50 protein-coding genes and 1 tRNA gene (1 of these 51 only partly in view) are annotated in these 55,206 nt (G+C 40.0%); 31 read left to right on the top strand and 20 right to left on the bottom strand.

Annotated elements, in window-relative coordinates; genetic code table 11:
* Positions 1 to 470 precede the first annotated feature (470 nt).
* The 3 genes from NCWK1_RS09555 (at position 471) to NCWK1_RS09545 (ending at position 2,998) form a co-directional block, all read left to right on the top strand.
* Positions 471 to 722, top strand: a complete 252-nt coding sequence (locus NCWK1_RS09555; RefSeq protein WP_103124548.1) for a hypothetical protein — start codon at positions 471 to 473, stop codon at positions 720 to 722.
* A 277-nt stretch (positions 723 to 999) separates the two neighbouring features.
* Positions 1,000 to 2,244: a bifunctional sterol desaturase/short chain dehydrogenase gene (locus tag NCWK1_RS09550; RefSeq protein ID WP_103124547.1), complete on the top strand. Its 1,245-nt coding sequence runs from the start codon at positions 1,000 to 1,002 to the stop codon at positions 2,242 to 2,244.
* A 97-nt stretch (positions 2,245 to 2,341) separates the two neighbouring features.
* Entirely contained in the window at positions 2,342 to 2,998 is a 657-nt protein-coding gene (locus NCWK1_RS09545; protein ID WP_187308099.1) for a DUF1345 domain-containing protein, read from the top strand.
* 4 nt (positions 2,999 to 3,002) lie between these two features.
* Here the strand turns inward: NCWK1_RS09545 and NCWK1_RS09540 are convergent, their stop codons facing one another.
* Positions 3,003 to 5,153: a sensor histidine kinase gene (locus NCWK1_RS09540; protein ID WP_245894866.1), complete on the bottom strand. Its 2,151-nt coding sequence runs from the start codon at positions 5,151 to 5,153 to the stop codon at positions 3,003 to 3,005.
* A 106-nt stretch (positions 5,154 to 5,259) separates the two neighbouring features.
* A complete protein-coding gene (locus NCWK1_RS09535; protein WP_187308098.1) occupies positions 5,260 to 7,788 on the bottom strand; it encodes a sensor histidine kinase in 2,529 nt (842 codons plus the stop codon).
* 234 nt (positions 7,789 to 8,022) lie between these two features.
* On the opposite strand from NCWK1_RS09535, the gene NCWK1_RS09530 reads away from it, so the two are divergent.
* Positions 8,023 to 8,436, top strand: a complete 414-nt coding sequence (locus NCWK1_RS09530; RefSeq protein WP_103124545.1) for a heavy metal-responsive transcriptional regulator — start codon at positions 8,023 to 8,025, stop codon at positions 8,434 to 8,436.
* 18 nt (positions 8,437 to 8,454) lie between these two features.
* Here the strand turns inward: NCWK1_RS09530 and NCWK1_RS09525 are convergent.
* Both NCWK1_RS09525 and NCWK1_RS09520 read right to left on the bottom strand, forming a co-directional pair.
* Positions 8,455 to 8,527 (bottom strand) — tRNA-Arg (locus NCWK1_RS09525).
* A 47-nt stretch (positions 8,528 to 8,574) separates the two neighbouring features.
* A complete protein-coding gene (locus tag NCWK1_RS09520; protein WP_096579848.1) occupies positions 8,575 to 9,753 on the bottom strand; it encodes a murein hydrolase activator EnvC family protein in 1,179 nt (392 codons plus the stop codon).
* A gap of 144 nt (positions 9,754 to 9,897) precedes the next feature.
* On the opposite strand from NCWK1_RS09520, the gene NCWK1_RS09515 reads away from it, so the two are divergent.
* The 3 genes from NCWK1_RS09515 (at position 9,898) to cysE (ending at position 13,299) form a co-directional block, all read left to right on the top strand.
* The gene (locus tag NCWK1_RS09515) at positions 9,898 to 11,094 is read left to right on the top strand and encodes a class I SAM-dependent methyltransferase (RefSeq protein ID WP_103124544.1); all 1,197 of its coding nucleotides are present in this window, start codon (positions 9,898 to 9,900) and stop codon (positions 11,092 to 11,094) included.
* A gap of 374 nt (positions 11,095 to 11,468) precedes the next feature.
* Complete coding sequence (locus NCWK1_RS09510) at positions 11,469 to 12,347, top strand: NAD(P)-dependent oxidoreductase (RefSeq protein WP_103124543.1); 879 nt, start codon at positions 11,469 to 11,471, stop codon at positions 12,345 to 12,347.
* A gap of 187 nt (positions 12,348 to 12,534) precedes the next feature.
* Positions 12,535 to 13,299 (top strand): serine O-acetyltransferase, encoded by a 765-nt coding sequence (cysE, locus tag NCWK1_RS09505; protein ID WP_103124571.1) that lies wholly within the window; start codon positions 12,535 to 12,537, stop codon positions 13,297 to 13,299.
* Positions 13,300 to 13,420: 121 nt separating this feature from the next.
* On the opposite strand, the gene NCWK1_RS09500 is transcribed toward cysE, so the two are convergent.
* The gene (locus NCWK1_RS09500) at positions 13,421 to 14,074 is read right to left on the bottom strand and encodes a hypothetical protein (RefSeq protein ID WP_103124542.1); all 654 of its coding nucleotides are present in this window, start codon (positions 14,072 to 14,074) and stop codon (positions 13,421 to 13,423) included.
* A 158-nt stretch (positions 14,075 to 14,232) separates the two neighbouring features.
* Between NCWK1_RS09500 and NCWK1_RS09495 the strand changes: the two genes are divergently transcribed.
* Together NCWK1_RS09495 and NCWK1_RS09490 are read left to right on the top strand one after the other, a co-directional pair.
* Positions 14,233 to 15,087, top strand: coding sequence for a DUF72 domain-containing protein (locus tag NCWK1_RS09495; RefSeq protein WP_103124541.1), 855 nt, complete (start codon positions 14,233 to 14,235; stop codon positions 15,085 to 15,087).
* Positions 15,088 to 15,357: 270 nt separating this feature from the next.
* Positions 15,358 to 15,798 carry a hypothetical protein gene (locus NCWK1_RS09490; RefSeq protein WP_096579838.1) on the top strand — a complete coding sequence of 147 codons (441 nt, stop codon included), beginning with the start codon at positions 15,358 to 15,360 and terminating at the stop codon, positions 15,796 to 15,798.
* 175 nt (positions 15,799 to 15,973) lie between these two features.
* Here the strand turns inward: NCWK1_RS09490 and NCWK1_RS09485 are convergent, their stop codons facing one another.
* Complete coding sequence (locus NCWK1_RS09485; protein WP_096579836.1) at positions 15,974 to 16,225, bottom strand: ribbon-helix-helix domain-containing protein; 252 nt, start codon at positions 16,223 to 16,225, stop codon at positions 15,974 to 15,976.
* A 33-nt stretch (positions 16,226 to 16,258) separates the two neighbouring features.
* On the bottom strand, positions 16,259 to 18,172 hold the full coding sequence (locus NCWK1_RS09480) for a GTPase family protein (protein ID WP_103124540.1): 1,914 nt from the start codon (positions 18,170 to 18,172) through the stop codon (positions 16,259 to 16,261).
* 178 nt (positions 18,173 to 18,350) lie between these two features.
* Here NCWK1_RS09480 and NCWK1_RS09475 point away from each other — a divergent pair, with 178 nt between their 5' ends.
* The 10 genes from NCWK1_RS09475 to glmS all read left to right on the top strand — a co-directional run bounded on the left by NCWK1_RS09475 (position 18,351) and on the right by glmS (position 27,387).
* Complete coding sequence (locus NCWK1_RS09475; protein WP_103124539.1) at positions 18,351 to 18,743, top strand: hypothetical protein; 393 nt, start codon at positions 18,351 to 18,353, stop codon at positions 18,741 to 18,743.
* A gap of 6 nt (positions 18,744 to 18,749) precedes the next feature.
* Entirely contained in the window at positions 18,750 to 18,965 is a 216-nt protein-coding gene (locus NCWK1_RS09470) for a hypothetical protein (RefSeq protein WP_103124538.1), read from the top strand.
* 109 nt (positions 18,966 to 19,074) lie between these two features.
* A complete protein-coding gene (gene blaOXA, locus NCWK1_RS09465) occupies positions 19,075 to 19,929 on the top strand; it encodes a class D beta-lactamase (RefSeq protein ID WP_103124537.1) in 855 nt (284 codons plus the stop codon).
* A 46-nt stretch (positions 19,930 to 19,975) separates the two neighbouring features.
* A complete protein-coding gene (locus NCWK1_RS09460; RefSeq protein WP_146033966.1) occupies positions 19,976 to 20,365 on the top strand; it encodes a hypothetical protein in 390 nt (129 codons plus the stop codon).
* Between the two features lie 292 nt (positions 20,366 to 20,657).
* Positions 20,658 to 22,142: a S8 family peptidase gene (locus NCWK1_RS09455; RefSeq protein ID WP_103124535.1), complete on the top strand. Its 1,485-nt coding sequence runs from the start codon at positions 20,658 to 20,660 to the stop codon at positions 22,140 to 22,142.
* Between the two features lie 224 nt (positions 22,143 to 22,366).
* A complete protein-coding gene (locus NCWK1_RS09450; protein ID WP_103124534.1) occupies positions 22,367 to 22,933 on the top strand; it encodes an antibiotic biosynthesis monooxygenase in 567 nt (188 codons plus the stop codon).
* A gap of 45 nt (positions 22,934 to 22,978) precedes the next feature.
* Positions 22,979 to 23,464, top strand: a complete 486-nt coding sequence (locus NCWK1_RS09445) for an ester cyclase (RefSeq protein ID WP_103124533.1) — start codon at positions 22,979 to 22,981, stop codon at positions 23,462 to 23,464.
* Positions 23,465 to 23,500: 36 nt separating this feature from the next.
* Positions 23,501 to 24,553 carry a tRNA dihydrouridine synthase DusB gene (gene dusB, locus NCWK1_RS09440; protein WP_103124532.1) on the top strand — a complete coding sequence of 351 codons (1,053 nt, stop codon included), beginning with the start codon at positions 23,501 to 23,503 and terminating at the stop codon, positions 24,551 to 24,553.
* A gap of 399 nt (positions 24,554 to 24,952) precedes the next feature.
* A complete protein-coding gene (psaC, locus tag NCWK1_RS09435) occupies positions 24,953 to 25,198 on the top strand; it encodes a photosystem I iron-sulfur center protein PsaC (protein WP_012411495.1) in 246 nt (81 codons plus the stop codon).
* A 296-nt stretch (positions 25,199 to 25,494) separates the two neighbouring features.
* Complete coding sequence (gene glmS, locus NCWK1_RS09430) at positions 25,495 to 27,387, top strand: glutamine--fructose-6-phosphate transaminase (isomerizing) (protein WP_103124531.1); 1,893 nt, start codon at positions 25,495 to 25,497, stop codon at positions 27,385 to 27,387.
* Positions 27,388 to 27,587: 200 nt separating this feature from the next.
* Here the strand turns inward: glmS and NCWK1_RS09425 are convergent, their stop codons facing one another.
* The 6 genes from NCWK1_RS09425 to NCWK1_RS09400 form a co-directional block, all read right to left on the bottom strand.
* Positions 27,588 to 27,986 (bottom strand): hypothetical protein, encoded by a 399-nt coding sequence (locus NCWK1_RS09425; RefSeq protein ID WP_245894865.1) that lies wholly within the window; start codon positions 27,984 to 27,986, stop codon positions 27,588 to 27,590.
* Positions 27,987 to 28,007: 21 nt separating this feature from the next.
* A complete protein-coding gene (locus NCWK1_RS09420) occupies positions 28,008 to 29,366 on the bottom strand; it encodes a S8 family serine peptidase (RefSeq protein ID WP_187308097.1) in 1,359 nt (452 codons plus the stop codon).
* Between the two features lie 12 nt (positions 29,367 to 29,378).
* Positions 29,379 to 32,234, bottom strand: coding sequence for an NACHT domain-containing protein (locus NCWK1_RS09415; protein WP_103124529.1), 2,856 nt, complete (start codon positions 32,232 to 32,234; stop codon positions 29,379 to 29,381).
* Positions 32,235 to 32,900: 666 nt separating this feature from the next.
* Complete coding sequence (locus NCWK1_RS09410) at positions 32,901 to 34,049, bottom strand: hypothetical protein (RefSeq protein WP_103124528.1); 1,149 nt, start codon at positions 34,047 to 34,049, stop codon at positions 32,901 to 32,903.
* A 304-nt stretch (positions 34,050 to 34,353) separates the two neighbouring features.
* The gene (locus NCWK1_RS09405) at positions 34,354 to 35,448 is read right to left on the bottom strand and encodes a patatin-like phospholipase family protein (protein ID WP_096579802.1); all 1,095 of its coding nucleotides are present in this window, start codon (positions 35,446 to 35,448) and stop codon (positions 34,354 to 34,356) included.
* A gap of 204 nt (positions 35,449 to 35,652) precedes the next feature.
* The gene (locus NCWK1_RS09400) at positions 35,653 to 36,960 is read right to left on the bottom strand and encodes a dihydrolipoamide acetyltransferase family protein (protein ID WP_103124527.1); all 1,308 of its coding nucleotides are present in this window, start codon (positions 36,958 to 36,960) and stop codon (positions 35,653 to 35,655) included.
* A gap of 273 nt (positions 36,961 to 37,233) precedes the next feature.
* Here NCWK1_RS09400 and NCWK1_RS30395 point away from each other — a divergent pair, with 273 nt between their 5' ends.
* The 5 genes from NCWK1_RS30395 (at position 37,234) to NCWK1_RS09380 (ending at position 42,045) form a co-directional block, all read left to right on the top strand.
* Entirely contained in the window at positions 37,234 to 37,362 is a 129-nt protein-coding gene (locus tag NCWK1_RS30395) for a hypothetical protein (RefSeq protein WP_281259103.1), read from the top strand.
* 238 nt (positions 37,363 to 37,600) lie between these two features.
* Complete coding sequence (locus NCWK1_RS09395; protein WP_103124526.1) at positions 37,601 to 38,443, top strand: DUF2382 domain-containing protein; 843 nt, start codon at positions 37,601 to 37,603, stop codon at positions 38,441 to 38,443.
* 334 nt (positions 38,444 to 38,777) lie between these two features.
* Positions 38,778 to 39,677 carry a DUF2382 domain-containing protein gene (locus NCWK1_RS09390; RefSeq protein WP_103124525.1) on the top strand — a complete coding sequence of 300 codons (900 nt, stop codon included), beginning with the start codon at positions 38,778 to 38,780 and terminating at the stop codon, positions 39,675 to 39,677.
* Positions 39,678 to 39,802: 125 nt separating this feature from the next.
* The gene (locus tag NCWK1_RS09385) at positions 39,803 to 40,687 is read left to right on the top strand and encodes a DUF2382 domain-containing protein (RefSeq protein ID WP_096579792.1); all 885 of its coding nucleotides are present in this window, start codon (positions 39,803 to 39,805) and stop codon (positions 40,685 to 40,687) included.
* A 515-nt stretch (positions 40,688 to 41,202) separates the two neighbouring features.
* Positions 41,203 to 42,045 carry a hypothetical protein gene (locus NCWK1_RS09380; RefSeq protein WP_245894864.1) on the top strand — a complete coding sequence of 281 codons (843 nt, stop codon included), beginning with the start codon at positions 41,203 to 41,205 and terminating at the stop codon, positions 42,043 to 42,045.
* A 255-nt stretch (positions 42,046 to 42,300) separates the two neighbouring features.
* Here the strand turns inward: NCWK1_RS09380 and NCWK1_RS09375 are convergent, their stop codons facing one another.
* Together NCWK1_RS09375 and NCWK1_RS09370 are read right to left on the bottom strand one after the other, a co-directional pair.
* On the bottom strand, positions 42,301 to 42,594 hold the full coding sequence (locus NCWK1_RS09375) for a HigA family addiction module antitoxin (RefSeq protein ID WP_103124523.1): 294 nt from the start codon (positions 42,592 to 42,594) through the stop codon (positions 42,301 to 42,303).
* A 100-nt stretch (positions 42,595 to 42,694) separates the two neighbouring features.
* Positions 42,695 to 43,576: a tetratricopeptide repeat protein gene (locus NCWK1_RS09370; protein WP_103124522.1), complete on the bottom strand. Its 882-nt coding sequence runs from the start codon at positions 43,574 to 43,576 to the stop codon at positions 42,695 to 42,697.
* A gap of 374 nt (positions 43,577 to 43,950) precedes the next feature.
* Here NCWK1_RS09370 and NCWK1_RS09365 point away from each other — a divergent pair, with 374 nt between their 5' ends.
* Positions 43,951 to 44,967 (top strand): hypothetical protein, encoded by a 1,017-nt coding sequence (locus tag NCWK1_RS09365; RefSeq protein ID WP_103124521.1) that lies wholly within the window; start codon positions 43,951 to 43,953, stop codon positions 44,965 to 44,967.
* Positions 44,968 to 45,052: 85 nt separating this feature from the next.
* Here the strand turns inward: NCWK1_RS09365 and NCWK1_RS09360 are convergent, their stop codons facing one another.
* Complete coding sequence (locus NCWK1_RS09360) at positions 45,053 to 46,222, bottom strand: homocysteine biosynthesis protein (protein WP_096579783.1); 1,170 nt, start codon at positions 46,220 to 46,222, stop codon at positions 45,053 to 45,055.
* Between the two features lie 101 nt (positions 46,223 to 46,323).
* Entirely contained in the window at positions 46,324 to 47,028 is a 705-nt protein-coding gene (locus NCWK1_RS09355; RefSeq protein ID WP_103124520.1) for a Uma2 family endonuclease, read from the bottom strand.
* A 6-nt stretch (positions 47,029 to 47,034) separates the two neighbouring features.
* Here NCWK1_RS09355 and NCWK1_RS29485 point away from each other — a divergent pair, with 6 nt between their 5' ends.
* Positions 47,035 to 47,181 (top strand): hypothetical protein, encoded by a 147-nt coding sequence (locus tag NCWK1_RS29485; RefSeq protein ID WP_187308096.1) that lies wholly within the window; start codon positions 47,035 to 47,037, stop codon positions 47,179 to 47,181.
* An 82-nt stretch (positions 47,182 to 47,263) separates the two neighbouring features.
* Entirely contained in the window at positions 47,264 to 48,133 is an 870-nt protein-coding gene (locus NCWK1_RS09350) for a DUF5895 domain-containing protein (protein WP_096579778.1), read from the top strand.
* Between the two features lie 123 nt (positions 48,134 to 48,256).
* Here the strand turns inward: NCWK1_RS09350 and mltA are convergent, their stop codons facing one another.
* The 3 genes from mltA to NCWK1_RS09335 form a co-directional block, all read right to left on the bottom strand.
* Positions 48,257 to 49,501 carry a murein transglycosylase A gene (mltA, locus tag NCWK1_RS09345; RefSeq protein WP_103124519.1) on the bottom strand — a complete coding sequence of 415 codons (1,245 nt, stop codon included), beginning with the start codon at positions 49,499 to 49,501 and terminating at the stop codon, positions 48,257 to 48,259.
* A 3-nt stretch (positions 49,502 to 49,504) separates the two neighbouring features.
* Positions 49,505 to 49,759 (bottom strand): hypothetical protein, encoded by a 255-nt coding sequence (locus NCWK1_RS09340; RefSeq protein ID WP_015112827.1) that lies wholly within the window; start codon positions 49,757 to 49,759, stop codon positions 49,505 to 49,507.
* A 481-nt stretch (positions 49,760 to 50,240) separates the two neighbouring features.
* Positions 50,241 to 51,644 carry an aromatic ring-hydroxylating dioxygenase subunit alpha gene (locus NCWK1_RS09335; protein ID WP_103124518.1) on the bottom strand — a complete coding sequence of 468 codons (1,404 nt, stop codon included), beginning with the start codon at positions 51,642 to 51,644 and terminating at the stop codon, positions 50,241 to 50,243.
* Positions 51,645 to 51,778: 134 nt separating this feature from the next.
* Here NCWK1_RS09335 and NCWK1_RS09330 point away from each other — a divergent pair, with 134 nt between their 5' ends.
* The 4 genes from NCWK1_RS09330 to hisC form a co-directional block, all read left to right on the top strand.
* Entirely contained in the window at positions 51,779 to 52,531 is a 753-nt protein-coding gene (locus NCWK1_RS09330) for a PAP/fibrillin family protein (RefSeq protein ID WP_103124517.1), read from the top strand.
* An 81-nt stretch (positions 52,532 to 52,612) separates the two neighbouring features.
* Positions 52,613 to 52,936: an ArsR/SmtB family transcription factor gene (locus NCWK1_RS09325; protein ID WP_103124516.1), complete on the top strand. Its 324-nt coding sequence runs from the start codon at positions 52,613 to 52,615 to the stop codon at positions 52,934 to 52,936.
* A 141-nt stretch (positions 52,937 to 53,077) separates the two neighbouring features.
* Positions 53,078 to 53,824, top strand: coding sequence for a creatininase family protein (locus tag NCWK1_RS09320; protein WP_103124515.1), 747 nt, complete (start codon positions 53,078 to 53,080; stop codon positions 53,822 to 53,824).
* Positions 53,825 to 54,169: 345 nt separating this feature from the next.
* Positions 54,170 to 55,206 carry the 5' portion of a histidinol-phosphate transaminase gene (hisC, locus tag NCWK1_RS09315; protein ID WP_103124514.1) on the top strand. The gene runs 25 nt beyond the window's last position, so 1,037 of the gene's 1,062 nt are visible here — the first part of the coding sequence; its start codon is at positions 54,170 to 54,172; its stop codon lies off the right edge, out of view.

The raw sequence follows: 55,206 nt of genomic DNA, 5'->3' as shown, positions 1-55,206 counted from the left end.
TGCCTTGGGTGTTCCTGCTCATCCTCCTGAAGGGAATCGCTCTAATACCAGAAGATAGTTCAATTAAATTCATTACAAATATGAGGCTATCGAGCTTGTTCTAGTTTTTAAGAACAAGCTCGATAAGTTTGTGTGCATTCAAGTTGCAAATTCTCTGGTTGAGATTGTCATTAGTCATTTGTCCCTTGTCATCTATACCTTCTCTTCACAAATTTATCCGTATAAATTTTAGTAGTACTAAATACTTTATTGACAGTAGTTGTAAATTTTATTTGGGGCTACCTAGGGTTATTACGTAAGTAATATTGTATAAATATTACGAAAGATTGATTAATATTATTATCTTCACAACTTTCTCATATTTCCTAACTATCCTCGTAAGTATAGACAGTTTTTGAATGACAACAGGTTGCTCAACTAGCTGACTTAATTTTTAAAACCTCTTTATATCAATTTAATTGTAGAAAAATATGAATTACTGTCCTTGTTGCTCTGATGTACTTTTAAGACATTTACACGGTTCTGAAATTACTTGGTTTTGCCGCCACTGCTGGCAAGATATGCCTGTATTCAGTGGTGAGCATTCGAGTTGGTTTGCAGAAGTTATCAAAGAAGAAGTACCTAATAAACCTGAGCTTCAAGAAAATATTCAAGTTATAAGTTATGTCAGTCAACGCAGAAAAATAACTGGGTGGATAGGAGTTAAAGAGGTGATAAGTTGAAGCGTAGCAATTTTTTCCAATAGAATACCTTTGGGTAAGTAAACTTACAGCAGAAAACCTTTTGGTATATTGCTTTGTTCTCAAAATCTGTGCCTCCTTCACCTAGAATCTGCTGTATAACAATATTAATTAATCGCAGGCTGATGATACACACGTGTAAATATTAGCCTGCTTCACTTTTTGCAGATTAAGTTTCAAAATTTTCAACTCACGGTATCAAGTTTGCTAATCTTGTCAGAATATAAAGATTGTTTAAGATAATGACGTACTGATAAATATGATCAAGATGTTAGCCCAAAGCTGGATGGGAATTGAAGCTAATATACAAATAAATTGGCCGCTGGTAAATACTTGTTTGCAGTTCGTGGCTTGGGGAGTTTTTTCGCTGTTGCTGGCTGAGGTAATCAGGGATATTTACCATGCTTTGTGTCACCAAGTTAGTTGGTTGGCTAAATGGCATAACAAACATCATGCGGCATATCGCCGAGATTTATCGGTAGTTTCTCTCAAACTTTATCAAGAGTCCCAGCTTTATCACGACATTGTAGAGTCGATTCTTTTAGTAGTCATCTTGACGATCGCTGCTTTATTAGGCCACCAATGGGGGTTATGGTTAGGGGTAGCGTATGCTTACACCTTTTTGTATGGTGCATCGTTGCGGTATTTCCAAGGAAAAATTGATACCGACTACAACCATTTACCCGGCCCTTTAGAAATAATTCCTTCAACTTTGTGGGTGAATCGTGCTTACCATTGGCGACATCATTTTGATGATGTTAACGCCTATTACAGCGGGGTGTTTCCGCTTGTAGATAAAATTCTCGGTACTGGACTTTCTCTCAAAGGTAAAACTATCGCCATCACTGGTGCGTCTGGGACTTTAGGACAAGCATTAACGGGGGAACTTCTCAAACGCAATGCAAAAGTTCTAGCCATCACGACAAATCCAGAGAAGTTAGCCACCCAAACAAAGGTAATGGCGCTGACTTGGGAATTGGGGAATGAAGTACAACTGCGAGATACTTTAGCAAAAGCAGATATTTTGATTATCAATCATGGTGTGAATGTCTATGGCGATCGCACACCCCAAGCCATCAATTCATCTTATGAGGTTAATACCTTTTCGGCGTTACGCTTAATGGATGTATTTTTGACAACGGTGACAGGGCCACAAGACAAAGCCACAAAAGAAATTTGGGTGAATACTTCTGAGGCTGAGGTATCACCAGCACTGAGTCCACTGTATGAACTGAGTAAACGCACCTTGGGTAATATCGTGACTCTTAAACGCCTAGAAGGTAATTGCATTATTCGCAAGTTAATTCTCGGCCCGTTTAAAAGTCAACTTAATCCCTATGGCGTAATGTCAGCTAACCAAGTGGCGCAATTCATTCTATTTTTAGCAGTCCGAGATTTCCGCAATATTGTTGTGACAATTAATCCTCTGACTTATTTGCTATTTCCCTTCAAGGAGGCTAGTACATGGCTGTACTATCGAGTTTTTAGTAAAGCAAATAGGTAGAACTGGTGCGATCGCCTTTCAGGAGAATTTAGGATGGCGATCGCATATATAATTCTTAGGGCGTAGAGTGAATTAAAGTTTATTTTTCTGAAAGAAGTTGTTTAAAAATTTTGATGCTCGACCCCGACTGCTAATTTCTGCCGGGATTTCTGTAATAATCTCATTGTTATTACCAAGTTGGCTACATCTAGCTACTCGAATTCTTTGCGTCTGGAATGTGGGAACTGGCTGTTTCTTAAGCTTGACTTTAGCAAAGATGGTAAAAGCGACTCCAAATAAGATGCAGCGTTATGCCCAGCATGAATACGAAGGCCGCATAGGAATTTTTACACTGATAATTATTGCTGCTTGTGTGAGTGTTTTAGCTATAGGATTTTTGCTCAGTGATAAAACAGGTATTTCCTCAACTGTATTAATGTTACATATTATCCTTTCAGTAATCACAATTGTTAGTTCTTGGTTACTAGTGCATACACTATTTGCACTGCAATATGCACATAATTATTATCACAATGTTAGCAATGATAATATTTATCAAAAAGCTGGAGGACTGGATTTTCCTGATGACCGTGACCCTGACTACTGGGACTTTTTATATTTTTCCTTTGTAATTGGGATGACTAGCCAAGTTTCTGATATTCAGACAACTTCACGTTCTATGAGACGCTTGGCTTTGATACATGGAGTGATATCCTTCTTTTTTAATACTAGTATTCTGGCTATGGGCATCAACATCATTGCATCATTAATTTAAATAATCAGCTAATTGGTAGTGTAAACCAAAATGTTGAGCCTGTTGCCAATGCGCTTTGTACGCCGATTTCGCCACCATGAGCTTGAACAATTTGTTTACACAGATATAATCCCAAACCTAAACCTAAAGAATAAGAGTTATTCTTGCCTCGGAAATATAAATCAAACATTCTTTGGCTTTGTTCGGGGCTAATGCCAACACCGTTATCATTGACGGTACAATAAATTTTTTCACCCTCAACTATGGCGTTGATTGTAATTTGTAATCCTGGTAGATTATGTTTGATGGCATTGCCAATTAAGTTAGAAAACACCCGCCATAGTTGCGTTGAGTCGGCGTTGATTAATGGTAAGTCTGCGGTAACAAGATTGATCAGATTGGTTTGATTTTTTTGCAGCATAGGTTCTAAATCAGCGATCGCATCGACAACAACCATATATAATTGCAGGGGTTTTCGTTGCAACACTAACCCTTGGACTTCATTTACATGGGCTTCCATTAACGAATTAATCAAATTCAATTGGCGATCGCTACTTTGCACCATCCGTTCTAAAGTGGAACGTGGCATAGAAATAAAATCATTGCCGACTCCCTGATTCTCTAGCAAATTCCGCAGCACCATCAAACTACCTAACACTGGGTTACGTAAGTCGTGAGAAACTGCATGGAAAAAGACTCGCAGTGCTTCTTCGGTACGCTGGCGATCGCGCAGTGCAGCTTGGAGTTCGCTAATATCTAAAATTACGCCTACCAAACCACCCAAGGAACCATCTACTTTAGAAAAAGTTGCTTTATAAAATATGACATCATGTTTGGTTTGATCAGCAAACACTAAAAAGCTTTCGTAAGTTTGCACTTGTTGCTGCTCTAACAGTGTCATATCTGCGTGATAGTATTGGTCAGCAAGTTCTTTTGGTGCAAGGTCATAATCCGACTTACCGAGAATTTGTTCTTTACCTAAACCAAGGACTGTTTCAAAAGCTTTGTTACAACCCAGATACAACCCTTGAGGATTTTTATAAAAAACCGGAGTGGGAATTGTATCAATTAAAACTTGTAAAAAATCTAATTGTTCTTGTAGTGCTTCCTCGGCTTTTTTGCGTTGGGTAATATCTTCAATTAGTCCTTCATAATAAAGCAGTTTTCCGGCTGAGTCACGCACCGCATAAGCTTTTTCAGAAATCCAAACAATACTCCCATCTTGGCGATAAATTTGTGATTCAAACTCCGAGATAATTCCGTATTTTTCAATTAAACGGACAAAATCAGCCCGACGGGTGGGGTCAACATATAATTGATTTTCAATATCTGTAAAATTTGCTGTGACTTCTTCTGACGATAAATAGCCATAAATTTTGGCGAGTGCTGGATTAGCTGTAATGTAACGACCATCAGGACTGCTTTGAAAAATCCCTTCAATGGCATTTTCAAAAATACTGCGATACTTTGCTTCTGCTACCACTAATTTTCTATTAGCTGATTCTAATTCTTTGCGGGTATAAAACTCAGAACGTTGGAGGCGATCGTATAAATAAACTCCTAAATCGCAGATAACACAAAACCAAAATATATATAAAATAAATGTCACATTATATAGTTCTGGATGTTCTGGTTTAAGTGTTTTTAAACCCAAGGTAGTATTCACAATAAAATAATAAGCTAGAATACTTACTTGAGATATTAAGTGGAGAGGCCAGCGGACTGGCATAAATATCGCTTGACTGAGAAATAGTAGCGACCAACCAATAATATCAGGTAAGGCAAAACCTTTAATAGTAGCAAATAATTGAGTCGCAAAGCTAACCGACCAAGATGTGCCTAAAAATAATCTTCCTGGGTGACGATGACCGAAGCGAGTTTTATGTAAACTAAAGCAAGTAAATAAACTCAGCAACATAGAAACGTTAATCGCCAGCCCTTGAATTCTCAGGATTCTTGGTAGCTGCGCCAACTCCTTTAAAGAAAAAAATAAGTCATAAATATCGCGGACTGTAAAAGTTAATAAACAAATAAATGCCAGCCATAACCACAAGCGTAGTCTTTGCCATAAAAATTGACTGCGCCAGGATTGATATTCAGCAGTGATTATATCTATTTTTGGTGCAGAAAAAGCTTGTTTCCACCAGGTTCCGAATTTTTGCAATAAGTTAGCCATTAGTGTCTTACCAACTTTGACCATACCATCGCAGGTGTTTTTCTATTTTCCAGATGTCAGCACACCCTCGTAATTATTATGGTGAATTATGGGTACATTTTGACGACTAATTGGCTACAGACAATGTAAACCAAAATGTTAATCCGCGTTTGCGGTTACTAATCACACCAATGTCACCACCGTGGGCTTGAATAATTTGCCGACATAGATACATTTTCAAACCTAAAATTGTGGAACAAGGTGCTTGGGGTTCTCGCACGTATAAATCAAAGAGGCGATCGCCATCTAATTTACTCATTGTGACACCGTTATGTTCAAGTTGAATCCGCATCATTTTTTCCACAACGGTGGCTGTGAGCGAAAATTTCAATCCTGGAGGATTATGTTGCAAGCTATAAATCAATAAAGTGAACAACACTGTTTGTAACTGCATAGGATCTGCCATGACTAATGGCAAATCTTCGTTGACTAAGTTCTCTAGTGTTGCCTGATTTTGCCACAACAGTGGTTGTAAGTTAGGAATGATTTGTTCTAAAAGTGTGTTTAACTTTACCTGCTGAGGATTTAGGGTAACACCTTGTTCCATACAGCAGTGAATTTCTAACAAAGAGTTAATCATTGCTAGTTGGCGATCGTTCCCTTGAATCATCCTCTCCATGATCGAACTAGGTACAGGGATAGAGGAAGAGGAACCGGAACAAGGAGAAATCTCCCCTGCTTCTTGACTTTCTACTCCGCTATTCTCCCGTAAATTCTTCAGTACCATCAAGTTACCCATGACTGTAGTGCGCAAATCATGGGCGACTGTATGCAGTACCACATCTTTGACTTGTTGCAGTTTTTCTAATTCCTGCATTTTTTGTTGCAGTTGGGCGGTACGTTCTTCTACTTGGCGTTCTAGATTGGTGTTGAGTTCTGCAAGTTCTTGGTAGAGTTGAGCTTGCTGAATGGCGATCGCTAACTGTTCGGATAATTGCTGGAGTAAATCTATTTCTATAGCTTGCCATTGACGGGGCGCAGAACATTGATTGGCGACTAATGCACCAAATAATTCTTCGCCTAACATAATGGGTACGGCCAAAGTCGCCCTGGTCTGAAATTGTTGATAATGTGCTTGTAATTTCGGTGATACGCTTATTTGACTGACATCTTCCACTACACGCACGCGGTGAGTGGAAAAAATAGTTTTCAATTCTTGCAGATAACTTTTATCCTCTGGTGTCCAACCTAGTACTGATGGATATTGAGGATCTACTGATTCAGCTACCGTTTTGACTTTTAACTCGTAATTATTCAACCCAATAAAAACGCGATCAGCTTGCAAAAATTGCCGGACTTCCGATACAGTCGTTTGCAGAATTTGTTCTAAATCCAGGGAAGACCGAATTCGGACTAGAGTTTCTGTCAACAAGCGATCGCGCTGTGCAGTCAAGCGGATTTGCGCTTCTGCTTGCTTACGGGCGGTTATATCGTGGTTAATGGCTAAAATACACGGTACGCCATCTAAATCAATCACATCTGCGGAAAGCAGGGTTGTGAGTACCTCCCCAGACTTGCGCCGAAAAGCAAATTCTAAGTTGCGAATTGCGCCCTTGGTCTGTAAATCTTGTAATAATTGCGTGCGATCGCCTTCATTTACCCAAATTTTTAATTCAAAAGCAGTATTGTTAATTACTTCATCCTGTTCATAACCTGATAGCTGCATAAAACTATCATTAATTTCGATGAAGCGTCCTTCTTTGAGGGTAGTAATACTAATTGGGTCAGGACTACAACTAAAAGCTTTAGCAAACTTTTGTGCCAAATTGCGTAGCGAAGTTTCTGCTTGTTTACGTTCTGTAATATCCCTGACAATAGCTAATACTTCATCAGCACCGCTGACTACTAACCGCGCCTCATAATCTCGGATTCCCAGAGGCGTGGGTAATTGATATTCGCAAGTTTGCAACGTTCCTGCATCTAAAGTTTTCGCAATGGTTTCTTGACCAATTAAAGCTAAGTCACTTGGTAATAAATCGCGCATATTTTTACCAACTATCTCTTCTTTTGTCAGCGTGAGACTGATATCATCACCTTTCAAATCAAGATATTCGCCATCACGGCTCAAGCGAAACATTAAATCAGGAATAGCCGCCAAAATTGCTTGATACCTCGCCTCACTAGCTCGTAAATTTGCTTCTGTTTGTTTTCTATTAGTAATATCTATAACTAATCCGTTACACAGAATATCGCCATTGGCCTGTGCTTCTAATTGGCAAGCGCCTTGAATCCACTTGAGTTTCCCACTGGGTGTGATGATGCGAACTTCCCAATGCCAAGGGTTAAGCGTATCAAAAGCAATCAGTAGAGATTTGGTAAACTTGCTTCTGTCCTGGGGATGGATTAATTGGTATAAAATTTGCCAGTCTGCTTGGATTACTTCTGGTTCTAACTCCGACAAAGCTCGACAACCTGAACTGACGTATAAAACAACCGGGGAACCATCCGCCTGTTGTCGGAATTGAAAAATCATCCCTGGTAAAATGGCTGCAATTTTTTCCAACAAAGTAATAGTCTCGGACGGAAATTCTAGTTTACGTAGTAATTTTAAGGCTTCATCCACTCTTTCACCCTTTGATACCCAAGCAACTGGCATAATTTTGCAAGAGATGGTAGCTATAGCAACAATTTCGCTTCTGTAAACATGAGTGCTAACAGACGCAAAACATAGTCTTATTTCAGGTTAGTTCTTGATGGGGCGATCGCATTCACCCAATCGGGTGAACCATTTGCTTACACCATTTTAGATTTGAGATTTTGTTGACTCTCCAGTTCAATGGAGATTTTAAGATAAGATTATTAACTATATCTCACAAAAAGTTTGGTAATTATGTTAGCCCAAGCAGAAGCAAAACAAATTGGTGTAATTGCTAAAGAAAGTGGCGTACCAATAAAAACTATTCGCTACTATGAAGAACTTGGTCTACTTAAATCATCAGGTAGAACAGAAGGTGGATTTAGATTATTTAACTCTGATGTTTTGGAGCGACTGCACTTTATTAAACGCGCTCAAAGCTTAGGCTTAAGTTTGTCAGAAATTAAAGAATTTTTAAATGTTCATGATAGCGGTAAATTACCTTGTGAACATATCAAAGTTAAATTAGAAGACAAAGTAAAAGCTATTGATGAACAAATTCGACAACTACTAATTTTAAGACAAGAATTATCAGGCTTATTATCAGGTTGGGAAATCAAACCTGATAGTTCTCATTCAACGATTTGCCCCATCATTGAAAATGATTAAAGCAGAATTCTCAAAAAACGAGCGTGGAGGGATTTGAACCCCCGACCCACAGAACCGGAATCTGTTGCTCTATCCACTGAGCCACACGCCCTTAGTCTTTTGCATTATAGCATAGCTGTGATCAAATTTGCCGATCACTTAAAGATAATCAGCCGGATTAACGGGTGTACCATGACGACGTACTTCAAAATGCAGGTGCGGCCCGGTAGAGAAGCCAGTAGAACCAACAGCCGCGATCGCTTGTCCTCGTTGTACCCCTTGTCCCTCCGAAACAAATAATTCGCTGGTGTGTCCGTAGAGTGTCGTCAATCCGTTACCGTGATCGATAATTACGGCTCTACCATAGCCACCATACCACCCAGCAAAAATTACAGTTCCCGAATCGGCGGCGCGAATGGTACTACCATAACTAGCTGCAAAATCCAAGCCTGCATGAAAGCGCCGATAGCCAAGAATCGGGTGTACTCGCCAGCCAAAGCGGCTGCTAGTGGGTGCATTGCTAGGATAAGCAAACATTCCCGTACCGCGAATGATAATGCTGTTGCGGCTGTTAGTTTTGCTGCGTCCTTCTAAAGCGGCGACTTTTTCTTCAATCAAGCTTTCCAGATTATGGGAATCTCGTTCTAATTGATTTTCTGCTGCTTCTAAGGCGAGGCGATCGCTATTTAAGCGTTGAATTAATTCTGATTGCGACTGCGCCTGAGTTTGATAATCAGCTTTTTGGGCAAGTAATTGCTGGCGAATCAAAGCAATTTCATTTTTTTGTTGTTCTACGTCTGTTTTCTGCTGAGTGATTTGCAGTGCTTGGTCGTTGAGTTTGGCTAGAATTTTTTGGTCTGCCTGATACACTAACTTTAATTGATGACGGCGGCTAATAAAGTCACTAATATTTTGGCTTTGCATTAAAACCGCCCATCCTAGACTAGCGTGCGATCGCTGGAGATAACGCAACCTCGCTACTGTGGCGACTTGTCGTTCTTCATAAGTACGTTGCGCTATGGCTAAATCAGCTTCTAGCTTTTGCAAGCGTTGGGTGGCTTGGGTTAACCGCGATTCACTATCTTGAATTTGATTATTTGTGGTGTTGAGATTTTTGTTGATGCCAGTTAAGCGATTTTGGGCAGCATTTTGCAAATTAGTCAAGCGATCGCGTTCCTGAATCACATTCTGGCGTTCTTGATTAATTTGTTGCTGCTGTTGTCGTAAAGTATCAACTGATGCTGATGTTGTTGCATATCCTGTCGATACTGAAATCAATACCAAACAAACACACAAAACATAACCAAGTCCCAGAAAAATGATCTTTAATGCTCTCATAGCGTGAGCCTAACCAAAGCAATCGGTGCGAAACACTATGAGTATTCCCAAATTTATCTTGTTTTGCTCAATGTATGATTTATTGCCGACTTTCTGAAATTATTGTCTAGCGATCACAGTGAAAGCACACTATAAAACTTATCTATGAATTCTAACCCCGCATTGTGTACGGTCATTAGCGATCGCATTACTAATACCCCCCAAAAGCGAATCACCTTTGCCGAATATATGAACACGGTGTTATATCACCCTGAACACGGCTATTATTCCAGCAAAGTTGTAAATATTGGGTTTAAAGGCGGTGATTTTTTCACATCTGCTAGTCTCGGCGCTGACTTTGGTGAGTTACTAGCAGAACAATTTGTGCAAATGTGGGAAATTTTAGGACAACCACAACCATTTTCTTTGGTAGAAATGGGAGCAGGTCAAGGATTACTCGCTTTGCATATCCTCAATTATTATCAACTACATTATCCTGATTTTTTCCCAGCATTAGATTATGTAATTATTGAAAAATCTCCCGAATTGCAGCGAGAACAACAGCAACGTTTACAAAATTACTCGGTGCGTTGGTGCAATTTAGCAGATATACCCAGCAACTCCATAAATGGCTGTTTTTTTTCTAACGAATTAGTAGATGCTTTCCCAGTAAATCAGTTTATTTTACAAGCTGGGAAACTACAAGAAATTTATGTCACCTCAACATCTTTGGCAGAAGAAGATGAAAATTACCTGCTGCTTGCAGGGGAATTTGGAGAAATAATCGGGGAAATTTCTACACCCCATTTCATCAAATATTTTGATTTGATTAATATCGATTTATCTGCAAATATCTACCCAGATGGCTACCGCAGCGAAATTAACCTAGCCGCTTTAGATTGGTTGAGTATAGTAGCAGACCGCTTGCAGCGCGGGTATGTGGTAACAGTTGATTATGGCTATCCTGCCCATCGCTACTATAACCCCAGGCGATCGCAAGGAACCCTACAGTGCTACTACCAGCATCGCTACCATAACAACCCCTATATCAATATTGGGCGACAAGATATCACCGCCCATGTTGACTTTACCGCCTTGGAACTTTGGGGTGAGCAGTGTGGTTTAACCAAAATTGGCTTTACCCAACAAGGTTTATTTTTGATGGCGTTGGGTTTGGGAGAAAGAATAGCCTCTCTTTCTCATCAAGACATATCCATTGCTCAATTGTTGTCAAGACGAGAATCACTGCATAAACTTATCGATCCCACAGGATTAGGCGGCTTTGGGGTTTTAGTCCAAAGTAAAGGACTCCAAGATCATGAAAATTATCAACCCCTAAAAGGATTAATTGTGCCAAAGTAAAAGTAAAGGTAAAAAGTTAAAACTCTCTGTAAGTCGGCAGCATCACTGTTATATGGACTAGCATTACTATTGATTACTGCGAAATCATGTGTTTAGAAAAGCAACAAATACCTATGAATACTCATGACCTGTTGATGCTAATCATGCTACTTACACCCGGTATATTACTTTCTGTTGTCATTATGGTAACTTTTGCTGCTGGCGGCTGATTCCTCAGCAGTCTTGAGTAAATTTGAGATTTAGGATGGCATCTTAAATCTCAAATGACAACTCGCCAGCCAATTACAATCAAACGATGAAAACGCGATGTCTACGACAGGCTTCTCTACGAGAGGCTACGCCAACGCCTAAGCTTTATCAAAGGAACGTGAAAAATGAAGGTGGCATTTCTGGGAACTGGACTGATGGGACAACCAATGGCTCAAAGGTTGTTAGCAGCCGATATACAAGTAGTTGCTTACAATCGCACCCCAGAAAAATTAGCACCATTACAAGCCGCTGGCGCAGAAATTGTCACACAACCCCGTCACGCCATTCGTGCGGCTGATTGCATTATTTTGATGCTTACCAACGCCGCAGCCATTTATCAAGTCTTGCTTTCAGATACTGCTTGGCGCACCCTAGAAGGACGCACAATCATCCAAATGGGGACAATTACACCCACAGAAAGTCAAGAAATTCGAGATACTGTCGTTGGTGGTGGCGGTGAATATTTAGAAGCACCTGTATTAGGAAGCATCCCAGAAGCAAAAAGCGGTCAGTTAATTGTCATGGTAGGCGCAACACAATCACAATACCAAAACCATTTACAATTACTCAAAAATTTTGGTTCAGAACCTTTACTTGTAGGGCCAGTAGGGACGGCGGCGGCGTTAAAATTAGCCCTTAATCAATTAATTGCTTCTATGACTACCAGTTTTGCTCTGAGTCTGGCTTTTTTGCAGCGTCAAGGTGTCAATATCGAGTCTTTTATGCAAGTTTTACGCGCAAGTTCTCTTTATGCACCTACTTTTGATAAAAAGCTGCAACGAATGTTAGAGGAAAACTATGCTGACCCTAATTTTCCCACCAAACATTTACTCAAAGATACAGATTTGTTCATCTCAGAAGCTAAAGCTTTAGGTTTAGATCTTGGCAGCATTGAGTCTGTACGACACATTTTGTATACAGCTATGAAAATGTCATTTGCTAATGATGATTATTCATCAGTATTTTCAGCTATTAAAGAATGGGGAGATTCCAGCGCTGAGTAAATCGGGAGTGGGCAGTGGGAAAGAAATCACTGACTCAACACTCAGCGAGAATTTGCGTGCGGAGAGAACTTGCGTGCGCGGGTTCCCCCCGTTGAGCAAACTTCGGTGACTCATCACTTTATCAAGTAAGCACTGAAAAAGATAATATGGTATGGTAGCTCGTTTTGCTTTCCGAGGGTACTACTGCGTGCTATCTACTTTACGTGCCGATTTTCGCATCATTTTTGAACGTGACCCAGCCGCCCGTAACTGGCTAGAGGTCTTGGTTTGTTACCCTGGCTTGCAAGCCCTACTTTTCCATCGACTGGCGCATTGGCTACATCATTTTGGTCTTCCCTTTTTCCCCCGCTTTATTTCTCACCTATCTCGATTTTTAACTGGTATCGAAATTCACCCAGGCGCAACTATTGGTCAAGGCGTATTTATTGACCACGGGATGGGTGTGGTAATTGGTGAGACTGCAATCATAGGTGATTATGCTTTGATTTATCAAGGTGTCACTTTGGGCGGAACTGGTAAACAAAGCGGTAAACGCCATCCTACAGTCGGTGAAAATGTTGTAGTCGGTGCTGGTGCAAAGGTACTAGGTAATATTCAAGTTGGGAATAACGTCCGTATTGGCGCTGGTTCAGTCGTTCTTAGAGATGTGCCTTCTGATTGTACAGTGGTTGGCATTCCCGGTCGGATTGTCTATCGTTCGGGAGTGCGAGTCGCACCTCTAGAACACAGCAACTTACCCGACTCGGAGGCCGAAGTAATTCGCGCTTTAGTCGATCGCATTGAAGCCTTAGAACAACAAATCCAAACTATACAACAACTACAACCTGCGGCTAAAACTCCTGTATTGGTAGGTGTAGGAGCCATCCAAGAGCCTGAACCAAAACCAGAAGCTCCTTTATGTAGTCTCAGAGATAAAGCAATTCAAGAATTTCTCGATGGTGCGGGGATTTAAATTATCCAACTGAAGTGATGAAGCAAGAGCCGCTGAAAAAAATCTTCCGCATCGTCAGCCGATGATAAATATTCTATGATTACTAATCAGTGGCTCTTTACTTTTCGTCTAACAGTTACGGTCAAGGCTTTTGCAATTTTCTAATTTCGGCTTGCACATCAAGAGCAATCTGCAATGATTGATTGAGTAGTTGAGCATATTCGCCAGCTTGTGTACTGACTTGTAATGCTTGCAGATTTGCTAAATTATTCACAAATAATTCTTGATTATTTGCCAATAGTTTTTTATTATCCCGCAAAATTCGTTCTGTTTTTAAAGCCCGGACTAAATCTTCTCGAATGAGTTGTAAGGCAGAAATTACTTGTTCTCTATCGTTGATGGAGTTATTTGAGGTGGCTAATTGGTCGTGAATATCTATGGCGTTAATTACGGCATGATATTGATCAACTTCATCTAAAAGCATGGTTAGGGCTTTGGGACAAGTAAACCTGCGCCAGAGCGATCGCCCAACAATCACACCTAGGGGTACTAAAATTAGTAAAATGATGCCTAATGTAATAGAAGAACCAATAGTTGGCAAAATAATAAACGCATAAATAAAACCAACAATAATTGGTGTGAGTGCTAAGGCTACCAGCAATTCATTCACCAAAAAGCCGAGTCGCTTTTCTTTGTCCTTCATTACCGAAGGCCGGAAAACATCTTCTGGGTCAAACCCAGTCAAACGCCTCAGTTCTCCCTTGCTAATTTCTAAGCCTAGTAAATCCGGCTGCACTGCTGCATACTCCTGTAGAAAGTGCGATCATCGCGTATTCATTGTAATCGGCTATAGGCAAGGTCGTACATCTACTTCGGCAGAGCGATACCTATGGAAGGAGCGATCGCACCATCCACAAGCCTTTACAATTAAGTAAGAACACTCAAGGCTAGTCAGTGAACTTTTTTATTGGTTGTGCAGTTTGGTCGTATAAAGGTTGGATGGGTGAATTTTATCCCCCAGGTACTCGCGCTACCGATTTTTTGAGCCTTTACAGTCGTCGCTTGACTACGGTTGAAGGCAATACTACCTTTTATGCTGTACCTAACCAAGAAACTATCAGCCGTTGGATAGCCCAAACACCCCCAGGTTTTGAATTTTGTCTCAAATTACCGCGAGACATCACCCATACAGGTTTACTTCAGCCGAATATTCCCGCAGCGTTGAAATTTTTAGCAGGAATGCAGCCTTTAGGAAAACGCTTAGGGCCGATGTTTGTCCAGTTACCACCAAGTTATTCGCCTACATTAATTGATGATTTAACTAATTTTTTGGTAGCTTGGCCGCGGGAAACTGCACCACTGGCTTTAGAAGTGAGACATTTTGATTGGTTCAAAGAACCTTATAGTAGTCAATTAACAGCGTTGCTCGAAAATCTCGGTGTAGGACGAGTACTCTTAGATTCGCGTCCGATTTACAATGGCGAAGATGACCCCCAGCTACACTCAGAACGACGTAAACCTAAATTACCTGTACAATTTAGCGTTACAGCACCCTTTAGCTTAATTCGGTTCATTTCTCATCCCATATTGTCTGAGAATCAGCCGTTTATGGCAGAATGGGTCACTCAGATTCAACAGTGGTTACAAGCAGGGACAAAAGTTTATTTCTTTGTCCATTGTCCTCTAGAAGAGCGATCGCCATACACTGCCCGTCATTTTCAAAAGCTATTAGAACAAAGTGGTGTTTCTGTTCCGCCTTTACCTTGGAATCAGCTAGAACAGCCACCCAGTCAGCTAAGTTTGTGGTAAGCCTTCTAGGAATATTTTGATAATTTTTTGATTTTCACAAAATATCCAACTCATACTCACTTCAAAAAGAGTAATAATAGTTATTGCAAGACATTTTTAATAAAGCTAAAGCAATTCTCTTCTTTCGCAAGAGTATTATATACCTCTGAGTAAATCTGCCAAGAGGATATTAACAATGCTTAAAAATAGCTAACAGAAATGGCTTAATTTTTAATGTGAATTGTGATTGGGGCAATCGTTGTGTAAGCAGTTTAATCAAAGGAGGTTCAGATGAGTCGTCTTCTTTATGAAAACTCAGTTTCATATCAAGGATATCTCATCATTCCGTTTGTTTACGGCAGTGCTGATGCTTACGAAATCTATTCCTATAAGCTGTTGTCAGAAATTGGTAACAAAAGTAGATTTCACAAAACAGAAAATCCAGCGGGTATCTACGGTAATAGCATTAAGAATATTATTGATATTGCCCAAGAACATCTTGATGAAAATTTAGAATTTATCAGTCAGCAAGATTGTTTTAAGTCTCGTTATATTTTCCGCAACAATTTAATTATCATCTTTCAAGAAGAGGGCAAATTTTTCTACGATCATTATCCACCAGAAATATTGAATAATATTGCCGCCCCCAAATTATTCAATTCGGAATATGAATGCTTGAGTTGGATTCAAGCTGGACTGAATGGTCAATATGTCCGACAGCAAGCAAGCTAAATAAAGGTCATAGTCGACTTAACCTTATGATGGCTTGGTTGGTAAGGGTGTTACTTTTATCAATCAAGTCATCCCATTAAAAGAAGTTATTTCATTATTACTCACAAATGTTCACCTAGGCGCAAAGCATTAGCCATAATCGTGAGAGATGGATTAACAGGTAATAATTAAATGCTTAAGATTCCAGTGCTTTACGTAATTTTCTTTCTAATTGTGCTATTAAAAACTTACCGTCAATTTTTTCTAACTCTGCAATAGAAACATCACCATGATCACGGGCTGCTTGCAACCACTGTTCATATTTTTTATCATGTTCTTCTAAGAGTTCTAATGCTTCGACAATTATTTCCTCAATAGTGTGATATCTACCACTACTGAGTTTTTCTTGAATAAATATTTCGTGTTTTTGGTTGAATTTGGAGTTCATTATTAATAGCTCAAATATCAATCAACTAATGGATTAAACTTGTTGCAAATAATACTCAAATCGCTGCCGTAGTTGTTCCACTGCTAAATTCTGAGTCCAGTATTCCACAAGGGAATGACCAAACGCCCAAGCATTACGATCAGGTGTAGCAGAATTCTCTAACAATAATGGCCAGAGAGCCATTAAATCAAAGTTAATTTTATTGGCATCGTCGGTTTTTAATAGTGAGAAAAGTTCATACGCGATTTGCAGTTTACCAATGACAATCGGTAATTGTTCTACAGGAATTTGCTCTGCTAGTAAATATGCCAAGGTGGGCGAACCAGTTGACATAGTAGCAATAAATTGCAGTACTGGACTTTTTAGCAGTGAAGTTAGTCCTTGAGTTGTCGCCATCTGGAAGGTATAGTGATCAATAATTTTAGCGGCGGCGACGGTGCGGGAGTCTAAGTCACGCAAAAACCGAGCGAGTCGTAATTGTTTAGCAGGTGCGATCGCCTCAATCAATCCCAAAGATAAAATATCTATATTCCAAGCTGTACGTTTGGTTTTGCGATCGCTAGTAACTACCGGGATAACTAAGTTAGAAAATTCCCCCAGCTTTTCAGCACGATATTGGGTAGCTTCGCGGATAGAAATTTCCTTTGGCTTTTCTCCCCATTCCCAATTGTATGGCGGTTCCCATTCGCGGATAGGACGCAATTTATCTACTTGGGTAACAACTGCGATCGCAGGTAAATCATCAATTTCCCCTTTCATATCTGCTAAAAAGTCCACATCCATTTGTAAAGCCGGATCAAGGGCGGGTGTCACCAGCAATAACAAATCTGCGTTAGTTGCATAGTCTAATACTAATTGGCGGAGTTCTCCCCGCTTCACTTGTTCATAACCAGGGGTATCCCAAAGAGTGAGACTTTCGCCGCTGGGAGTTTCCCAATGATAATTTTGAATTTCGTCGGTACTGGGTAACACATCAACCGCCGCCAGATCAGCTTGAAATAACGTGTTAATTAAACTGCTTTTGCCTGCGCCTGTCCGCCCTACTAGTAAAATACTGATGGGTTTTTGTTCTACTTCTTCAACTGGTTCAGCTTGGGTGAGGATTTCTCGCAGAGTTTGGGTTTTAGTTTGTGGGATAGCTGGTGGAGAAATAGCTGCTGTTGTATTTGCTAGTGTAATACCTCCGTAAAGGGCGATCGCTTGTCGGCATAAATTTCTCAAAGCTGCTTCGCGCAAGAGTTGACCTAAATTCACCAACAACTGCTGATTAGCCCGGTTACTGGAACCCTTCGTCGCCCGGTTCGCCACCGCCGCCACAGGATTTAACAACCATTGCGCCCAGCCCCAAGCCCGCAAAAGTTTACGGGCTGATGGTTCTAGCTTGCGATATACTTCATAAGCTTGATAAGCTTGCCCGACTGTCGCTTGATTTAAAGCAGGTGATAATCTCTGCATCCACTGGTCTAAATCATCCACTGTTCCCCTGATGAGTCCGTAAGCTTGGGGAACGTAGATATTTAGGAGGGGATACTGCACTTGGGGATGGTAGATATTCGCCACAGCCACCACCACATCTTGACAGCGTTGCCAAAAAGTTTGCCAATCTTCCCAAATTGGGCGATCGTTGATTGATGCTTCTAAGATTTTTTGTAATGCTGCTTCGGCTTGCTGCGTAGCATCACTTCCCGCCGTTGCAGTAGTTGTATCTATTGCCGTTTCTAGTTCTTCTTGAAATTCTGCTAACGCCGCTTCTACTTGCACAATCGCTGGTTGCGTCCATTTCACCAGCAACCACCGCCAACCAACAAACGCCAAGGTAAAAACAGCCCAAATCCAGTTAATTCCCCAGACATTGATTTGTATACCTGCGGCAACCAGTAAGAAAATAATAATAGCTGCGATCGGTGTTGCTAAAATAATCAACTGCCACGGTTTTAAGCGCACCATTCCCCCATACCTGCCTTGATACAACTTCTGATAATGCTATTGTGAGTCTAATATTCCTGTTGTGGATACTAACTGTTGGTGTAATATCTATGCTCTTTTGGAGAGAAATTTTAAGTGAGGGATTGAATAATATCTATATATAAAGTGCTGTATTCACCAGAAAAATAACATAAATATTATGAGATTTATATTTAAAAACTCTAAAAAATTAAATGAGATTTTACAGCGTTCTGCTATAAGTAATGAAGAGTTTGTTCATAATATAAAATTATCGAGTGAATTAGCTATAAAAACAGTGAATTGTGTCCGTATAGAGTTAGGCAAAGCTTTTCGTGTTCCGGCTGAGAAGTTATATCCAGATGATAAATTTCTAGATATCATATCCCTCCCCTGCTGGGAATGGGACATGATAGAGCTTGTATTAGCTCTTGAAGAAATTCTCAAAATAGGTATTGACGAAGAACAAGTACCTGATTGGACTTCTAAAGATATCACTTTATGTCAATGGATTGTAGAGTTTTTATGCCGCAATTTTCCAGAAAATAATAACCTTAAGGATAGGGAATTATAAAAATAAATGAATCCACCCTTTAGACCTCAAAGTTTGCCTTTTTTAGAGTCAATTTGTTGGCAAACAGCAGATGTTTATCAGTTTACACCTGAGCAAATGCTGAGTCGCTATGAAAGGGGTTGGCATTATCGTCAACTTTTTAATAATTTGGCAGGCGAAGAACTCAACTTTGTTAAAGAACTTGCCAAATATTACGATTCTTGGTTAGAAGTTGATTGGTAAGCTGGAGATTTAATCAGCACAATAAGTTTAGTAAAAAATTTTCTGGAATAGCCCCTTTTTTTGTTGTATTATTTCTGGTTTATCAACCAGTTTTGTCAGGATAAAAGTTATGATACGAAGTGAGCGATCGCTATTCATCATCTCAATTACAATTATCAGTATCATCACACTGCTAACTTTTACCAGTCTTCCCGGTATCTCTGCAACCTCAAAAATCAATGAACACCCCTCAGTGATTGCTCAAAGTGTTAATCTTGGGGCTGCTTTCAAAGAATTAAATATTGAAGGGTCAATTTTAATTTACGACCAAAATAACCAGAAATTTTACCAACATAACGCCTCTCGTAATTCCACAGCCTTTCTTCCTGCTTCGACCTTCAAAATCTTAAATTCTCTGATTTCATTAGAAACTGGAGTGATTAAAGATGAAATTGCTATTTTGACTTGGGATGGAATTATGCGAGAATTCCCGACTTGGAACCGAGATACTAATATGCGCCAAGCATATAAAGACTCAACCGTGTGGTTTTATCAAGTCTTAGCACGGCGAGTTGGACATGAAAGAATGCAGCAATTCATCAATCAAGTTGGTTACGGAAACCGTCAAATTGGCACACCAGAACAAATAGATAAATTTTGGCTATCTGGCCCTTTACAAATTACCCCCAAACAACAAATTGAATTCCTTCAACGGCTTTATCGTAGAGAATTACCTTTTTCTCAACGCACATTCGATTTAGTGCAAGACATCATGATATTGGAGAAAACACCTAATTATATTCTGCGAGCTAAGACAGGTTGGGCAACTAGTGTAAAACCTAACATTGGCTGGTTTGTGGGATATTTAGAACAAAATAATAACGTTTATTTCTTCGCGACTAATATCTATATGAAAGATACTGCTGATGCGCCTAAACGAATTGAATTAACTCGGCGTAGTTTCAAAGCTTTAGGATTACTCTAAACTTGCCTACTCTACATAAAGTACAGATTTAGCTGTGATTAATTTTATGTTTTCAATCCTAACTGTTGGATTCTTCTGCATAGTAGGCTTGATTGTTGTCGAAACAATACAAAAATTACATCCTGCTAATCCAATAATCAATCCAATTTGGGAAGCAATTTGTCTAGGAATTACTAGTATATTTTGGGTGTTGCTGCAAAGCTGGTTTTTTCGTGAAGCAAAAATTAACTTAGACTGGTTGATTTTTTTTGCTATTTTTGGTTCTGTGCTGGCAATGACATTATCTCTCATCTTTTGGTATTTTCAAGATTCAACTGGTAAGAGTAAATATACTTTGCGTAATGCTCATATATTAATAGGAATGTATCGGTTTGTACTCTACGGTATTAGCATTATCTTTGGAGTATTTTTATCCCAAATTACAAGCTCAAATTAAAGTCAGATAAATATCAACGAACTATCATTTTTTATCGGCATTTATCTATTGATTTCCAAAAACATAATTTTGTCTAATCCTTACTCAAACCTGTTTTTAGCTAAAAACAAACATCAATCATTAAATTATGTTTAATATCTTTTTGTAAAAAAAACAGCATTTTGCCATTTAATTTCATAGTAATTATTGGCAAGGACGGTAAATTTACTGCTTAAAACCTGAGAGTCAAGGTTTTAACAGTTAATGCTGTCAAAAATAGGGAATTTTAAATTTATTTGCGGAGAAAATACTTATGCCCATTAATGATACTAGTAAAGCATTACTTTCTCATAACGGGCTAAACTCACATCTACTCTCCTCAGCAGATACTTTTCATACTGAAAATAAATCTAATTCGTATCTTAGTAGCAGTAGTTATTACCAAACTAGCAATGCAAAAACAAGTACAGCAACTACTAAAAACTATAGTTCCACTACTGGATATGGGTTAGTCAATGCGGCGGCGGCTGTGGCTAAAGCTGCGGGTAAAAGTACCTTTGCAGATGTTCCCAATTCAGGAGGTAATAACTGGGGGGCTGACCTTGTAAACGCTCCAGAAGCTTGGAATAATGGGTATACAGGGAAGGGTGTTGTTGTTGCGGTTATAGATACTGGGGTTGATTACAACCACGATGATCTCAAAAATAATATTTGGACTAATACTAAAGAAATTGCTGGTAATGGCATAGATGATGATGGCAATGGTTATATTGATGATGTGCGTGGTTGGAATTTTAACGATAACAATAACAACACCTTAGACAAAAACGGCCACGGTACTCATGTTTCTGGAACTATTGCGGGAGAAAAAAATAATTATGGTGTAACTGGTATTGCTTATAATGCCAAAATTATGCCAGTAAAAGTTTTAAATGACTCTGGTTCTGGTTCTTACAGCGCGATCGCTAATGGCATTTATTATGCAGCGAATAATGGCGCTAATGTGATCAACCTCAGCCTAGGTGGTAGTTTTTCTAACAAGACTCTGCAAAATGCAATTGAGTATGCCAATCGTAAAGGCGTAGTGGTGGTGATGGCGGCTGGTAATGATGGCGGTTCTCAACCAAATTATCCGGCTCGTTACGCCAAAAATACAGGAATTGCTGTGGGTGCAGTGGATAGAAACAATAACTTGGCTAATTTTTCTAATCGCTCTGGAACAAATCAACTTGCTTATGTTACAGCCCCAGGAGTTGATGTCTATTCCACAGTACCGAATAATCAGTATGCTTCTTACAGTGGTACATCTATGGCAAGTCCTCACGTAGCTGGAGTAGTTGCGTTGATGTTGAGTGCTAACCGTAGCTTAACTCCTGCACAGGTTCGGCAAATCATTACAGATACCGCCGGAAATAATACCCAAGCTGCAACTACTAGTTCTAAGAATGCTGCAATTAGCACTAGCTCAATAAAACAGCAAGCGATCGCATCATCTAATTATCAACTATCAAATTCCACTTTCAAGGTTGACAATAGCTCTTTGTCAGATATCCACGCTTCTGCTAAACTTACCAACCACACTGCTGCAACTAGTTCTGCAACTCAGTTCCACTACTATAACAACGGTATCAGTATTAAGAGTTACAACAGTACCGATGAAGAAACTCCAAATGATAGCCCAACTGATAGTCCTACCAATGGTAATAATGGTGATCTGGGCAAATTTTTAGATCGGCTAGATCAACTGCAAAAACAACTAGACGAATACCGCCGATTTTTGGGCTTATCTAATAGCTAATATGAGAAAATCTAGCTTGACTTAAAAAGTAAATGAGAATAACTTTCTCATTTACTTTTTTGTTATTAGCATAATATTAAAAAAACCTTGCGGGAAAGTTAGAAGTAATTTTTAGGACTTATTATTTTTGCCAAGCCTGAAACCAAAAAAATCAATATCTAAAAGCAATCTTATAAATTGGCAAAGGTGTTGAGAAAGGTTATACCAATTATCTATATTTGTGCATGAATAGCGCTCAATTTAATGTTGAATACCATGTTACGGCCGTGATTACTCATTTAATCAAAGTAGGTCGAGAGGAAGAATATGAGGAATGGATGCGCGGTATTATTCCCGTAGCCAGGACTTTTCCAGGACACTTGGGAGTGAATGTTCTCAGACCCCAAAAAGGTGTGCATTCAGAATACATCATTGTCCTCCATTTTGATCACCACCAGAATCTACAAGCATGGTTAGAGTCGGATGTGCGCCAGGAGTTGATTGAACGGGCTAAACCCTTGATTCAAGCACCGGAGGATGTACAAATTCTCACTGGTTTAGAAACTTGGTTTGAATTGCCTAGACGCTCTCAAAAATCTCCACCAAAGCGTTACAAAATGGTGTTATTGACTTGGTTAGGAGTGTTTGTAACAATCTCAATTGTCAGTCGTTTACTCAGTCCTTTATTGACACCTTTTCCCATGTTGCTGGCACAAGTAATTACTATCGGTGTTGTGGTTTGGATATTAACTTATCTGTTAATGCCTCAGTTAACACGATTGTTCTACAAGTGGCTATATCCAACTACCTAAATCAAGGCCTTCGCAATTTATAATGTCATAATTAATAAAAAGGTCATGCCATCTGAACAAAACAAATCTATTGTACTGCAAATGTATAAGTTCTTTGACGAAGGTGATTTAGCAGCAGTACAGGAATTTCTTGCACCAAATTTTGTGGCTCATATCCCAGGTGCTACCGAATCACTCAATCGGAAAGCATTCATACAGTCTGTACTAGGAGTTTTTCGTTCTGCTTTCCCTGATGGAATTCATCAGTTTGAAGATGTGATTGCTGAAGGCGATAGAGTAGTCACGCGTGGAATTTTTAGTGGTACTCATCGTGGTGAATTACAAGGTATTCCTCCCATAAACAAACAAATAATCATCCCCTTCTTTCATATTGATCGCATCGTGGATGATCAACTCGTAGAACACTGGGGTCAAAGTGACTTGCTCAGTTTAATGCAGCAAGTGGGCATAATTTATCTACCAAGTGCAGGCTTAATCTTCCGAAAATTATCTTGGGCGATCGCTACTAGCATCAACAAGCGCCTGGGATAAAAAGATATCATTAAGTGTGCATTGTGAATTGTTGATATGCTTACTCTGTCTCCTAGCCTGCAAGCTAGACTCTCCCAACCTTTAAAAATCGGCTCTTTTGAAGTTAAAAGCCGGGTTCTGCAATCGCCTTTATCTGGGGTGACAGATTTGGTGTTTCGTCGTCTGGTGCGTCGCTATGCACCAGATTCGATGATGTATACAGAAATGGTCAACGCCACGGGACTGCACTATGTGAAGCAGTTACCTAAAATCATGGAAGTTGACCCCAACGAACGCCCAATTAGCATTCAGTTATTTGACTGTCGCCCTGATTTTTTAGCCGAAGCTGCTATTAAAGCTGTGGCTGAAGGGGCTGATACTGTTGATATTAATATGGGATGTCCGGTAAATAAAATTACCAAAAATGGTGGTGGTTCTTCGCTGTTGCGTCAGCCGGAAGTTGCTGAAGCAATTGTACGCGAAGTTGTCAAAGCTGTTAATGTACCAGTCACTGTCAAAACCCGGATTGGCTGGAATGACAAGGAAATCACTATTCTCGACTTTGCCAAGCGGATGGAAGATGCCGGGGCAAAAATGATTACTGTGCATGGACGCACCCGCGCTCAAGGTTACAATGGTAACGCCCGTTGGGAATGGATAGCCCGTGTGAAAGAGGTGCTGTTGATACCTGTAATTGGCAATGGCGATATATTTTCTGTGGAAGCAGCCGTGAGATGCTTAGAGGAAACTGGCGCAGACGGTGTGATGTGTTCGCGCGGCACTTTGGGTTATCCCTTTTTGGTAGGCGAAGTTGACCACTTTTTGAAAACAGGGGAACTTTTAGCGCCACCAACGCCCATTCAGCGCTTAGAATGCGCCAGAGATCATTTACAAGCTTTATGGGAATATAAAGGCGATCGCGGTGTCCGTCAAGCCCGCAAACACATGACTTGGTACGCTAAAGGATTCGTCGGTGCAGCCGAGTTGCGCGGACAGTTAAGTCTCATTGAAACAGTCCAGCAAGGTTTAGATTTAATTGACCGCGCCACTGACAAATTAGCATCCGGCTATGAACTGGTAGAAGAAGCCACTAATTTTCAAATGGCATAAAGGAGAAACTATGGATAATTTTTAATTGCAAACATTAATTCGGAAATTTTTTTCAATCTTTAAAATTTCGTTACAAAATTGAGTTGTTTGTCAATTCATAGTCATCAGTGAATCACAATCATAGATAATTCAAATTACTCTGTATTGTGACAAATTTCGCTTCATATATCTTTACACCAATCATAGAGCGTAGCGGACAAATGAGGTAAACACGCTGCCGTCTTGTAGCTGATTTATAAGGAAACAGAGAAATTTCGCAAATTTTCACTTTAAAAAGTGCCTATTACATTGTTTAAAGTTATGTAGCCTTTTACTTACTGTGGATGAGCCACTGCGGTAAACTATGCCTTGATTATGATTCTTTCGCAGAGAAGAGAACTCGAAAGGAGCCTTTTTTCAATGTCTCATACCGTAAAAATCTACGATACCTGTATTGGCTGCACTCAATGCGTTCGCGCCTGCCCTACTGATGTGCTAGAGATGGTGCCTTGGGACGGCTGTAAAGCTGCTCAAATTGCCTCCTCACCCCGCACAGAGGACTGTGTAGGCTGCAAGCGTTGTGAAACTGCCTGCCCCACCGACTTTTTGAGCATCCGGGTTTACTTGGGCGCTGAAACAACTCGTAGTATGGGTCTAGCTTATTGAGGAATTGAGAAATTTATCGCAAATTTCTCATCAGACTCAAAATTAACTGTCTCCATAGCAAGCTTTTTTAGCATCGTAGGGTGGGTACTGCCCACCTTACTAGGTGACTTTTAAGCGTACAACTTCAAAAACCATAAAAATACCTTAGTGGCAGAAGGAGCATCTTGCTCCTTTTTTTTTGAGGAAATAGCCCAGAAATTCCCTATTTCCCACGCGCAAAACTTGTGACAAAACCCCAGCTTTGTGCTAAACACTATACTGGATCTAATAATCCTAAAACCAGAATGGTGTGAGCAATGTGTGGAATCGTTGGGTATATAGGCACTCAAGCAGCAACAGAGATTTTACTGTCTGGTCTAGAAAAACTAGAGTATAGAGGCTACGATTCCGCAGGAATAGCCACAATTTGGGAAGGTGAAGTTAATTGCATCAAAGCAAAAGGTAAACTACATAACCTGCGTTCTAAATTAGAACAACTAGAAAACCCGTCATCCATTGGTATTGGTCACACTCGCTGGGCAACTCATGGTAAACCAGAAGAACATAACGCCCATCCCCATCTAGATATGACGGGGCGAGTAGCTGTGATTCAAAATGGCATTGTCGAAAACTACCGTGAATTAAGAGAAGAATTAAAACAAAAAGGATATGAGTTTCGCTCGGAAACTGATACTGAAGTAATTCCCCATTTAATAGCCGAATATTTAAAGAATCCCCCATTTCCTTCCCTTCCTTCGTCCCCATCGCCCTTTTTAGAAGCCGTTCGCCAAGCAGTAAACCACCTGAATGGGGCATTTGCACTGGCAATAATTTCGGCTGACTATCCTGACGAATTAATTGCTGTGCGCCAACAAGCGCCTTTAGTGATTGGATTTGGTCAAGGGGAATTTTTCTGTGCTTCTGATACGCCGGCGATCGTTGCTTACACCCGCGCCGTATTACCGTTAGATAACGGGGAAATTGCCCGCCTGACACCATTGGGCGTGGAAATATATAACTTTGCTGGCGACAGGTTGAAAAAACAACCCCGCTTGCTCAACTTGAGTCCCACAATGGTAGAAAAGCAGGGATTCAAACACTTCATGCTCAAAGAAATTTATGAGCAACCAGGAGTAGTGAGAGCTAATTTAGAAGCTTACTTTCATAATTCGGGCGATAATAACCCATCACCAGTTAATCTCGGCTTATCTGAATCAATCTACGCAGATTTAGAACAAATTCATATTGTCGCCTGTGGTACAAGTTGGCACGCCGCCTTAGTTGGCAAATACTTGCTAGAACAATTAGCAGAAATTCCCGCCCAAGTACACTACGCTTCGGAATATCGCTATGCACCATCACCACTAACACCAAATACATTAATTATTGGTGTTACTCAATCTGGTGAAACGGCTGATACATTGGCAGCCTTAGCGATGGAAAAAGAACGCCGCCAAGGTCAAGAGGCGAAATATCAAGCGCGACTTTTAGGCATTACCAACCGCCCAGAAAGCAGCCTTGGTCACATGGTTACTAATATTATTAGTACCTTAGCAGGCATAGAAATTGGTGTTGCAGCAACGAAAACATTCATCGCCCAATTGATGGCGTTTTATGCTTTAGCCTTAGATTTAGCTGCCCGTCGTCAAACAATTCCCAAAGAAACTATAGAGCAAATTATTAATGGACTGCGACAAGTTCCTCAAGAAATTGAAGAAACTTTGGCAAGTCAGGAACGTTTAACCGAACATCTAGCCCACGACTTTGCAGATACTCAAGATTTCATCTTTTTAGGAAGAGGAATTAACTTCCCCATTGCTTTAGAAGGGGCTTTGAAATTAAAAGAAATTAGCTATATTCACGCCGAAGGTTATCCGGCTGGGGAAATGAAACACGGCCCCATTGCATTATTAGATGCGAAAGTTCCGGTGGTGGCGATCGCAGTTCCTGGTAGTGTATATGAAAAGGTGATTTCTAACGCCCAAGAAGCCAAAGCCAGAGATTCTCGGTTAATTGGTGTAACACCAGTTAAAGACGGCGAAGCGGCGGAAATCTTTAATGATTTACTCCCTGTTTCATCAGTGGATGAATTACTATCGCCAATACTTACAGTTGTACCTCTGCAACTATTGGCTTATCACATCGCCGCCCGTCGCGGTTTGGATGTTGACCAGCCTCGAAATTTGGCAAAAAGCGTCACGGTTGAGTAGTATTGAATCCATAAATATCGAGATATTTCGGATTAAAATAGCGTAATTAATTTTTAAGCTGAAGCTATTATACAACACTTCGTTGTTTATGCTTCAGCTTCTTTTTTAACTGGCGATCGCTTGACATTGACCTTGAACATTATTAACAAAGAGGTTGTTTAGCAATACTCCTAGTAAATTAGGATTTTTTGATTTACTTATCACTTTGATTGAAAGGAGTTTTTTGTATGTCCTGGGTAAATAGATTGATCTTCCATCACGGCTTTAACAGCATCCGAAGCAGTTAAAGCGTTAACACCTGCAACGTTAATTTCAACAGGAATAGAACCTAGTAAGTCAGGTTTTTCGCGCAATTGTTTTCCGTCAAACTGCTCAATAATATCAATTATATTTTCTAAAGCTTGACTTGCTGAATCTTCTATTGCTTTAATTGCTGCTTGGCGTTCAGATTTTGTTTGTCGCTTGTTTGCTAAATCTGCAATGTTTTGAGTATGAAGCAATACAATTAAACGGACTTTATGTTGAGGCTCAAGATTAGTTAACCGAGCCGCAAACTCAGGACTAATCTTGTTGAAATTGGGTGCATCGTGCATTTGCATCGTGCTTATCCCCGATGATGTTTAAGAAGTAATAGCTTTCAAGGCTTCAACAGGCTGAATTAATCCATGTCCCCAACGATTACAAGGTCTAAGGTCATTACCGTTAGGATGGCGGGCGGTTTCTTTCAGTACTTTTATTATATCAGTTGCAGGTGCAGTTGGATTTGCTGCCATTAATAAAGCGGCTACACCTGCAACATGAGGAGTTGCCATTGAAGTACCATTCATGAAACTATACTCATAAGTACCATGAGGCCCTTTACTGGGAGGAATAGATGAATAAATCTGCACACCAGGAGCAACCACATCAGGTTTAGTTACTAAGTTGTTTGGTTGACCCGGAAAAACTAAGCTTGCACCACTACTAAAGAAAGTAATATCAACATCAGCAGATTCCATTTTTTCTACTGCACCTACAGAGAAAGCATTGTAAACATTACCTGGAGAGCTACTATTACCGTGATTTTCATTGCCAATTGCTACTACAGGTAAAATGCCATATTGATTGACTAAAATTTCTAATATTTCCGCAAATATTGGCTCGTAATAATTAAACCCAAGGGACATATTAATAATATCTGCACCGTTTTCAATAGCCCAAGCAATTCCCTCCATTAAGGTTTGCAAAGTCGCATCACCAATGAGGACACCTGCAACTAATAAATTAGCTTCAGGAGCTACACCAATAGAAATACCTTCTGGAGTTTGACCACCTGCAATAGTTCCACAAACATGAGTTCCATGTTCTCCACAATCATAGGGTGGGTCTGATTTTATCCGTCTTCCTATGGGGTCAATTACAATAAAATCTGTAACTCGGTTTTTTAGTGCTGAATGAGCAGCGTAAACACCTGTGTCTAGAACTGCGACATTAATATCGTTACCTTTAGTTGTTTGCCATAACGCGGGAATTTCTAATTGTTTTAAACCCCAAGTTAATTTATCTTGTGTTTCTTGCTGAGTGAGTTCGGAATATTCTATTTTTCGGGGTTTAATCAGGTGAATTTTTTGGTTAGGAAGAACAGCAACAACATCTGGTTGTTCAGCCAAGGCTTTTAGGGTTTTGCGAGTAACTTCGACATTGGCTAGAGGTAATGTCCCAGTACCAATACTAGAAGTCCTTAATGGTTTTTCTGCATAACCTAAATCACGACTAGCTTCTTGATAAGTAGAAATAATTTTTTGTTCAACTGCTTTTTGTAATGCAGCCTGTTGTTTAACTTGATCTAATCGACGTTTTAGTTCTCGTAAGCGACCACGTAAAGGTGAACCTTCCAGTGGGGGAGCTTGATAAATAATAATTGCTTCTCGTTTATCATCTTCGTCACTGTCAGCAAGAAATGGTTCAAAAGCCGGAGATATTTTTGTTTTTGTATTCACAGTAATTTACCTTTATTTGGATTTACGTCGGTTAATTCTAGGTTTAGTTGGTGCTGAGTTAGAAGGTGTTTTTTCCTTGAGTTGAATACCTTCGACTGCATCTGCCCAATTTTCTAAAGCTTTTATGGCTCTTTGCCTAATACTTATAGATTCTTGACGGACATTTACACTTATAGGTTCTTTATCCATTTTTACGGTTTTGAGATGTATTAACATTTTTTTTACCAACAAGAATAGATCACGACTTGTTAGCACCCTAGTGAAAGATTTAGAAACAATTAATTTCGTAAAAAGATTGTCAACTGAGGATACGGTTCCCCATGATAATTTTTCTGATTTAGTTAGTATTTGTATTAAAAAAAACAAAACTGTTTGAAAAACTTCTGTGACTTGAACTTCTTCAAAATTTCTTTGTGATAAACCTATAAGAGCAATTTCAGCTTGAGTAGAGTAAAAAGTTGAATTATTAAAATTAGGGCCTTCAAAAGAATATAAATCGGAAATGTTGATTATTTCATTTAATGTCTCATCAGGAGCAAATCTATGCAGTAAGTGAACAATTTCTGACACTTGAATAGGAGTCATATTCTGCCATGTTTGCAATTTATCAATGAGATATTTTATATTGATTAAGTGCTGATTATTTAATAGATATTGGTGAGAATGACTGAGTGTTAAATTACTGGTAATAGAACCAAGTAAATTATTTGTAATGGGAACAACTTCTTCCTGTGTAAAACGATTTAATAGTTGGTGGTCAAATGAACTTGGTGCAATTGCTACTCTTTCTATAACTTGTTGACGCAAATTTGCATCTTGTACTAGCTCTAAACCGCCTGCAAAATAAGCTTCTATTAAAATTTCAGCTAAAGATTCTGTATCTGGTTGGCAAATTAATTGTTCAATTAAATCACGCACAGATGGTTTAACAGCTAAACCACAGTAAAGAGCTATAACTTCTTTCCAACGACCATCATCATGTTCTTTTACCAACTGTTCAACATTCACTCCTATTTGATTTCCTTCATGAACTGCTCTGGCTGCTAAATATTCTTGGAAAGTTAAATGAGCAAAGCCAAATACACTGGGACGACGTTCTAATAATAATCCTGTACGATAGCGGATATGTTCTAACAACTTAGCTGCTCGTTCTGGAGCTTGCAAAACTTTGATAAAAATTTCTTGTACTTTGTTAGCATCACATTCAGCTTCATCTTGTATTTGCATTGCCAACGCAACTTCACGACAAGTACGGAGTTTTTCATCAAGACTAAATTCAGAATGAATGCCTCTTCTCTGATCCCAGTTATGTAGTAATCCTTCAACACATAACCTATAAAGTAATGCCCGGTCTTCTGGTAAATTACCTCCTTCAAAGTAATTAACTAAGCAAATGGCAGAAAGCATTAAAGGGTTACGAGCTAAATCTCTGATGTAAGGATGACTTTGAAAGCCTGCAACAATTGTCTGTCCGTCACGTTCACCTTCTCGTTTAGCTTCCGCTTCAGGCTCGTTCCTGGCTAAACGCACAGCAGTACACCAGTGACAAGTATATTCACTAATTTGAGTTTCATTAAAGTCTAATAAATCGCATTCAATAAATTCTTGTTGTTGAAGTAACCCAAATGTATAGCCTACGGGACGAGAGGAAATTAAATAATGGCATTTTGGATATTTTTCGAGGAGGTCAAATAACCAGGGCATTAAGTATTTATCGCGCAATTCTGGTTCTGTTTCATCTAGACCATCTAACATTAACAATACACGACCTGCTTGCATTTGTCGCTCAATCCAACCATCAGGCATAAGAGCCGCCCGGTCTTTACTAGCAGTTGCTTTTTCAATTAAAGCTGCGCTTTTAGGTAAATTAAGTAAATCAAGTTGTCGTACTCTTAAAAGTAAAGGAATTGCTTGTTGGTCTTGTAATATTAATTCTTCTTCAACAGAAGCCAGCTTAACTTGCAACCATTCCAAGAAAGTTGATTTACCCGCACCAGGTAAACCAACAATTACATTACGGGGTGAAATTTTTATTTGCTTAAGTGCTGTACAAGCTTGTTGATTTTCTTCATTACTACTGATTTCTTCTAGAGGTGTATTATTGTCCTCATCTCTCTCTTCATAAAGCTGACGTGCTGCGGCTAAACTCATTAAGGAGATTGAAGTATTAATCTCAGCACCATCTATTTCTTGAGTCAATTCACGCACTGCAACACGAGGCATAACAAACAATGTACGCAAATCTACATCTAAATTTGTAGTCATCCGCACTGTTCCAGCTTCAACTTTATGAAAGCGTTGCAAAAGATAGTCGCGGTGCATTAATTCATAGCGTTCATCCGCTCCAGCTTGTCCTGACTGACCTTGAGCGTTTATTTGGTCGCTAATTTCATTCAAGCGATTAACGACTTTACGGGGTAACTCAAAGGTGCTGGAAAAGTTTAAGTTTTGCCACTCTGCCATGACTGGCCCGACCATTAGTAATACTTGAATTACGGTATAAAGTGCTAAACGATAAACAGCCCCATGCTTTACTTCAACTGTTGGGGGACAAGGCAAATGTTTGAGTAAGTTTTCAACTATTGTTTCCGTCGGAATGTTGGGGTTGGCAATATCTTCTAGTTTCAGTAATTTATCAACTTTGGCAAAACCCACTAAAATACACGCTGCCTCTGCTTCGCTCAATTGTTGGTTTAAAAAGAAGCGAGTTAGAGAGGAAGAGGCTGCATCTGCTGCTGTTTCAACTTGGCGAATAACTTCGTTTCTCTTTCTTTTCTCAGGGATTTTATTACGGAAAGGCTCTGAGAATAGGCTGTCAAAAAGTTGAGCGTAAAACTCTAATACCTGGTCATCAATTGAGGACGACATATTTTAAGTATTTATTATTACCCTATTGAATTGCCTAAAAGTTATTTTGACATAAAATAACAGATTTAAGCGGTAAAAAAGCTATGTAAGTAGTTTAACCTGGCGATCGCCCTTACCAAAAACTCTCAAAGCGATCGCCTAAATCCCAATTCTCAACACAGTAACAGCTTCCGTTTTCATTGCATCAACTTCCGCTTTCGCATTTCCGTGTTACGCGCAAACTGTAGCAACTTCCGCCTTCGCATTTCCGTGTTACGCGCAAACTGTAGCAACTTCCGCCTTCGCATTTCCGTGTTACGCGCAAACTGTAACAGCTTCCGCCTTCGCATTTCCGTGTTACGCGCAAACTGTAATAGCTTCCGCCTTTATGTTATGAGAAAAAGATTGCTGTTATGTTATATCAGGCTAAGTATTTTTCATTACATAGCTGGCTACTCGTTTGTTGTTAAGCGTTTTTTTAGAGTAGGTACGTAGCGATTCTGTTCTTTCTAATCTTGACGCTTTACGAACCCAAATTATAGAAAATGAAAAAGTTGTGGCAGACTATTCTAAAAAATTCTTGCGTGGTATTGCTTATAAATATGGCAACAATAATTTGAGAGTAAGGAATGGTTCAACTGAATTATTACTCTACAAAACACTCTATCGCACTACCCATAATTGATATCACGCCACCCAATTCCAAATAGTAAAGTTAAAGGAATATGAAAAGAGTAATATAGCAAACCAAGTTAATATTAAGTATCCCCAGCGATTTTGAGCAGAAAATAACCAGCCTAATGCTAGTGAGAGCGACACAATTCCATAAGCATAACGGCTAACAGACATCAGCGCTCCAGAAAATATTATGAGTAACAATGAGCAAAAACCATAGACTACAGCAGTTTTACTCAGATGAGTTCGCAAGCACCACAACATGTAGCCGCCGCCAAATACCATCACAACTTTGATTAAACTATCTTTGCCTACAGAAATAGCATCGTTAAATATATACCACCAACTTGGTTGCGCCCATGCCTTTTGTACATGAACAAATGCTAGAGGATCTTTGAAAGTAATGGCGCAATATAAGCTAAATGAAATCAGCCCCAATGGGACACAGAGTCCTGCAATATATGCAGTTAATGGTCTTTTTTCTTGCCAAGCGACAAAAATAAAAGTAGGTAATAATGTAATTCCTGTGGCGCGAGTTGCACTAGCCAACGCACCGCAAACAGCAGCCCAGACATATTGACGACGATCAAATGCTCGCAAACCTGCCGTAGTCAAAAACAGAAATAAACCTTCAGTATAAATAACTGTACCGTATAAAGAAAACGGACACCAAGCCATTACAGCTGTTGTCCATCTGGCAACATTAATACCATGACGTTCTTTTGCCCAAGAATATACCAGTATTAGCGCCGCCAAAAAAAAGAGGTTGTTAACTACTGTCCCTGCAACTTCAAAAGGTAAGCCAAACATCATTAACCCACGGCTAATTAAGGGAAATAAAGGATAAAAAGCAACAGAATGCTGATTTCCATCATTAGCGTAGTTATAACCTTCAACAGCAATACTGCGATACCATTTACCATCCCAATGAGAAAACAGTTCCCAACTCGGTTGAGGAAAAAAACCAGGAATATAATCTAGTGGATATGGAGGTTGCCAATATGGATGTACTGCTGATTTGTACATTAAAGGAGCAACAACTTGCATCGCCACGATAATTACAAGTCTGCTCACCAGCCACATTAAAATTACAAAAAAATAGCCATTAATTTGAAAATTAATCTTTTTAAATGATATTGGTTGATGAATAACTTTTTTCATATTTATGAAAATCAATATACTCAAATGCCTAACTTTTTTCAGAAGTTGGGTATTTTGTGATTCAATAATAATTTATGACTGCTCTAGGAAGCATATTTGATTTTTGAAATAGAGTAGTAGCGATCGCCTAACATTCTATACCAGTTTTCGTTTGTCTGAAGTACATTGTTCAACCTCAATCCTTCAACTCAAATGAGTTATTACTTATGACTGATAACAAAATACCATAAAAGAATAGAGACGCAATCAATTGCGTCTCTACCTAACTATGTGATATTAAGATATACTTGTAAATTCTGAAAACTTATATCCCAACAAGAACTGATTTTTCTGGCTGTTCTTGCTCATACAGTCCTTGTTTTAGCTGCTGGCAAAGTTCATCTAATTCAGAATCTCGTTGCTCAATAATCTGTTTTGCTAATGTAATCAATCGTGCAATATTTTCTGGGCTTGCATCATCCATATTGTCATTAGCTTTGGTTAATTGTCTTTGAAAACGATAGTATTGTTTAGGATAACCATCAGCTTGTGGTAACAATTGCTCTAACTGACAAGCTACCGATTCACTACTACCATCCAAGGTAATATTTAGCATTGGCTGTACCCATTGAATTAGTCCCCATTCCACAGCTTGATCGTAATTATATCGACGATTAAGAGAACCTGTACCTAATGAGACGACCAGAATATCATTGATAGTCAGCGGTGTTTTGTCAGGCTGTTGCGGATCAGGTCTAGCGGAAGAAATTAAAGCTTCCATAATTGCCAAGGAAGTAGGATTATTAGCAAATACACCACCATCTACCAAGGCATAGTAACCACCATTTGTCGGGTCAGCTGTATCAATTTTGTAAGGTTTGAAATAAGTTGGTGCAGCAGATGTAGCCATTCCGGCTTGCTTCATGGTGTAACCGTCACAAATTTTGCGGAAGTTTTCGCCTAATTTTTGGTCTTTCACATTATTGACAAAGAAAATAGGCATCCGCAATTCAATGTCATAGCTAGTGATAAATAGGTCGGTTAATGCTTTTTTAAGAAAAGTATCTTGCAAATATTCTGTTAAAACTTCGTCTCTGCCTTTTGAAGAATATTTTGCTTTTAAAATATCATCAATTTTGATGCTTTTTGCTAGTGTAGATTCTGCAAAAATCCGCTTTCCCTCTTTACGATAGATATCAATTAAATCTTCTGCTTTAAAATGGGGAATATTTTGATTACTAGGATGTGGCTTAGTTAAAGCAGCAGATAAAATTCCGCCTGTTGAGGTTCCAGCAATTAAATTAAATAGCTGACAAATCGGTTTACCTGTGCGCTTTTCGATTTCGGCTAGAATAATTGCTGGTATAACACCGCGAATACCGCCGCCGTCAATAGACAATATTTTGTAGCGATAAGCCATGTAATCTCCTAATCTTGATCTTGTTGGCTGTTGTTTGAGGAATAAACGAGCCAAATGTACTTTAGATAGATTCAATAATATAGTTGTTATTATTGTGCAAAGTTCAGTATTTTTACTTGAAAATCAACATAAAAACAGAGACCTGGATTCTTGCAAGAAAAATCCAGGTCTCAAATTTGACTTTTATTATTCGAGTAATTTAAGTTAGAGAGTTAAAGATTGAGCATTAGTTTCAATCAACTTGCTCAAGTCTTGCAGGAAGGCTGCGGCGTGAGCGCCATAAATAATTCGGTGGTCACAGGTGATATTTACCTGCATTTGTTGGTGTACCCCAAATAAACCATCAGAAGTAGCTACTAGTTGGGGACGAGCCGCACCGATCGCCAGAATTGAACCTTGACCAGGTGGTAAAATTGCATCAAAAGTATCAACACCAAACATCCCTAAGTTAGACAGGGTAAAAGTACCGCTGTTGTATTCGTCAGGTTGTAGTTGCTTGGCGCGAGCGCGGTCTACTAAAGATTTCCAATTGCGTGAGAGGGAATAAATATCTACCATATCTGCATTTCGCAATACTGGTGTAATTAATCCGCCGTCATCCATTGCCACAGCTACAGATATGTTTATATCAGAATGATAGACAATTCCTTGATCTGAGTAGCTGGCGTTAAGTAATGGATGTTTTTGCAATGTGACTGCAACAGCTTTCGCCAGCAGTGCGGTCATTGTCACGCCTTTAGATTTAATTTGTTTGTAAAGCTTATCTAAACCATCGGTAGTAATTGTGTAACCTACCCGGAAAACAGGTACAGCTAAACTAGCAACCATCCCCCGAACTACAGCATTTTGCAGAGTAGTCAAAGGTACGATTTGACCAGGAACTGCACTGGTAGCAGCGGGAACCAGTGCGGGTGCTGCGGCTGCTACCGCAGGTGCGGGTGGTTGAACTACTGGCGCAACAGTCGGTGCGGGGGTGGTAGGAGCCGCTGGTTTACCTTTATTAACTATAGCTTCCACATCTTCAGCTACAATCCGACCGTAGGGGCCACTACCTTTGAGGCTGGTTAAATCAACTTTTAATTCTTTTGCTAACTTGCGGGCGCGGGGCGAGGCGACAAGTCTACCTTCTTTGTGGTTTGAGCCGTTACCGTTGTGAGTGGTGGCGGTGGATGCGCCGACACCTGCTGTTGCTGGGACTTTTTCGGGAGCAGGTGCTGTCGCCGCAGTGCTACCAGAATTAACCAGAGATTTTGCTGCTTCAATTTCTGCTTCGGTTTCCGCAACGTAAGCGATCGCACTACCGACAGCCGCACTCTCACCAGCTTGTACAATGATGTGTGCCAGATATCCTTCATAGAAGGTTTCTACATCCATGTCTGCCTTATCTGACTCGACAACCACCACTGTCTCGCCTTTTTCCACTTTATCCCCTGGCGATTTTACCCAGGAAACGATTTTACCTTCGGTCATGGTGGAACTAAGCGCCGGCATGAATACTTCGTGAATGCTCATATATGGTGGTTTCAGAATCGATAAATAATTTATGGACTTTAACAGCTTTTGCCAGATCGAATTGTATCTTGGCTAGAGAGTTTTCGACTTTCTATTTTATGTCACTGAGCAGGAAACAATATCTGGGTGACGCTGAAAATTATTAATGAACGCCGTGTGCAACTTTTTCTCACCACAGCACGCCTCCCCAATGTAATCGATTTTCACCACCCCAGTGGTCACAAATGCCTTGAGTAAAATCGGATACTCCCCAGGAGAGAGAACTGATGTCGTATGCAGTTTCCGCGTCAGGTTTACCAGCGTGAGTACCAAAACGCTCGACTCAAACCAGACATTTTAAGCCCAGCCATTGAGCAGAAATGTTTTGCAACTGCTCAAACTATGCTCAACACTGGTGATTAGCTACAAGTGTTTGCTTAAACTATCTTCCTGCTTATGGAATATTTTTTGCGCTATTTTATCTAACTTAAGTACTAAGCTAACTGGTAATTTATCCAGAATAATCTATTGATAGTTTCAGCATAAAGTATAAGTTAGAAAAAATAAATCTATTCCTGAATTCAGCCATCAGTCAGAAGATTTAAAACAAAATAATGTTTAGTCTAGAGGTAAAAATACATCCCTCATAATTTTATCAACTATGCCTCTTTATAAACTCGAAGAATTTGACCCCCAATACCGCGAAACATTTGCTGGTGATGATGTTAAAGATTTAGATCTCTATACTGAAGGAGGAATTAAAGTTGGTTCAGTTAGTGATGCTTTAGTTGACCAAAATGGTCGTTTTCGCTATTTAGTCATTGACACAGGCTTTGACACATTTGGTAAAAGAATTTTACTACCGATTGGTCTTTCACGTATTAACTATCCAGAAAAACGAGTATATGTTGACGGACTTAGTAAACAGCAAGTAGAAATGTTACCTGAATACCACGAAAGCTATACAGTGGATGAAGACTACGAAGAAAGAGTACGCAGTGTATTTCGTCCAGTCAACAGCAATTTAACTTACGATCGCAATACATACAATTATCAAACAGAACCGAATTTATACGATTTGAATGAGCAAAATCATCAAACTCTCAGACTTTACGAAGAACGGCTAATAGCAAATAAGCATCGCGTTAAAACTGGGGAAGTAACAGTTGGTAAACATATTGAAACAGAAACTGCACGAGTTACAGTCCCCATTCAAAAAGAGCGCGTAGTTATCGAGCGAGTTTCCCCAGCCGAAACAGAAACATTTGTCGAACCTAACGAACTCCATTTTCAAGAGGGTGAAGTAGCACGCATAGAAGTATACGAAGAAACACCAGAAATTCGCAAAGAAGCGTTTGTTCGGGAAGAAGTACGAGTTAAAAAATTAGTAGAGCGAGATACAGTCGAAGCAGAAGAAACAATTCGACGAGAAGAGTTAGATATTAATACTACAGGTGAATTGCATGTAGATGATGCTGCTAGAAATAGCCAGGGGACTCTTTAATTGAGCCAAAACATATCTAAATCAAAGTAGTTATATCATTAGTCATTTGTAGTTTTAAAAATCAGCAACAAATGGCTAATGAATGAATATCTATCTATTTTGTAGCTGATTTTTGGTGAAATTGATCTCACATAAACTTTAATTCTAAATTCGATATTGTGGCATGATATTTTTAATCATGTCATTCTTTAAATGAAATTTGCCCAGTCATAAAAATCTATCACTTTTGATAATCTTGACTTAAGGCAATTCATTCGAGAGAAAGATGTATTTTACGGAATAAATTTTTACATTAATAGTCGAAAGTCTTATAAGAGTTCAGAGGTAAAATATAATGGCTCTTTACAAATTAAATGAATTTGATCCTAACTATCGTGACTCTTTTCAAGGTAACGATATTAAAGGGTTAGGCGTATATACAGAAGGAACTGATGAGAAAATTGGTACAGTCAATGATGTTTTAGTAGACGATGAAGGACATTTTCGCTATTTAGTTGTTGACTTAGGTTTTTGGATTTTTGGTAAAAAAGTATTATTGCCAGTTGGTCGAAGCCGCATTGATTATGGTCGCGATCGCGTCTATGCTGTTGGCATGACCAGAGACCAAGCAGAAGACTTACCAGAATTTGATGAACGCCAAGTTGATTACGATTATGAAGAACGGGTACGCGGCGTTTATCGCAATCCAAAATATAGCACCACTGCTGTAGACACAGCTACACCTGTAGATACATCTGCAACATTAGATACAGGTTATACAGCAGCAACACCAGTCACAACACCCAATTTTAGCCGTGATACCTATAATTACGACGAAGAGCCTTCTTTATTTGGGTTAAATGATCGAGATCATCAAACCTTGAGGCTATATGAAGAGCGCCTAGTTGCAAATAAGAAACGTCAAAAAACTGGCGAAGTAGCTGTTGGTAAGCGCATAGAAACCGAAACGGCAAGAGTAGCAGTTCCAGTAGAAAGTGAACATGTTGTCATCGAACGCATTACCCCAGATGATGCTGGTAGAGCTATTTCTCCTGGTGAAGCTGACTTCCGTGAAGGAGAAGTTGCGCGTGTAGAAATTTATGAAGAAACTGCTGACATTCGCAAAGAAGCATTTGTCCGCGAAGAAGTTAGAGTCAGAAAAGTGGTAGAACAAGATACCGTTGAAGCTCAAGAAACAATCCGCCGGGAAGAGTTAGATGTGAATGCTCCTGGACTCCCCATTGAAGAACGCTAATTCACAATAATGATTAGTCAATAATTAATTAACTAATCATTAATTAGACATAGTACAGGTAAGGTGATTTAATCAGCTTTACCTGTACTTATAACTATCAAATTAGGGTGATAAATAGCCAACCCATGATCAATAATATTGAACAAATTAATCAAAAACCTAGTATTCATAACTTATTAGCAAGTTTAAAAATTAAGGTCGCAAGTTTTGACGTTATAGATAATCAAGGTCAACTGGTTGGCAAAGTCAAAGATTTAATCTTAGATAATCAGCGGCGACTAAATTTAGTTATATCCCAACAGGTAAATTTTCTCCCAGAAAGCGAACAACCAGTAATCAAAGAAAAGTTGGCTCTGGTGTGGAGCCAAAAAATTCAAAGAATAGACACTATTACTAAATCTATTTTTTTAAACATAGATGCAGCAGCAATTGAATATATGCCTGAAGATTTAAAACATCAAATAATTGGATATCAGGTATTATCTGATAATACTACCGAGCAAGTAGACCAGGCTGAAATAGAGAATAGTAGTATGGAAACAGCTAATTTAGAGGAATTTTCAGAAGAAACAATTGTTCGTTTACTAGAAGAACAGTTAGTAGTTGATAGCAGTATACATAAAATTGGCGAAGTAATTGTTCGTAAAGAAATTGAAACCCGGATGGTACAAGTTCCTGTCCGACGCGAAAAATTAATTGTCGAACAAGTTAGTCCGCAACATAGGCAGCTTGCAGAAATTGATTTAGGTTTAGAGGAAATTTCTGAGATTGCTTTAGCTGAATCTGGAAATACAGCAGGTAGTAACTTCGCCAGTGATTTAACAGTGAGTGGAGAATTTAGCTCACCTAAAATCGCCAGCTTACTATTAAATGCGATCGCTCTCGAAAAAAATCATGGCTGTCAGCGAGTGCGAGTCTCTATTTTATGTGAAGATGAATCACTCAAACAAAAATATCAAGAATGGTTTGACCGCTGTTCTCAAGGTCAACAAGATAGATTTGTGCCATAAGTTTCTAGCAGATGATTAATAGTAGGGTGAAAATTTTCATCCTACTTTTTTATGTCTTTTATTACCATTCATAAAGCCCCCAAGAATTTTCTTGAGGAGCTTACTGAGTGTGAAACAGTAAATGAATAAAATTTATCTTTATTAGTTTGTCTCCACATCTTACCAAAGATATGGTTTATCGTGTTCTGATGTAATTGATGAACTATAAATACAGCAAAATTCATCATCTAGAATTACAAAGACTTGATTTCTAGATTTTAGTCTGAGCTTGGGTACTGTCCTAATTTTAAATCTGCTGTATAAAAATACTTATACATCTAACTAGAGTTTTTATCTCTCTCAAGTTAGAGGAAAAAAATTGTTCAAAGGATAGAAGAAAAATTAATGGTAAAAGCATAACCTAATTATATAAATTACTCACTGATATTATATTGATTGAAAACATAATTAGCTGAAAATAGCTCTAAAAATTTGTAGAACTAGATCATTGCTTGTAAAAATAAAGAGGTTTAACTGTGAATTATCTAAGCGTCATTGATAGTAATTGGATGCAAAAACTTCAGCAGAAAAAAGGAGCGATCGCTATAGGATTAATGGCGATAATTCTTCCTGCTTGTAGTTATGACCAACCACAGGCGATAACTCCAGCAACGCCAGAACAACAACGCAACCAAGTTAGTCGAGAAATAGTAGATAGCCAGATAGAAGAAGTCACAGATAAAACAGATAAGCTTATTGGCAAAAGTGTCACAATTACCACTCAACCGATAAGATTAATTGGCCCTACCAGCTTTACAGTTAACGATAAAGAACTATTTGATAATCAAAATATTTTAGTTATTAATGCCACAGGGCAACCTTTTACATTACCCAGTACAAATAACATCCCAATTCAAATTACTGGACAAGTTCGCAGATTTGATTTAGCACAAATTAATCAAGATTATAAATTAGATTTGCAGACCGATTATTACAGAGATTACGATGATCAACCTGTGATTGTAGCTAAATCACTGGCTTTATCTCCTAATCCAGGCGAACTGACTACGAACCCCAACGCCTACTATGGTAAAAAGCTAACAGTCACAGGTAAAGTTGCAAATATCAATAGTGCGATCGCCTACACTCTAGATGAAAACAAATTGCTAGGTGGCGAAGATTTACTCATACTACACACAAAACCACAAGCAAAAGTGAAGCCAGGAGAGCAAATATCTGTCTCAGGTGTCCTGCGTCCCCTCGTTATTACAGAATTAGAGCGAGACTACAACCTGACTTGGGATTTAAATTTGCGGAAGCAACTAGAAGCAAAGTACCGGAATAAACCTGTATTAGTAGTTACAAATGTTGCTCCTTAAAAGTTTTTACAGATTAAGCCAGTACTAGCTTATACCAATTCAGCGATTCTTTTGTTGACACTCCTCGCATTTTTAAAGCGAGGATTCTTTTTTATCAAGGTGGAGGAGTGGAAGTGCCATTTTATGGTCTAAATTGTAACTATCTCATTTATTAGGGGTTCCTCTCAAATCGCAGTAATGTTTCTTTTTCAGTTTAGATAATCTTTTCAAGTTAAATTAAATCACCCTTACTTAACAGACAAATTATTACAATTCCTAAGAAACTAAAACACGAGGACGAATAGTTTCTTGAATTTCTTTGCCTACCGTTTGTTCAGCTAACTTCAATTCATAGTTTTTCTGAAGATTTAGCCAAAACTCTCCACCAGTTCCAAAATATTGACCTAATCGCAAAGCTGTATCAGCTGTTATCCCTCTTTTTCCATTGATGATTTCGGTAATCCGGTTTTTAGGAACATGGAGAACACGAGCTAAATCACTTGCTGTCATACCAAGTTCTGTGATTTCATCCCCAAGAATTTCTCCTGGGTGGATGGGTGAACGTGCCATTTATCTCTCCAGATGGGTATTTTTGCATTTATTAGGGGTTCCTCTAAGAGAAACCCCCAAAAAATTTATTTTTTACAGTTATCTTAAAGCAACCAATTTATTATGGCTTGGGGGTACTTGCTGGTACTGGTACTGGTGCGGAAGTTGCAGCAGACGTAGGAGTGGAGGAAGCGGTTGCGGCTTTGTTAATTTCGTCTCGATATTGAGCAGGCGCTAAATTTACTGCACTATCAAACAAAGGTTTAGCTTCAGATGTTTTGCCTTGTTCCTTCAATAACATAGCTTTAGCTAAAACTGGGCGAAAATCTTTGGGATCTTTCTTAATTGCTTGGTTATAGACATTCACAGCTTGAGGAAAGCGTTTTTGAGCAGCATAGACATTGCCTAATAGCACCTGTACAGCGATAACATTCACGCTTCCCGGCTGAATATTATTGGCTTGAGTAGCATTATTTAAAGTTTCTTGTAATAGACCAATAGCCGCTTCGGGGCGTTGCTGGTCTATTAACAGTGCTACCATACCCTGTAAAGCCTTCAAATCACCGGGTTTAGTATCCAGAATTGTGCGATATGCTTGGGCGGCTCCTTCTTTATCACCAATTTGTTGCTTGGCTTGAGCTAAGAGGACTCCATATTCCGACCTTTCAGGGTTGAGTTTAGCTAGTTTTTCTAAAGGGGCAATTACTCCTTGAACATCACCTTGATTTAGACTTAAAAGCTGTAGCCGCGCTTGTAATAAACCTTTAAGGGCAGTTTGATTCTCAGGTTCCCGTTGTAAAACTAGTTCATAACCCCGTACTTCGTCTTGCAATTTTGATTTTTGGTCAGAGGAAGCCAAGTTACCTTTGGGAGCAGTATTCTGGCTTGTCGGTGTTGGACTATTGAAAGCGCTAATAATAGGAATTATAGATACACCCACAAACATAAGAACTGCTAATGCCAAGATGACTCGCACTATCCAACGATTACGCGTTTGAGACACAGTTGTGTAATTCTCCAGAACTCTAATGACATTATCATTGACACAAATCGGAAATGAAAAATTTCCAAAACTTTGCGGAATACCGCCAATTGCCTGTGAATTTTATAACAAATAACTATTTCCGCTGCTAAAGTAAGTGATGACTTTAGGGGGAGCCGTCAGAGTTATACCTATGATATGCTTCCGAAACTGGTGTCTAGACGCTAGATTAAACATTTAGAGTATAAATGTAAATTTAGCGTTTTTAAATTGTATTGGGTGTTGTCCTGTGCCTTGATGGAAATAAATATACTTTCATCAGCCGCACAAACGCTCTTTCCAGTTGCTTTAGTAAAATCCCACAATGGGATGTGTCTCCGCCGCAAGGAGTTTTTATGAATTCCGACCTGATGCCTTCGCCTGAATCTTCTAATTTGCCTGAGTCCAATCAATCTGAAACCGAGATAGATATAGCCGCTGATGTACCAACAGTAGCAGCTCCAATTTCTGAATCGGAAAATTCGACTATTGACCCTAGTGAGACCGACAACGATGCTTATTTAGCCAATCGACAGCAACCGATTCCCCCACCCAGCGAACCAATGCAGTACAGAGCGATCGGCTTAGTCCGTGGTCGCTACATTGCAAGCAGTGAGCAGTTTACTCAAGGTACGCTCTTGACTGCGGATGGGGTGGAAATCCAAGCCGTTCTTCTCGGTCGCATTATGAGCTTAGTTAAGAATCACCTTGATTTAGAAAAAAATCATCTGTGGGTGGTTTACCCGCGTACTAAGCAAGAAAATGATGCCTTACATTTGCAAATTGTGGGCGTGTGGGAACCAGAAAATCTGGCAAAACAGCAAGCACAAGATTCGCCAGATGATGAATTACCACCAGCCGATGATGTTGTAACTGATAAAAGTGACATTAAACCTTCATCAGATATTCCCGATGGTGGTTTTTCTGTGCGTGGCGAGGTAGTTTACCAGTCTTTTGACGACAAGAACTTGGTTGTCAAAATTAAGCAGGCTGCTCGCAAACACGATGAAAAACCTAAATACTTTAAGCTAAAACTCAAAGGTGTCCTCACCACAAAAGCTGTGGGTAAGTTCTGGGACTTTCAAGTGAAACGAGATGGTGATTTATTAGCCATAGAAACAGCTGAGGCGATCGCTGATCTACCCAAAAAACGCCGACCCCCCCAAAGAGGTGGCCCCGGTGGTTTCCGTGGTGGTGGCGGTGGTGGTGGTCGCCGACCATTCCCCCCCAGACGTACTGGAGGAGACAGCCCCAGCCCACGCCCAATCAAGAAAATAGGCGGTGGCGAAGCCTCGGTGGTGTCTAAACCGCTGCCAAAATCTTCTACTCCTACGCCTAAGCCGATTAAAAAACAAAAGCCACCACAAGAGTAAGTAAAAAGTAAAAAGTAAAAAGTAAAAAGGTAAAAGATAAGAATTGTCTCTTGCTTTTGCTTTTTTACTTTTGCCTTTTGCCTTCCTAAAAATCTGTCCAACGGTCTTGGGGTAAGAACGATCGCTCCATTGGAATTGGGGCGACCGGTTCAGTTAGGGTAAAAGTGCCGGCTGCAATCCATTGTTTTAACTCTAGGGCGACTTGCCGAGATAAGAACATACTGGCTAAAGGTGCCGTTCGCACTGGTTTATTTTCGATGGTGAGTCGCCCAGATTTGAGTTGGGCGTAACTCACTAACCCAAAGGTAGGACGAACGCGTCGGGGAATGGAAAAATCGACGATGGGCGCGACTAAATCTTTGTCTTGCACTGCACAGTGTTCAACTACAACTTCGTTTAAGACTGGGAATGGTATCCCGACTCCCAACATCAATGAAGGGCCATAACTTTTAAAGTAACAACCACGCACCCAACGGGCTTGCATTTGTTTCGCATCCCCCATTAAGGCTAAGGTTGCAGCCGGGCCAATGGGTGTGCGATTGGCTAACCGCTTTTGTAAGGGGAAGTGTTGCGTACCTTCCCAAGCTATGTAGCCGATACCACCTCCTAAAAAAATCCGCGTCCCGATGCCAATTAGTTGTAAATCGGGGTCGTTGAACAAAGGCGAAATTGCGCCAGGATTAGAGTAGACGGCGTTACCGAGATGGGGTTGTAAAGGGCCGAGATAAGTAAAAAGTGGGCGATCGCCACCATTCACACCCACGATAAAATTTTGATACAGGTTGCGGGGATTGAATAAATAAAATTGATTGATAGTATCACGAGTAATGGTAGTTTCAAAAGTTGCCCGTGGATAACAATCGGTGACTTGTCCTTGCGCCCTCACTTGTACCTGTTTCCCGGCAATTAAATCTTCAATGACGTGACCACCGCCACGTTCGCGGACTTCTTCACCGTCCATCGTCTCCACTGCACAACTAGCACCTAAGTATAAATCGACAGCCCCAAAACCGGAATATGCGGGTACACCATCGATCCAGCAACGGCGAATTTTTATCGGGGGGTCAGTGTGTCCTAGATTAATAATGGCACCGCTGGATTCCATTGGCTCAAATGTGCCAGTGGTAATTACATCAACTTCTTTGGCAACTTTGCTTACGCCGACTTCTGCGACTCGTGCTTTGACTTCTTCAACTGTGAAAACGACTGCACGCTGGCGGCTAATTTTTTCGTTAATTTCGGCGATCGTTCGCATAATAATCAAAATTAGGGGTGTAAGGGTATGAGGGTGTACTTCGACTTCGCTCAGTAACCTTTACTATCACCTGTAATCTGTAACCTATCACCTATTCCCGATTAATCAATAGTTTCTGGGTCAATATTTAATTCCCGCAGTTTTGCTGCTAACTTTTCGGCTCGTGCTTGCGCTAGTTCTTTTTGCTGACATTCAAACTCTGCGGCTTCTTCTGGTGTCGGAATTAATAGACCTACTGGTGTAAAAAATCGCAATAGTCCTTCATAAATTCCCAAGTATAAACCTAACTGCTGACTCCACAAATGTCCTTGAGCATTTGCTTCTAGAGTTTGGTATTGACCATCAACTAAATGAAACCCAGCAAATTCTTGAGTTTCTGGGTCAAACCAAAAATAATCGGGTGTGCGGAAAGTATTTTGGTATAGTTTTTTCTTTAAATCTTTATCGGTTTTCGCAGTTGATTCTGAAAGAATTTCTAAAATTACGTTAGGATATTTCCCTTCTTCTTCCCAAACTACCCAACTTTTACGAGTTCGACGCTCTGTATCCAGCACAACAAAGAAATCTGGCCCCCGGAAGTGTTCATCTTTACGTTTATTCCAACTGTAGTAAATAGTCAGATTTCCAGCAGCGTAGAAGTCATTTCTGTCTCGCCATAACCACTTTAGACATTTGAGTAAGAGCATAATCTGCTCTAGATGCAGTTCTGTTTCCAAGAGAGGTTCGTCGCTGTATAAATCACCTGGAGGAAAGATAACATCTTCTGGGTTTGCTTGAGGATCGTCTAGTTCTTTGGCGAGGGACATGAGGAGATGACTGCATCTGGTAGTGATGGGTTTATTTTAACTTCTAGCTGGAAACAGGGTGTAGGGGCAAACATTTTTGATATTTGGTTGCGAGATAATCTGTATTCCCTCCTGTTAAAATCTACTTCAGAATGTGCAGAATGTACCATTTGAATGGTACAAATGAAAAATACAATTCCCACATCAGCGCACAACGGTAAACTTGGATAGCAAAACACACCTACAGCCTAAAACGATGAAAGCATCTGCTAAGTTCGACTTTGAGGACGAGAAATTTAATGCGCCGCCTTCTCAAGTCATCCCTTGGTGTCAGATGATTAATCCTCGGTATGGCACAGATGGTATGCAAACCTATGGTCTTGCCATCAAGCTAGATAATGCCAATGCTGTGGGGTTTCAGCCGGATGAAAATTGGCAGCAAGTAGAGCATGAATTTAGCTCTGGTGTTGAAACAGTTTTTATCTCTACTACTCCGCGCTTGGTGATAGTGCGTCGAGGGCCTTTGTCAGTCAAAGACCGTGAAACAGGGCTGAAATTAGGTACGTTAAAAGAAAATTATGATGCCTTTTTGGCTGATAAACTCAAATTTAAAACTTTTACGCGCTATTTAATTTTCTTAGTTAGTGAAGATAAGAAATTTTTACATGAATTGCCACTGCAATTAACTCTCAATGGTGCAGCCGGAGCAAGTTTCAGCAAAACTTATTGTGAGTTTCAACAAGGCAAAGTTGTGAGTGGTTTTGTTGCAGAGTTAGAAAGAACTTATGCTGTATATCGTAAACAACCTGTAACACCAAAAGGGCCATTATTCCACGCGCATGGCATTTTTTGTCCGATTATTGAGTGTGAAGAAAGAGGGATTGAACCCAACACGGTGTTAGTTGCTTCTACTGTAGATTACAAACATCCAACAGTTGGGACATTAACTCAATACCTGATTGCTTCTGATGCGCCTGAGTCGGCAATTATCTGCAAATATTTTGAAGAATACAAGGAATTTGGCAAGGAACCTGTCAGAACAGAAACTAGTAAACCTGTGATGGCGGGTGTTTCTAGTTCCTATATTTATGCTGATGAGGATGATTTTGGTTATCCGCCTTACTAAAGTATGAAGCAAATAGCCCTCAGACTGAAGTCTGGGGCTATACAAACTAAACCCGCCTGTGCGGGTTTTGAGAAAGTCCGCCTATCGCGGTGGCGCTGCGCTTGGCGCACTAGTCGAACCTTTCTATTTTTTCAGCAGTAAATAATATAGTGAACCATTACCACCTGTAATCCCAGCGCGATCGCCTGCTAGTTTACCAGTTCCCATAAAATAATCTACCCTGCCTGGGCCTTTAATCGCACTGCCTGTATCTTGATCTAAGACAAAACGGCTGACAGTCCGAGGTTGTAATTTGCCACCAGCAGCCGGATAGGGGAATGAACCATTAATGATTGCTAGTGCGCCAGGAGGCATAATAGATTTATCGGTAGCAATCGAACGTTCGGCGGTGACTGGCTCATTAAGACTACCAGTTGCTTTTCTCCCTGGAACTTCTTTAAAGAAAACGAAACGTTCCCAGCGGGGCAAATAATTATTTAACTCTAAGGGATTTTGGCGGAAGAAGCTAATCAGACGTGGCATAGTCAAGCCCTCTAGTGGCAGTTTGCCATCTTTGGCTAGTTCTTTGCCGATACTAGTCCAAGGATAGTCAGTCCCCCCGGCGTAACCTACAGAAGTAGTTTTGCCATTGGTTAACCTGATTTGGGCAGAACCTTGAATGTGTACCATATATGCGTCTAATCGATCGCGGAACCACAACAATTCCAAACCGCGTAACTGGCTTTTATCACCTTGTAAACCGTCTTTTCCTTCCAAATCAATCCTTTTTGGGTGAGGTTTAGCCCATTGGTCGAAATTCGGTGGGAGTTGATAAAGGGGATACTTATATATAGAAGTTTTAACGCGACTGGCCTGATAAATAGGCTCATAGTAAGCAGTAAATTTAACAGTACCCTTGCCATCATTGCCGACGGACTTGTAAAACACAAACTCCCGCTGAATTGCAGCTTGGAGTTGAGTTGCAGATTTAGCAGTTGCTACTAATTGCCGAAAACGCAATAAACTGCGTCGCACGCGATCGCGGGTAATTCCTGGCACCGGATAATTGTTATAGGCGGCGATCGCTTTATCTTTGGCCAAATAATCTAAACTATTATCAATGGCGGCTAAGAGAGCTTTGCGATCGCCTGGTTTACCTTTACGACCAAAAATTTGCTCATCCCATCCCAAGCAAGTAGATACCGGATTACAAGTATTACTAATATCAACTGGTTGGAGTGGTAATTGTAGCTCAGGCTGAGGGCTTGGCTGTGTAGGTAACGGTACAGGTAACGGTATCGTCGTCGGAACTTGAGCAACAGCTGGCCAAATTGTGTTTACAAGGGCAATTCCCAGACTCAAAGAAGCCAAAGCAAGGGTTTTTCTCATGATTTAGTCGAATCTTTCAACACTAGAACTAAACAGTGGTTCTACCCGGATTGCTACAATCCGAGATGGGCGGACAACCATATACTCTCCTTGAATATTCTTGATCGGTACACTAATAAAATCATTCGAGGCAGACTTAGGAACTAGTTCGCCACTATACCATTTTTGGAATTCTTGAATAGTGGGAAACCTTACTTCCTCACGATGACCAGTTTCCAGGAAGAGGTGTACAGCGTATTCATTCGGTGTTCTAGCCATAAAGTTGAATCATTACAAATATGTTCAACCCATGTTAACCACGTCACCTCAGAATGAAAAGGGTAAGCATACGGGAGCAAGAAAAGCTATCCGGAGAGTTTTGCATTAATCAACCATGAGCTATTACTCCAAAGTCTTGACTTTTATTGTCCCTCTAGACGGCCAAGAGTTGAAGCTGTTCCTGAAAGTATGTGTGCGGGCTGGGATCGACAGTGAATATTATCAAAACCTTGTTGGGTTTCGCTATTGCTCCACCCAATCTACTAGCGTGACAAGCTGAAAATGTTTGGTTGATTAAATTATTTAAAATGTCATTGCGTACCCCTTCGGGGAAGCAAGCTACGCGTAGCGTCTCGCAGAGAGGAGGAACGACGAAGCAATCCTAGCCCTTGCGATTGCTTCGTTCCTCGCAATGACAGAATTAGCATTTCCATTTTTTGAACCTAGCAAATTAAAGTTGCCGCGCTACTACCTTGCTTCATTACGAAGCTATATTTCTTGGCGGAATTTCTCGCCCTTGATAAAATTGTTTTTCTAACTTGCCTAAACCAAACCAAATACCGCCACCGAGTAATACAGCTACGTTGGCAATAATTACCGTGATATGAGAAATATCACCGGGAAATAAGACTGATAAAGACAGCAAACTCCAAATTAATGCTGTTGCTATCACCACTCCTAAACGCAAACGTTGGAGGTTTTTCAAAGCTGGGCGACAACTACCACAATGTTTTGTGTGGGAATGGTATCTATCTAATAAAGCCTCTTTGGGTAGTGGCGGCGGTAAAGTTTTTCCTGGAAATAATTCTGCACAATATTGTTTGACCCAAGAACGTAATTGAAATACAAAAATATCAGCTTTTGTTGGTAAATAAAACGCTTTGGTAAAGTTATCAGTGCCACCTTTTTGTTCTAAATAGCGTTCTTGGTGATGTAAGAAAATCTGATCATCTTCTAGTACGTTGTTTTGTCCTAAATGGGAGTACCAGCGAGGAGTGAGTTTGAGAAATAACCCTGGTAATTTTGAAGAGAATTTGAAAGGAAAACGGGCAAATAGGCGACATTCTCCTTTGCGGATAGGGGTTGCATAAACGACTGTTAATGTTCTGCCAAATTGCTTGGATGTGAGATCATGCCACATCAACCCAGGTGCAATAAAGGTAGTATCTTGTTTACCTAAAGTGCCTTTGCGGGGGCCTTCTTGCCAAAGGCCTTTAAATCCCCATTTACCTGACTCGACAATTTCTAATTCTACGGGTGCAACATTGGCGCGGTTGCCGACTGTGCGATGATGAGTGTAAGGAATGTGGCTGGAGTCGAGAACGTTTTCCATTAATGTCAAGGCATCGTAAGGTAAGTCTCGAAAGGTATTCAAGCAAACCCAGCCTTCAGTATTTTCTTCTAAAACGTCAACGATGGGAACTTGTGTTTTGGCAGCATTTTCCGGTTGACCAGGATAAACAAACAATAACCCTTGGCGGACTGTGGTTGGTAATGAATTTACACAAGCGCGGGGGGATGTTTCGGCTTTTCCCTCTGGTACTTGTTGAGGAATGCTTTCACATTTGCCTGTCCCTGAAAATGCCCAGCCATGATAAGGACATTCTAGCCAGCCAGCTTCGTTAACTCTGCCTTCGGAAAGTGGGGCTAAACGGTGGGGACATTGGTCTTCAAAGGCTCGCCAAGTCTGTTCATTTTTGTCCCACCACAAAACTAAGTCTCGCTCTAGTAAGGTGAAGCGCGTTAGCTGGGATTTATCTAAGTCTGCGATGTAGTGGACAGGATACCAAACTTCTAAGGGGTCAAAGCGTTCTGGGTCTAGTCCACCAGCAGGTAAATTATCTGTGGTTGTTGGGGATAATGGCTGTAAGAGGCTGTTGGACATGATGAGATGCGTCAAGGAATAATTGTCTACCCACAAAAAATGTAACAATTTTTTAACGGAGATGGCAGACGAGAGTCATGAAATCAGCCGATAGTCTAAATTAACAAGCAGTTGCACAAAACAATTTCAACACTATGGCAGTAGACACAAGGGAATGTGCAGGTGCGAAACTAGCTTTACGTCAGGCGTTGGCTGCTTGTGATGGTAACACTAAGGATGAAACTGTAATTGCTGCGATTGAAAATCTGCGACTTGTCAACCCAAATCCAGCACCAACTCGTAACGTTAAGTTATTAGATAATGACTGGCTATTAATTAGTGCGCCGAATTTTCCTGGGGGTGAACGACTAGCAAATGGTAAGTTTGCTTATACTCTTGGTCGCCTTGCTTTTAATATGTTTCAGCCGACAAAACTAAAATTAGTAATTGACCGAGTTTCTCAACCTGTTTTTTTATTAGGAAATGGCGAACAGCGCAGTCATGATATTGTTGTGGAATTTACGACTGCTGATGAAAATTATCCGCAAATATCTGGAGTTGTGCGGAACTTAGGTGTTTGTGAACCAATTAGTGATACGGTGCTACAAGTCAAATTTACTGGGGGAATTTTAGCACCGCAAGACCCAAATAAAATAGATGAATGGCGTGCAATTTTTGGTCAGCAGAGTCAAAATGTCAAACGTAATTTTAAAGACAGTTTGATGTTGGGTTTGTTTAAGTTAATGTTTGGTCTGGTTCCACCACAAGGAATGAATTCTGAGACTGGAGAAGTTAAGTTTATCATGGAGCGATCGCCTAAAGGTCGGCTAGAAATTCTCTATCTTGATGAGGAGTTGCGGATAACTTGTGGCGAAAAGGGAATCATTTTAGTCTGTGAAAGGCAATAGCGATCGCTTTCAGAAATCAGTCAGGCGACTTTTATAGTTAAAATTTACAAATCATACTGATCCTCTCCACTCCCTCGTTTCATGCAAACCCCTTCTTCTACTATTTCACATTTAATTGCTGCGGGCTTTCATGCTCTTTCTGATCCTCTGCGGATTAATGTGCTGGAACTATTGCGACAGCAAGAACTTTGTGTATGTGATTTGTGTGATGCGTTGGGGGTAAATCAGTCAAAACTTTCGTTTCACCTCAAGACTTTAAAGGAAGCTGGCTTAGTTAACTCCCGTCAAGAAGGACGTTGGATTTATTACAGTTTAAATATGCCGCAATTTAGTGTTTTAGAGCAATATTTAGCAGATTATCGCCAGCATAGTGTAATACCACCTATACGTTCTTGCTGCGACTAATATCTGATATCCTGGATGCGATCGCTTAACAATTACTCCAGTGAGAATTGCTGAATTTGGCTAAAGTCGAGTTAGTGGTGAGTTAATCACAAAAGCAAAATTGGCTTTCCACCGCAATTTTCATAAGGAAGTAGATTAAAAATGTTACTGCATTTGAGTACTTGGCCAGAAGTTGAAGCTTATTTACAGCAATCTCAGGGAATAATTTTTCCGATTGGTTCTACAGAACAACACGGGCCGACAGGGTTAATTGGTACTGATGCGATTTGTGCAGAAGCGATCGCCCGTGGTGTAGGTGAAGCAACTGGGGCGATCGTTGGCCCTACAATCAATGTGGGAATGGCATTGCATCACACTGCTTTTCCCGGCACAATTAGTCTCCGTCCTAGCACTTTAATTCAAGTAGTTCGAGATTACGTAACTAGTTTAGTCAAAGTTGGTTTTAGCAAATTCTACTTTATCAACGGCCACGGCGGTAACATTGCTACTCTCAAAGCCGCATTCTCGGAAACTTACGCTTATCTAGAAGATTTACAAATTTCCCATGCTCATCAAGTGCAATGTCAAGTAGCTAACTGGTTTATGTGCAGATCTGTATATGAGTTAGCTAAACAATTGTACGCTGATCAAGAAGGTTCTCATGCTACCCCCAGTGAAGTAGCTGTCACTCAATATGTTTATCCCGAAGCAATTAAACAAGCACCCCTTTCTACAGAAGTGGCGCGGGGACACAACATTTATAGTGCGGCTGATTTTCGCAACCGTTACCCAGATGGTCGTATGGGTTCAAATCCCGCTTTAGCAACTCCAGAACATGGTAAGCAATTTTATGACTTGGCTGTAAAAGAACTCAGCAATGGATATTTGGAGTTTCTCAACGCAGGTTAAAGGATAGTAGGTGATAGGGTTTCAGATACTCGACTTTTTTAAAAAGTCGAGTATCTCGTTGTTCAGAGCAAAAAGACTCATTAATGGAGAAAAAAGATCATTCACGAGTCTTTAAGCTTCATTAATGCAGAAAAAAGCCTCATTAATGAGTATCAAAAGCTCATTAATCAAAAAAAAAGCCTCATTAATCCAGTTCTCATACTCATTAATGAGTATCAAAGGCTCATTCACAAGTATTCAAGCTTCATTAATGCAGAAAAAAGCCTCATTAATCTAGCTCCCATACTCATTCACAAGCTAAAATACTTGTCTACTCGTTTCTTTTCTGTCACCTTCTTCGCAGCTATGAGCAATTTTTTCCGCGCCAATGTTGATGCAATGGCTAGTTACGTTCCTGGTGAACAGCCGAAACGCGGTACTCAAGTCATTAAACTCAATAGTAACGAAAATCCCTACCCTCCCTCACCTCATGCTTTAGCCGCACTACAAAAAATTGACGGTGAGTGGTTGCGGCGTTACCCTGAACCATTTGGCGACCAGTTTCGCCAAGCTGCAAGTCAGGTTTTAGGAGTACCGAGTGATTGGATTATTGTAGGTAATGGTAGTGATGAAATTTTAAATGTCGTGATGCGAGCCTGTACGGAACCGGGACGCAAAGTTGTTTATCCCACACCGACTTATGTCTTATATCGTACCCTGACGGAAATGCAGTCGGCAGATATTATCGAAATTCCCTACAGTGAAGACTACAAATTACCAGTAGCAGAGTTAATTGCTGCTGATGGTGCTGTGACATTTATTGCTTCACCTAACAGTCCTTCTGGTCATGTTGTCCCTAGTCCAGATTTAGAAAAACTCGCCAGCCAGTTATCTGGGGTGTTAGTCATTGATGAAGCTTACGTAGATTTTGCCGAAGCCGATGCCTTAGCTTTGGTGAAAGAATATGAGAATGTGATAATTATTCGCACCTTATCTAAAGGTTACTCATTAGCGGGTTTGCGCTTGGGTTTTGGGATAGGGAATCCCAAGCTGTTGCAGGGATTATTTAAGGTCAAAGATAGTTATAACATTGATGCGATCGCCTGTACAGTTGCCACAGCCGCCATCACCGACCAAGCTTATAAAAATGCTTGTGTAGCCAAAATTAAAGCATCTCGCACCCAACTCACCAGAGAATTTCAACAATTGGGTTTTCTGGTTTGGGAGTCTCACACCAACTTTTTACTAGTCCAGCCACCCCAACAAAACGCCGAGTATCTCTATCAAAAACTCAAAGAACAACAAATACTCATCCGCTACTTTCCCCACCTCGGACTACTAGATAAACTCCGCATCACCATTGGTACAGATGAGCAAAATCAAGTTTTAGTAAATGCCATTAA

Origin of the sequence: Nostoc cycadae WK-1 (assembly GCF_002897135.1) — a bacterium.
In the GTDB taxonomy this organism is placed as follows: domain Bacteria; phylum Cyanobacteriota; class Cyanobacteriia; order Cyanobacteriales; family Nostocaceae; genus Nostoc_B.
This window is presented reverse-complemented; position numbering and strand designations above follow the sequence as displayed.

Excerpts from the sequence above, each read along its gene's own strand:
- NCWK1_RS09555 (WP_103124548.1), top strand. The coding sequence starts at position 471 with ATGAATTACTGTCCTTGTTGCTCTGATGTACTTTTAAGACATTTACAC.
- NCWK1_RS09550 (WP_103124547.1), top strand. The coding sequence starts at position 1,000 with ATGATCAAGATGTTAGCCCAAAGCTGGATGGGAATTGAAGCTAATATA.
- NCWK1_RS09540 (WP_245894866.1), bottom strand. The coding sequence starts at position 5,153 with ATGGCTAACTTATTGCAAAAATTCGGAACCTGGTGGAAACAAGCTTTT.
- NCWK1_RS09535 (WP_187308098.1), bottom strand. The coding sequence starts at position 7,788 with ATGCCAGTTGCTTGGGTATCAAAGGGTGAAAGAGTGGATGAAGCCTTA.
- NCWK1_RS09530 (WP_103124545.1), top strand. The coding sequence starts at position 8,023 with ATGTTAGCCCAAGCAGAAGCAAAACAAATTGGTGTAATTGCTAAAGAA.
- NCWK1_RS09520 (WP_096579848.1), bottom strand. The coding sequence starts at position 9,753 with ATGAGAGCATTAAAGATCATTTTTCTGGGACTTGGTTATGTTTTGTGT.
- NCWK1_RS09515 (WP_103124544.1), top strand. The coding sequence starts at position 9,898 with ATGAATTCTAACCCCGCATTGTGTACGGTCATTAGCGATCGCATTACT.
- NCWK1_RS09510 (WP_103124543.1), top strand. The coding sequence starts at position 11,469 with ATGAAGGTGGCATTTCTGGGAACTGGACTGATGGGACAACCAATGGCT.
- NCWK1_RS09490 (WP_096579838.1), top strand. The coding sequence starts at position 15,358 with ATGAGTCGTCTTCTTTATGAAAACTCAGTTTCATATCAAGGATATCTC.
- NCWK1_RS09485 (WP_096579836.1), bottom strand. The coding sequence starts at position 16,225 with ATGAACTCCAAATTCAACCAAAAACACGAAATATTTATTCAAGAAAAA.
- NCWK1_RS09480 (WP_103124540.1), bottom strand. The coding sequence starts at position 18,172 with ATGGTGCGCTTAAAACCGTGGCAGTTGATTATTTTAGCAACACCGATC.
- NCWK1_RS09475 (WP_103124539.1), top strand. The coding sequence starts at position 18,351 with ATGAGATTTATATTTAAAAACTCTAAAAAATTAAATGAGATTTTACAG.
- NCWK1_RS09470 (WP_103124538.1), top strand. The coding sequence starts at position 18,750 with ATGAATCCACCCTTTAGACCTCAAAGTTTGCCTTTTTTAGAGTCAATT.
- blaOXA (WP_103124537.1), top strand. The coding sequence starts at position 19,075 with ATGATACGAAGTGAGCGATCGCTATTCATCATCTCAATTACAATTATC.
- NCWK1_RS09460 (WP_146033966.1), top strand. The coding sequence starts at position 19,976 with ATGTTTTCAATCCTAACTGTTGGATTCTTCTGCATAGTAGGCTTGATT.
- NCWK1_RS09455 (WP_103124535.1), top strand. The coding sequence starts at position 20,658 with ATGCCCATTAATGATACTAGTAAAGCATTACTTTCTCATAACGGGCTA.
- NCWK1_RS09450 (WP_103124534.1), top strand. The coding sequence starts at position 22,367 with ATGAATAGCGCTCAATTTAATGTTGAATACCATGTTACGGCCGTGATT.
- NCWK1_RS09445 (WP_103124533.1), top strand. The coding sequence starts at position 22,979 with ATGCCATCTGAACAAAACAAATCTATTGTACTGCAAATGTATAAGTTC.
- dusB (WP_103124532.1), top strand. The coding sequence starts at position 23,501 with ATGCTTACTCTGTCTCCTAGCCTGCAAGCTAGACTCTCCCAACCTTTA.
- psaC (WP_012411495.1), top strand. The coding sequence starts at position 24,953 with ATGTCTCATACCGTAAAAATCTACGATACCTGTATTGGCTGCACTCAA.
- glmS (WP_103124531.1), top strand. The coding sequence starts at position 25,495 with ATGTGTGGAATCGTTGGGTATATAGGCACTCAAGCAGCAACAGAGATT.
- NCWK1_RS09425 (WP_245894865.1), bottom strand. The coding sequence starts at position 27,986 with ATGCAAATGCACGATGCACCCAATTTCAACAAGATTAGTCCTGAGTTT.
- NCWK1_RS09415 (WP_103124529.1), bottom strand. The coding sequence starts at position 32,234 with ATGTCGTCCTCAATTGATGACCAGGTATTAGAGTTTTACGCTCAACTT.
- NCWK1_RS09410 (WP_103124528.1), bottom strand. The coding sequence starts at position 34,049 with ATGAAAAAAGTTATTCATCAACCAATATCATTTAAAAAGATTAATTTT.
- NCWK1_RS09405 (WP_096579802.1), bottom strand. The coding sequence starts at position 35,448 with ATGGCTTATCGCTACAAAATATTGTCTATTGACGGCGGCGGTATTCGC.
- NCWK1_RS09400 (WP_103124527.1), bottom strand. The coding sequence starts at position 36,960 with ATGAGCATTCACGAAGTATTCATGCCGGCGCTTAGTTCCACCATGACC.
- NCWK1_RS30395 (WP_281259103.1), top strand. The coding sequence starts at position 37,234 with ATGCAGTTTCCGCGTCAGGTTTACCAGCGTGAGTACCAAAACGCTCGA.
- NCWK1_RS09395 (WP_103124526.1), top strand. The coding sequence starts at position 37,601 with ATGCCTCTTTATAAACTCGAAGAATTTGACCCCCAATACCGCGAAACA.
- NCWK1_RS09390 (WP_103124525.1), top strand. The coding sequence starts at position 38,778 with ATGGCTCTTTACAAATTAAATGAATTTGATCCTAACTATCGTGACTCT.
- NCWK1_RS09385 (WP_096579792.1), top strand. The coding sequence starts at position 39,803 with ATGATCAATAATATTGAACAAATTAATCAAAAACCTAGTATTCATAAC.
- NCWK1_RS09375 (WP_103124523.1), bottom strand. The coding sequence starts at position 42,594 with ATGGCACGTTCACCCATCCACCCAGGAGAAATTCTTGGGGATGAAATC.
- NCWK1_RS09365 (WP_103124521.1), top strand. The coding sequence starts at position 43,951 with ATGAATTCCGACCTGATGCCTTCGCCTGAATCTTCTAATTTGCCTGAG.
- NCWK1_RS09360 (WP_096579783.1), bottom strand. The coding sequence starts at position 46,222 with ATGCGAACGATCGCCGAAATTAACGAAAAAATTAGCCGCCAGCGTGCA.
- NCWK1_RS09355 (WP_103124520.1), bottom strand. The coding sequence starts at position 47,028 with ATGTCCCTCGCCAAAGAACTAGACGATCCTCAAGCAAACCCAGAAGAT.
- NCWK1_RS29485 (WP_187308096.1), top strand. The coding sequence starts at position 47,035 with ATGACTGCATCTGGTAGTGATGGGTTTATTTTAACTTCTAGCTGGAAA.
- NCWK1_RS09350 (WP_096579778.1), top strand. The coding sequence starts at position 47,264 with ATGAAAGCATCTGCTAAGTTCGACTTTGAGGACGAGAAATTTAATGCG.
- mltA (WP_103124519.1), bottom strand. The coding sequence starts at position 49,501 with ATGAGAAAAACCCTTGCTTTGGCTTCTTTGAGTCTGGGAATTGCCCTT.
- NCWK1_RS09340 (WP_015112827.1), bottom strand. The coding sequence starts at position 49,759 with ATGGCTAGAACACCGAATGAATACGCTGTACACCTCTTCCTGGAAACT.
- NCWK1_RS09335 (WP_103124518.1), bottom strand. The coding sequence starts at position 51,644 with ATGTCCAACAGCCTCTTACAGCCATTATCCCCAACAACCACAGATAAT.
- NCWK1_RS09330 (WP_103124517.1), top strand. The coding sequence starts at position 51,779 with ATGGCAGTAGACACAAGGGAATGTGCAGGTGCGAAACTAGCTTTACGT.
- NCWK1_RS09325 (WP_103124516.1), top strand. The coding sequence starts at position 52,613 with ATGCAAACCCCTTCTTCTACTATTTCACATTTAATTGCTGCGGGCTTT.
- NCWK1_RS09320 (WP_103124515.1), top strand. The coding sequence starts at position 53,078 with ATGTTACTGCATTTGAGTACTTGGCCAGAAGTTGAAGCTTATTTACAG.